This is a genomic window from Paenibacillus sp. MAHUQ-45 (assembly GCF_058133325.1).
Map to the genome: position 1 here is coordinate 115344 of NZ_JBYUPV010000004.1, position 57671 is coordinate 173014.

Annotated in this window: 52 protein-coding genes and 1 pseudogene (2 of these 53 cut by a window edge); 33 read left to right on the forward strand and 20 right to left on the reverse strand. The window is 48.8% G+C overall.

Translation table 11 applies throughout. The features are described 5' to 3' along the window. The 3 genes from AC3Y23_RS11340 to AC3Y23_RS11350 all read right to left on the reverse strand — a co-directional run. Positions 1–621 carry the 5' portion of a DUF5643 domain-containing protein gene (locus AC3Y23_RS11340; RefSeq protein ID WP_379198795.1) on the reverse strand. It extends 570 nt beyond the left edge of the window, so 621 of the gene's 1191 nt are visible here — the first part of the coding sequence; the start codon lies at positions 619–621; the stop codon falls past the left edge of the window. Beyond that, positions 614–1156 (reverse strand): sigma-70 family RNA polymerase sigma factor, encoded by a 543-nt coding sequence (locus AC3Y23_RS11345; protein ID WP_379198797.1) that lies wholly within the window; start codon positions 1154–1156, stop codon positions 614–616. The genes AC3Y23_RS11340 and AC3Y23_RS11345 overlap by 8 nt, the downstream gene beginning before the upstream one ends. Positions 1157–1315: 159 nt before the next feature. Next, entirely contained in the window at positions 1316–1744 is a 429-nt protein-coding gene (locus AC3Y23_RS11350) for an NUDIX hydrolase (protein WP_379198799.1), read from the reverse strand. Between the two features lie 109 nt (positions 1745–1853). Here AC3Y23_RS11350 and AC3Y23_RS11355 point away from each other — a divergent pair, with 109 nt between their 5' ends. Together AC3Y23_RS11355 and mqo are read left to right on the forward strand one after the other, a co-directional pair. Then, positions 1854–2501 carry an MBL fold metallo-hydrolase gene (locus tag AC3Y23_RS11355; protein ID WP_379198801.1) on the forward strand — a complete coding sequence of 216 codons (648 nt, stop codon included), beginning with the start codon at positions 1854–1856 and terminating at the stop codon, positions 2499–2501. A gap of 131 nt (positions 2502–2632) precedes the next feature. Then, the gene (gene mqo, locus AC3Y23_RS11360; protein WP_379198803.1) at positions 2633–4129 is read left to right on the forward strand and encodes a malate dehydrogenase (quinone); all 1497 of its coding nucleotides are present in this window, start codon (positions 2633–2635) and stop codon (positions 4127–4129) included. 92 nt (positions 4130–4221) lie between these two features. Here the strand turns inward: mqo and AC3Y23_RS11365 are convergent, their stop codons facing one another. Continuing rightward, a complete protein-coding gene (locus tag AC3Y23_RS11365; protein ID WP_379198805.1) occupies positions 4222–4995 on the reverse strand; it encodes a hypothetical protein in 774 nt (257 codons plus the stop codon). Further along, positions 4979–5527, reverse strand: coding sequence for an RNA polymerase sigma factor (locus AC3Y23_RS11370; RefSeq protein WP_379198807.1), 549 nt, complete (start codon positions 5525–5527; stop codon positions 4979–4981). The genes AC3Y23_RS11365 and AC3Y23_RS11370 overlap by 17 nt, the downstream gene beginning before the upstream one ends. 274 nt (positions 5528–5801) lie before the next feature. On the opposite strand from AC3Y23_RS11370, the gene AC3Y23_RS11375 reads away from it, so the two are divergent. From AC3Y23_RS11375 to AC3Y23_RS11400, 6 genes are read left to right on the forward strand one after another with little or no spacing between them, the layout of a single operon-like run. Further along, positions 5802–6863, forward strand: a complete 1062-nt coding sequence (locus AC3Y23_RS11375; protein ID WP_379198809.1) for an LLM class flavin-dependent oxidoreductase — start codon at positions 5802–5804, stop codon at positions 6861–6863. Between the two features lie 49 nt (positions 6864–6912). After that, positions 6913–8565 carry an ABC transporter substrate-binding protein gene (locus AC3Y23_RS11380; protein ID WP_379198811.1) on the forward strand — a complete coding sequence of 551 codons (1653 nt, stop codon included), beginning with the start codon at positions 6913–6915 and terminating at the stop codon, positions 8563–8565. Positions 8566–8585: 20 nt separating this feature from the next. After that, on the forward strand, positions 8586–9512 hold the full coding sequence (locus AC3Y23_RS11385) for an ABC transporter permease (protein WP_379198813.1): 927 nt from the start codon (positions 8586–8588) through the stop codon (positions 9510–9512). A 33-nt stretch (positions 9513–9545) separates the two neighbouring features. Next, positions 9546–10430, forward strand: a complete 885-nt coding sequence (locus tag AC3Y23_RS11390; RefSeq protein ID WP_379198815.1) for an ABC transporter permease — start codon at positions 9546–9548, stop codon at positions 10428–10430. A gap of 20 nt (positions 10431–10450) precedes the next feature. Continuing rightward, entirely contained in the window at positions 10451–12508 is a 2058-nt protein-coding gene (locus AC3Y23_RS11395; RefSeq protein ID WP_379198817.1) for an ABC transporter ATP-binding protein, read from the forward strand. A 37-nt stretch (positions 12509–12545) separates the two neighbouring features. Beyond that, positions 12546–13631: an LLM class flavin-dependent oxidoreductase gene (locus AC3Y23_RS11400; RefSeq protein ID WP_379198819.1), complete on the forward strand. Its 1086-nt coding sequence runs from the start codon at positions 12546–12548 to the stop codon at positions 13629–13631. Between the two features lie 200 nt (positions 13632–13831). Here the strand turns inward: AC3Y23_RS11400 and AC3Y23_RS11405 are convergent, their stop codons facing one another. Next, entirely contained in the window at positions 13832–14773 is a 942-nt protein-coding gene (locus AC3Y23_RS11405) for a phosphotransferase enzyme family protein (RefSeq protein ID WP_379198821.1), read from the reverse strand. A gap of 162 nt (positions 14774–14935) precedes the next feature. Between AC3Y23_RS11405 and AC3Y23_RS11410 the strand changes: the two genes are divergently transcribed. The 4 genes from AC3Y23_RS11410 (at position 14936) to AC3Y23_RS11425 (ending at position 19009) form a co-directional block, all read left to right on the forward strand. Beyond that, positions 14936–15643 (forward strand): DUF421 domain-containing protein, encoded by a 708-nt coding sequence (locus AC3Y23_RS11410; protein WP_379198823.1) that lies wholly within the window; start codon positions 14936–14938, stop codon positions 15641–15643. 181 nt (positions 15644–15824) lie between these two features. Next, positions 15825–16778 carry an aldo/keto reductase gene (locus tag AC3Y23_RS11415; protein WP_379198825.1) on the forward strand — a complete coding sequence of 318 codons (954 nt, stop codon included), beginning with the start codon at positions 15825–15827 and terminating at the stop codon, positions 16776–16778. Positions 16779–17026: 248 nt separating this feature from the next. After that, entirely contained in the window at positions 17027–17893 is an 867-nt protein-coding gene (locus tag AC3Y23_RS11420; protein WP_379198827.1) for a helix-turn-helix transcriptional regulator, read from the forward strand. Positions 17894–18118: 225 nt separating this feature from the next. Beyond that, positions 18119–19009 (forward strand): SMI1/KNR4 family protein, encoded by an 891-nt coding sequence (locus AC3Y23_RS11425; RefSeq protein ID WP_379198829.1) that lies wholly within the window; start codon positions 18119–18121, stop codon positions 19007–19009. Positions 19010–19084: 75 nt separating this feature from the next. Here the strand turns inward: AC3Y23_RS11425 and AC3Y23_RS11430 are convergent, their stop codons facing one another. Further along, positions 19085–19486, reverse strand: a complete 402-nt coding sequence (locus tag AC3Y23_RS11430) for a RidA family protein (RefSeq protein ID WP_379198831.1) — start codon at positions 19484–19486, stop codon at positions 19085–19087. Positions 19487–19872: 386 nt separating this feature from the next. Between AC3Y23_RS11430 and AC3Y23_RS11435 the strand changes: the two genes are divergently transcribed. Then, positions 19873–21855 (forward strand): ABC transporter substrate-binding protein, encoded by a 1983-nt coding sequence (locus AC3Y23_RS11435; RefSeq protein WP_379198833.1) that lies wholly within the window; start codon positions 19873–19875, stop codon positions 21853–21855. Positions 21856–21979: 124 nt separating this feature from the next. On the opposite strand, the gene infC is transcribed toward AC3Y23_RS11435, so the two are convergent. Beyond that, on the reverse strand, positions 21980–22498 hold the full coding sequence (infC, locus tag AC3Y23_RS11440) for a translation initiation factor IF-3 (protein ID WP_379198835.1): 519 nt from the start codon (positions 22496–22498) through the stop codon (positions 21980–21982). An 85-nt stretch (positions 22499–22583) separates the two neighbouring features. After that, on the reverse strand, positions 22584–25700 hold the full coding sequence (locus tag AC3Y23_RS11445) for a hybrid sensor histidine kinase/response regulator (RefSeq protein ID WP_379198837.1): 3117 nt from the start codon (positions 25698–25700) through the stop codon (positions 22584–22586). A gap of 164 nt (positions 25701–25864) precedes the next feature. Between AC3Y23_RS11445 and AC3Y23_RS11450 the strand changes: the two genes are divergently transcribed. Continuing rightward, positions 25865–27529 (forward strand): Imm51 family immunity protein, encoded by a 1665-nt coding sequence (locus AC3Y23_RS11450; RefSeq protein WP_379198839.1) that lies wholly within the window; start codon positions 25865–25867, stop codon positions 27527–27529. On the opposite strand, the gene AC3Y23_RS11455 is transcribed toward AC3Y23_RS11450, so the two are convergent. Then, on the reverse strand, positions 27495–27962 hold the full coding sequence (locus AC3Y23_RS11455; RefSeq protein WP_379198841.1) for a VOC family protein: 468 nt from the start codon (positions 27960–27962) through the stop codon (positions 27495–27497). The genes AC3Y23_RS11450 and AC3Y23_RS11455 overlap by 35 nt on opposite strands. A 160-nt stretch (positions 27963–28122) precedes the next feature. Between AC3Y23_RS11455 and AC3Y23_RS11460 the strand changes: the two genes are divergently transcribed. The 4 genes from AC3Y23_RS11460 to AC3Y23_RS11475 all read left to right on the forward strand — a co-directional run bounded on the left by AC3Y23_RS11460 (position 28123) and on the right by AC3Y23_RS11475 (position 32597). Beyond that, on the forward strand, positions 28123–28557 hold the full coding sequence (locus AC3Y23_RS11460; protein ID WP_379198843.1) for an Lrp/AsnC family transcriptional regulator: 435 nt from the start codon (positions 28123–28125) through the stop codon (positions 28555–28557). A gap of 61 nt (positions 28558–28618) precedes the next feature. Then, the gene (locus AC3Y23_RS11465) at positions 28619–30439 is read left to right on the forward strand and encodes a sensor histidine kinase (protein ID WP_379198845.1); all 1821 of its coding nucleotides are present in this window, start codon (positions 28619–28621) and stop codon (positions 30437–30439) included. After that, complete coding sequence (locus AC3Y23_RS11470; RefSeq protein WP_379198847.1) at positions 30436–31596, forward strand: response regulator; 1161 nt, start codon at positions 30436–30438, stop codon at positions 31594–31596. Before AC3Y23_RS11465 ends, AC3Y23_RS11470 begins: the two co-directional genes overlap by 4 nt. Positions 31597–31628: 32 nt before the next feature. Then, a complete protein-coding gene (locus AC3Y23_RS11475) occupies positions 31629–32597 on the forward strand; it encodes a quinone oxidoreductase family protein (RefSeq protein WP_379198849.1) in 969 nt (322 codons plus the stop codon). A gap of 207 nt (positions 32598–32804) precedes the next feature. On the opposite strand, the pseudogene AC3Y23_RS11480 reads toward AC3Y23_RS11475, so the two are convergent. Then, positions 32805–33718 (reverse strand): annotated as a pseudogene (locus AC3Y23_RS11480) (phosphatidate cytidylyltransferase). A gap of 96 nt (positions 33719–33814) precedes the next feature. Between AC3Y23_RS11480 and AC3Y23_RS11485 the strand changes: the two are divergent. After that, positions 33815–34351: a hypothetical protein gene (locus AC3Y23_RS11485; RefSeq protein WP_379198852.1), complete on the forward strand. Its 537-nt coding sequence runs from the start codon at positions 33815–33817 to the stop codon at positions 34349–34351. A 24-nt stretch (positions 34352–34375) separates the two neighbouring features. Here the strand turns inward: AC3Y23_RS11485 and AC3Y23_RS11490 are convergent, their stop codons facing one another. From AC3Y23_RS11490 to AC3Y23_RS11505, 4 genes are all read right to left on the reverse strand, one after another. Continuing rightward, entirely contained in the window at positions 34376–35149 is a 774-nt protein-coding gene (locus tag AC3Y23_RS11490; protein ID WP_379198854.1) for an isocitrate lyase/PEP mutase family protein, read from the reverse strand. Positions 35150–35153: 4 nt separating this feature from the next. After that, positions 35154–36200, reverse strand: coding sequence for a bifunctional transcriptional activator/DNA repair enzyme AdaA (locus AC3Y23_RS11495; protein ID WP_379199349.1), 1047 nt, complete (start codon positions 36198–36200; stop codon positions 35154–35156). A gap of 348 nt (positions 36201–36548) precedes the next feature. Continuing rightward, entirely contained in the window at positions 36549–36773 is a 225-nt protein-coding gene (tlp, locus tag AC3Y23_RS11500) for a small acid-soluble spore protein Tlp (RefSeq protein WP_379198856.1), read from the reverse strand. 147 nt (positions 36774–36920) lie between these two features. Next, on the reverse strand, positions 36921–37784 hold the full coding sequence (locus AC3Y23_RS11505) for an aldo/keto reductase (protein ID WP_379198858.1): 864 nt from the start codon (positions 37782–37784) through the stop codon (positions 36921–36923). 184 nt (positions 37785–37968) lie between these two features. Between AC3Y23_RS11505 and AC3Y23_RS11510 the strand changes: the two genes are divergently transcribed. The 4 genes from AC3Y23_RS11510 (at position 37969) to AC3Y23_RS11525 (ending at position 42043) form a co-directional block, all read left to right on the forward strand. Continuing rightward, complete coding sequence (locus AC3Y23_RS11510; RefSeq protein WP_379198860.1) at positions 37969–39894, forward strand: winged helix-turn-helix domain-containing protein; 1926 nt, start codon at positions 37969–37971, stop codon at positions 39892–39894. Between the two features lie 328 nt (positions 39895–40222). Continuing rightward, positions 40223–40459, forward strand: a complete 237-nt coding sequence (locus AC3Y23_RS11515; protein ID WP_379198862.1) for a ribbon-helix-helix domain-containing protein — start codon at positions 40223–40225, stop codon at positions 40457–40459. 22 nt (positions 40460–40481) lie between these two features. Beyond that, the gene (dnaN, locus tag AC3Y23_RS11520; RefSeq protein WP_379198864.1) at positions 40482–41609 is read left to right on the forward strand and encodes a DNA polymerase III subunit beta; all 1128 of its coding nucleotides are present in this window, start codon (positions 40482–40484) and stop codon (positions 41607–41609) included. A gap of 89 nt (positions 41610–41698) precedes the next feature. Continuing rightward, positions 41699–42043, forward strand: coding sequence for a zinc ribbon domain-containing protein YjdM (locus AC3Y23_RS11525; RefSeq protein WP_379198866.1), 345 nt, complete (start codon positions 41699–41701; stop codon positions 42041–42043). Positions 42044–42220: 177 nt separating this feature from the next. On the opposite strand, the gene AC3Y23_RS11530 is transcribed toward AC3Y23_RS11525, so the two are convergent. Next, entirely contained in the window at positions 42221–43324 is a 1104-nt protein-coding gene (locus tag AC3Y23_RS11530; RefSeq protein WP_379198868.1) for a GIY-YIG nuclease family protein, read from the reverse strand. A 179-nt stretch (positions 43325–43503) separates the two neighbouring features. Between AC3Y23_RS11530 and AC3Y23_RS11535 the strand changes: the two genes are divergently transcribed. The 5 genes from AC3Y23_RS11535 to AC3Y23_RS11555 all read left to right on the forward strand — a co-directional run bounded on the left by AC3Y23_RS11535 (position 43504) and on the right by AC3Y23_RS11555 (position 47796). Continuing rightward, complete coding sequence (locus AC3Y23_RS11535) at positions 43504–43773, forward strand: hypothetical protein (RefSeq protein ID WP_379198870.1); 270 nt, start codon at positions 43504–43506, stop codon at positions 43771–43773. A gap of 230 nt (positions 43774–44003) precedes the next feature. Beyond that, positions 44004–44573: an ECF-type riboflavin transporter substrate-binding protein gene (locus AC3Y23_RS11540; protein ID WP_379198872.1), complete on the forward strand. Its 570-nt coding sequence runs from the start codon at positions 44004–44006 to the stop codon at positions 44571–44573. Between the two features lie 112 nt (positions 44574–44685). Beyond that, complete coding sequence (locus AC3Y23_RS11545; protein WP_379198874.1) at positions 44686–46392, forward strand: ABC transporter ATP-binding protein; 1707 nt, start codon at positions 44686–44688, stop codon at positions 46390–46392. Then, positions 46392–47222, forward strand: coding sequence for an energy-coupling factor transporter transmembrane component T family protein (locus tag AC3Y23_RS11550; RefSeq protein ID WP_379198876.1), 831 nt, complete (start codon positions 46392–46394; stop codon positions 47220–47222). Before AC3Y23_RS11545 ends, AC3Y23_RS11550 begins: the two co-directional genes overlap by 1 nt. Positions 47223–47313: 91 nt before the next feature. Then, the gene (locus AC3Y23_RS11555; protein WP_379198878.1) at positions 47314–47796 is read left to right on the forward strand and encodes a GyrI-like domain-containing protein; all 483 of its coding nucleotides are present in this window, start codon (positions 47314–47316) and stop codon (positions 47794–47796) included. A gap of 108 nt (positions 47797–47904) precedes the next feature. Here AC3Y23_RS11555 and udk read toward each other — a convergent pair whose 3' ends face one another. Continuing rightward, positions 47905–48540, reverse strand: coding sequence for a uridine kinase (gene udk / locus AC3Y23_RS11560; RefSeq protein ID WP_379198880.1), 636 nt, complete (start codon positions 48538–48540; stop codon positions 47905–47907). A 370-nt stretch (positions 48541–48910) separates the two neighbouring features. Here udk and AC3Y23_RS11565 point away from each other — a divergent pair, with 370 nt between their 5' ends. Both AC3Y23_RS11565 and AC3Y23_RS11570 read left to right on the forward strand, forming a co-directional pair. Next, positions 48911–50119, forward strand: coding sequence for a nitric oxide synthase oxygenase (locus AC3Y23_RS11565; protein WP_379199351.1), 1209 nt, complete (start codon positions 48911–48913; stop codon positions 50117–50119). A 173-nt stretch (positions 50120–50292) separates the two neighbouring features. Beyond that, on the forward strand, positions 50293–50649 hold the full coding sequence (locus tag AC3Y23_RS11570; protein ID WP_379198882.1) for a nucleotide excision repair endonuclease: 357 nt from the start codon (positions 50293–50295) through the stop codon (positions 50647–50649). A 493-nt stretch (positions 50650–51142) separates the two neighbouring features. Here the strand turns inward: AC3Y23_RS11570 and AC3Y23_RS11575 are convergent, their stop codons facing one another. Together AC3Y23_RS11575 and AC3Y23_RS11580 are read right to left on the reverse strand one after the other, a co-directional pair. Beyond that, complete coding sequence (locus tag AC3Y23_RS11575; RefSeq protein WP_379198884.1) at positions 51143–51319, reverse strand: hypothetical protein; 177 nt, start codon at positions 51317–51319, stop codon at positions 51143–51145. 16 nt (positions 51320–51335) lie between these two features. Further along, a complete protein-coding gene (locus tag AC3Y23_RS11580; RefSeq protein WP_379198886.1) occupies positions 51336–52328 on the reverse strand; it encodes a BadF/BadG/BcrA/BcrD ATPase family protein in 993 nt (330 codons plus the stop codon). A 148-nt stretch (positions 52329–52476) separates the two neighbouring features. Here AC3Y23_RS11580 and AC3Y23_RS11585 point away from each other — a divergent pair, with 148 nt between their 5' ends. From AC3Y23_RS11585 to AC3Y23_RS11595, 3 genes are all read left to right on the forward strand, one after another. Further along, positions 52477–53130: a glycosyltransferase gene (locus AC3Y23_RS11585; RefSeq protein ID WP_379198888.1), complete on the forward strand. Its 654-nt coding sequence runs from the start codon at positions 52477–52479 to the stop codon at positions 53128–53130. Positions 53131–53402: 272 nt separating this feature from the next. Beyond that, positions 53403–54062, forward strand: coding sequence for a hypothetical protein (locus AC3Y23_RS11590; protein ID WP_379198890.1), 660 nt, complete (start codon positions 53403–53405; stop codon positions 54060–54062). A gap of 5 nt (positions 54063–54067) precedes the next feature. Next, positions 54068–55366 (forward strand): polysaccharide deacetylase family protein, encoded by a 1299-nt coding sequence (locus AC3Y23_RS11595; protein WP_379198892.1) that lies wholly within the window; start codon positions 54068–54070, stop codon positions 55364–55366. Between the two features lie 83 nt (positions 55367–55449). Here AC3Y23_RS11595 and AC3Y23_RS11600 read toward each other — a convergent pair whose 3' ends face one another. Then, positions 55450–57671, reverse strand: partial view of an O-antigen ligase family protein gene (locus tag AC3Y23_RS11600; RefSeq protein ID WP_379198894.1) — the 3' portion only. It continues 559 nt past the right edge of the window; 2222 of the gene's 2781 nt are visible here — the last part of the coding sequence; the start codon falls outside the window, past its right edge; the stop codon is at positions 55450–55452.

A 57671-nucleotide genomic window follows, 5' to 3' on the forward strand; every position in this document is an offset into this window, starting at 1 on the left:
CTGCCAGGTTAGGACCGGCATAGATTGTAAACGACCATCTGAGTAATCCTCCAAGGGAGCTCCGTTGATCAATACTTCTCCAGAGATTATTGTGCCTTTGTTTAGAACAAGCTTTCCATCAGGCCCAATCTCCATTCTAGTTATCTTTCCATCAGGCCCTACCGCCAAAGGCGTTAGCTTAACGCCCGCTGCTTCTCCCTCACCCTTCACGGCAAATGCTAAACGGTTACCGTCAAATACTGCCTCTTCGGCAGACAAGGTGATTCCATCATGCGTATCACTGCTGTTCGGGCGGGAGATCAGACCCAAACGCTGGGCGGCCTGTAGCCCCAGATCATCTGCCCGTTCAAAAATGCCGCCTACCCATGGAAGCTGCTTCAGCGCATTGGCCAATGCTGGCGGATAGATTGCCGTTAGCATAACACTGAGCAATAATGCCGCAGCCACAGCTGCGATCTTGGGATATATCTTTCTTTTCTTCTTCTTCTCCGGAGGATCTTGGACAATGGTGGCCAGAGATTCATAAATGGAATCCTGCCGTGATCGTAATAAAGGAGGAAGTTCCGGTGTACTAGTTCTCCCTAGCTCCCTAAGCTGCTTTTCCAAATTATTATTATTCATTTGCAAGCCCCTCCTCCCGCACAGGATGTATCTGTTTGGATAACAATCGCCGTGCGCGGTGAAGTCGTGCCTTGACCGCTCCTTCAGAGATATTAAGCACATCCGCAATCTGCTTAATGGATAAATCCTCATAGTAGAAAAGCACGATAGCAAGCCGCAGGGATTCGTCCAGCTCGTTAATGAAGCTTTGCAGGTCCACAGTCCCTGAATTTTCAAAATAAGCGTAAGAAACGTCCGTTTCTTCGGGAACTTCCGCCACAACCACCGTTCGTTCTCGAATGCGGAGCAACTGATTGCATTCATTAATCAGGATGCGTATGACCCAGGTTTTGAAAAACTTGGGCTCTTTAAGGTTGGCCAACCCTTTGTATACCTTGAGTGTCGTTTCCTGAAGAGCATCCGCACAATCTTCATCTTTCATCAAAATGGTCTTAGCTAATCTGTACAACTGTGATTCCAGTTGCCTGAAAAGACGGATAAACGCCTCATGGTCGCCTCTCTGCGCCTTTTTGATATCCATTTCGTTTTCCAGCAATTCATTGTTCCTCCTTGAGGGCCCTCTATATGATTAGATGGAGAAGTCATACAAAAAGTTATTTTCATGGAAAAAAATTTGAAACGCAGACATAACGAAAGGCACCCCATCAGGTGCCTCACCATTTGGCTTAATAGATAATGAGCTTCACAACCACAATTATTCAATCCATTTTCTTGGCCCAATACTATGGAATAGCTGTTGTCGATCATCATTTATTGCGTCTTCTATACGTTTACAGGTGAAGTCACTTATCGGTCTTGGGAGATCATCTCTTGAGCAGAATCTGCATTCTAAAATTTCGGGCGAACTTGGTTGAGGTGCTTGATCACTCTCATTCACTGCAATGAATACAAAATGATGCATGTCATAGTCGGGATCGTAATAAATACCTGTTAATTGACGCACGTCCACTTTTAACCCTACTTCTTCATATATTTCTCTTTTTGCTGTTTCCTCCGCAGACTCGTTATCCTCAGCTTTTCCGCCTGGCAAGTCCCAATTGTTTTTTCCATAACTGTGTTTTACCAATAATACTCTTCCTGCGGAATCCAAGATAACTGCTGCTGCTCCAATTCGCTTAGGCAAGATATTCCCCCCCTTAGGATATTGAACACTATTTATTTGATTTAATGTTATAATTATCAAGTTGTTATGTATATTATTTTCTTTAAAAACATGAGGAGAGAATGTAATTATGCAAATAGAAAAAATTAAGAATAGAAGTGTGTTGTTTACTACCCGAACGGCTTCAGGATGGGATTTAAATGTTCAACTTATTCTGGGGGATAAATACAATTATCTTATTGATACAGGGCTTGGCTCTCTAACCATTGCAGCGATCAAAGAATACATAGGGCATAACAACAAACCAATCATTGTGATAAATACACATCATCACTGGGATCATATTTGGGGTAATAGCTCAGTTCAAGATTGTATGATCATATCTCATAGGCTATGTGGAGAGATGATAGAGCAGAATTGGGAGAACACGTTCGAGAAGTTTAAAATGTATCTTGAGGGTGAAGCAGAAATGCATCTGCCCAATCTGACGTTTGAACAAGAACTGTATTTTCCTGAAGATAAAATAAGGCTTATCTATACCCCTGGCCATACCGTGGATTCTATAAGTGTACTTGATGAAGTAGATAAAGTGATCAATGTAGGCGATAATATCGGCGACTCCATGGATGAGATTATTCCTAGTCTTTATGGGGAAAAGGAAGATTATATCCGCACACTCTTGAAGTATCGAGAGATGGATTTTGATACTTGTATATCTGGTCATAACATTGTTTTAGACAAGCAGGTTATTGATAAAATACTGAGCATCATTTCTTGAGAAGAAAGCTGTAAAAAACTTAATCTATAAAATTAAAAGTGATATACTAGGTTCAGGTTATAATTGAGAAGATGTAAGCTCAGATCGCACTGCATCTTTTCTTCAAATACTAACGTGTAAGGGCGGTATACATGAGCAGCAGACAAACCGAAACAGACGTTATTTTAATTGGTGCCGGAATCATGAGTGCGACGTTGGGGACATTGTTGAAAGAATTAGTACCCGATTGGAAAATCACAGTGTTTGAGAAGCTAGCTAGCGCAGGAGAGGAAAGCTCCAACGAATGGAATAATGCGGGAACGGGGCATGCTGCACTATGCGAGCTTAACTACACTACCGAAAAACCGGACGGAACCATAGATATCAGCAAAGCTGTCATTGTGAATGAGCATTTTCAAGATTCCATGCAGTTTTGGTCTTATCTTGTGAGCAGTGATCTGATTCGTAATCCGCAAGACTTTATCATGCCATTGCCACATATGAGTATGGTACTCGGGGAAAAGAATGTAGCGTTCTTGAAGGAACGTTTTAAAGCGCTCTCAAATCATCCGTTGTTTCAAGGTATGGAATTCTCCGATGATCCCGAGCAATTGCAGCAATGGATACCGCTGATTATGAAGGACCGGCCATTGGATGAGCCGATCGCAGCAACTAAAATCGAATCTGGCACGGATGTTAACTTTGGCGCTTTAACGCGCATGCTGTTCAACCATTTAAAGACTAAGAATGTCGATATTCATTACAAGCATGGTGTTGAAGATATTAAACGGACCAGCGATGGCTTATGGGAACTGAAGGTACGGAATGATCGTGGTCAAGTTGAACGCCGTACGGCGAAGTTTGTCTTTATCGGCGGTGGGGGAGGAAGCCTTCCTTTGCTGCAAAAGTCTGGTATCCCTGAGAGCAAGCATATTGGTGGATTCCCGATCAGCGGTCTGTTCATGGTGTGTAATAAACCGGAAGTTGTAGCCCAGCATCATGCCAAAGTATACGGCAAAGCTAAGGTCGGCGCCCCGCCAATGTCTGTTCCGCATCTAGACACCAGATTTATCGATAATAAAAAATCGCTACTCTTTGGACCGTTTGCCGGGTTCTCGCCCAAGTTCTTGAAGACCGGTTCGATGTTTGACTTGTTAGGTTCTGTGAAACCTAATAACGTGCTAACAATGCTGGCGGCAGGGGCCAAAAATCTGTCTCTGACCAAATACCTGATCCAGCAAGTGATGCTTTCGAAGGAACAGCGTATGGAAGAGCTGCGGGAGTTCATCCCAAATGCTAAAAGTGAGGACTGGGATCTATTGGTGTCCGGTCAGCGTGTGCAGGTCATCAAGGATACGGCTGCGGGCAAAGGAACGCTGCAATTTGGTACAGAAGTGGTTTGTGCCGCTGATGGATCGATTGCCGCATTGCTCGGCGCTTCTCCAGGTGCTTCTACCGCTGTTTCCGTCATGCTTGAGGTGATCGAGAAATGCTTCCCGCAACATCTACAAGATTGGGAACCGAAAATAAAAGAAATGATTCCTTCCTACGGAGTGTCACTAGTGGAAAACCCAGATCTTATTCAGAAAATTCATACTTCTACAGCGCAGACACTGGGTTTAAGTAGTGAACAGCAGACCGCGAGGTAGGCGATATGAAAAATAATTGAGACAGCCCTCGTTCCTGAATTCCATGGAACGAGGGCTGTTTTGCTTTTCTGAGAACCATCCTTTCCGTTAGGTTATTCAGGTGAATAACTGGACAGCACAGTTCCATGTTCGCTCAAGGCTTCAATTCTGAATTCGTTGACCGGTACGAGCATGTCGACGAACCAATAGCGCGAGCCATTCGGTCCTGGGGAGAGCTGCGCATCCCACGCCTTGCCGGACCCGTCTACGACCCGGATGCCTGCGATGCTGGATTGGAGCAGTTTCCCAGTAAATAGATTAAGGCCATCGTACGTTATTTTTCCGTCCCACGATACGCCAGTCATCACGAGATTATCGATTCCTCCAGCTTGACCCCTGAAGACGTGAGACCAACCATCGAGGCCGGTACCGATGGAACGATCTCCGCCGTAGTCGGTCCATCTCAAAATGTCGATGGATAAGGCGGAACTTAGCGCGGGGTTTGAAGGTACAGAATAGATCAATTCGAGATGGTCGTTGACACGTTTCTCGGATAGAATTTCTTTCTGCTGTGCCTGGCTGCTGCTCGAATTAATCAATCTGTCCCGGATGTGCGGATCGAGCGTACCGATGGTTCCACCTGCTTGGGTGGAGGCAACTGGCGCCACGTTCGATGTAAGCATGTTCGAGTAGAGAAGAATTGTGCAAGCGACGGCGGCAATCATTACCGCTCCAACCCTTTTTCGCTTGAAAAAGGTGCTTCGGGCTGCTGCCGTAACCGCCTTCGTAGAAATATCAGCCACATGTGCTTCAGTGAAATTACGCGTTCGGAACGGCTGATCCTCTTTCAAAGTGTCGTACCAATCCGGATTAGATAAACTGTCCATGGGTTTCATCCTCCTTGAGCAGCTTTGATAATTTTTGGCGTGCAGTGAATAATCTTGATTTCACGGTGCCTTCGGGAACCCCGAGCAGCGAAGCAATCTCGGCGAGCGACAGTTGATGCCTCGCATGAAGCAACAGAACCTCTCTATGCTTGGCAGATAGACAGAACACCTGACGCCAAACTTCGTTGGTCGCCTCTTCATCCAGGAACGCTTGCTCGGCAGAGCGCTGGTTGCCGTTTGGGATAATGACATCGAGCAGCAGTGTTTTTCGGAAGAAGGCTGAATTTCTATAGTTGTAGCTCAGGTTGCGTGTAATGCGGAGCAGCCATGTTTTCACGGATGCCTCCCCGCGAAACGAGGCGAGGTGTCGGTATGCCTTTAGAAAGACGTCCTGCGTAATATCGTCCGCCATACTCCGGCTACGGCAGATCAAATAGGCATAGTTCCATACTTCTTGGCCGTATTCGCGCATGAGTGACTCAAGTGTATTAGCATCCATGGGAGCAGCGTATTTCAAGTAATCGTCGTCCACCGGCGATCACCTCCTAAAGAATAGACAAGATAGAGGGGCTATCGGTTCATTTGGCACATCGCCTATACGCCCTCTCCCAGGAATAATCGTGGCAGATAACTAGACGAAAGTATAGAGAAATACAGGACAAGAGGGACTTGTATCAGATTTTCCGAATGAATACTAGAAAAACTCTATTAGACGTGAAGAGGCAAGGATGCTACAGTCTTTATAATTCATACTAAAACAACCGGATTATAATGTTTTGGTGAAATCATATGAAGGAGGGTATCCGATGAAATTCGCTTTGTTCAGTCTGATGCTTAATCTTCCGAATGCTCTTACGGGGGAGGCCTTGACCACACAACAAAAATTCCAGAACGTGCTGAAGCAGGCAGAGCTGGCCGAGAAGCTGGGCTTCGATGCTTATGGTGTGGGCGAACGACACGGAGCGCCATTCCTGTCCTCGTCTCCACCGGTTGTTCTAACGGCAATTGCGGCCAGAACGAGTCGCATCCGTCTGCTTACGACGGTGACTGTACTAAGCGTACTGGACCCTGTGCGGGTGGCTGAGGATTATGCTACGTTAGATCATCTGTCCGGTGGACGGCTCGAACTGATTATCGGGAAAGGCAACGATCCGCGCCATTATCCGCTTTTCGGGGTTAAGGAAGAGGAGCAGTGGGAGTCTCTTGCCGAGCGCTATGAGCTGCTCAAGCGGCTGTGGAACGAAGAAAATGTCACCTGGCAGGGACGCTACCGGACGCCGCTGGATAAGGTGACCACACAACCCCGGCCTTTCCAGCAATCGATTCCGGTGTGGCATGGCAGTGCCTCTAGCCCGTTGTCGACCGAGCTTGCGGCGAAATACGGGGAGCCGATCTTCTCGTCAAATGGCTTTCACCCGATGGCGAAGTACAAGGCACTGATCGATCATTACCGTGAACGCTGGGAGTACTATGGCCACGATCCGAAGGATGCTGTCGTTGGAGCCGGTGGTGGCAGTCTGTATTTGGCGGATACGAAGGAAGAAGCGATCCGTAGATATAAGCCTTATTACGAGGCATTCAGCTCCACGGATTCGGCGAAGCATAATCAATCGCCATTCAAAAGCCTTGAAGATACAGTAGAGAACGGTCCTACGCTGGTTGGCAGTCCGGAGAGTGTAATCGAGAAGGTGCTGACTTACCACCGTGCATATGGTCATCAGGTGCTTAGCATCGGCGCGGACGGATTGAGCGAATCAGAACAGCTCGAGCAAATAGAGCGGTTCGCTAAGGATGTTATGCCGGTTCTACGGCGCGAAATTCCCAGCACAGTGTGGGACGGTAAGGCGTTGACTTTGCAGCAGGCGTAATTGCAGTGTGTGGTCTACTATAACGTTTAAGAGAAAAGGGGAGCTAAGTATGATAAGACAACGGGTTATCAAATGGGCGACTTACGTATCGTTAACAGCGGCATTAACACTGGTCTTGGCAGGCTGCGCGGCCAAAGGCGGAGAAGCCACTAGCTCTACCAATTCTTCTGCAGCGGCTCCAGCGGTTGCCAAGCCAGTGGAAGGTGGAGAGCTGACCTACGCGCTGGCGACATCTCCAGATACTCTCGATCCGGGAGCAAGCGGATTTGCAGTATCTCACCGGGTATTCCGAAATATCACGGATAGCCTCGTCGTTCAGCTTCAGGATGGAAGCTTCCAGCCTTGGCTAGCAACGGAGTGGACGAAATCGGAAGACGGCAAGACCTATACATTCAAACTGCGCCAAGACGTCAAGTTCCAGGATGGCACACCATTCAACGCCGCGGCTGTTAAAGCGAATTTCGACCATATTACGACAGGGGCTAGAGGTCAGGCCAAGTCTCTTATCGGTCCTTTTGAATCGGCGGAGGTGGTTGACGACTATACAATCAAGCTAATCCTGTCACAACCGTTCGAGCCGTTTCTTAGCGGGCTGAGCTCGGCATTCCTCGGTATCTCTTCACCACAGGCAATACAGCAGTATGGTGATCAATATGGCAAGCATCCCGTAGGCACGGGGCCGTTCAAATTTGTCAGTTGGACGGAGAATGACGAAATCGCCCTGGAGAAGAACCCGGACTACAACTGGGGTCCACCAACTGCGGATAACAGAGGACCATCGCATCTGGATAAACTGACGTTCAAGATAGTGCCGGAAGAGGCGACACGCATCGGTAGTGTACAAAGCGGACAATTGCTGGCTGCAGAAGCAGTTCCACCGCAGAACATTGCCGCTCTTAAAAATGATCCCGAGTTCCAGGTGGATCAGGCGATCACGAACGGAACGGCCTTCTCCCTCTATTTCAATTTGAAGAGTGACATTTGGAGTGATATCAAGGCACGCCAAGCTGTGCAGCTTGCGGTCGACGTCGATACGATCGTCAAAACCCTGTACCTCGGTACATATGACCGGGCCTGGTCGTCTATCACACCAGAGCTGCTCGGATATGATGCATCGCTAGAGAACAAGATCAAACCCGATCTTGACAAGGCAAACCAACTGCTGGATGAAGCAGGCTGGAAGAAAGGTGCGGACGGCATACGTGAGAAGGATGGCAAGAAGCTGATTCTCCGTTATCTTGATGGTTCGCCGAATCGTGAGAAGCGTAACGACATTGCAGCAATCGTTCAGCAGCAATTGAAAGCAATTGGCGTCAATGTGACACTCAACATTACGAAGGATACGAGTACACCACTTAAGGAAGGCAACTTCGATCTTTTTGGCAACTCTCAGGTGAAGGCTGATCCTGATGTCATGCGGAGCATTTTCCAGTCCGGCAAGGAATACGCCAACGGAGGTACGAACTGGTCGAATCTGTCTGATCCTGAAATCGACAAGCTGCTTGATCTTGGCTCGGAGGAAACCGATCTGGAGAAGCGAAAAGAAGCCTATACCAAAATCCAGCAATATCTGATTGATCATGCCGTAATTCTCCCGATCTATGTGTTCCCGTATACGGTAGCCCATCCGAAAACGGTCGAAGGTCTGAAATTCGATCTGCTCGGGTACCCGCAATTTTATGATGTAAGTATCCACAAATAACCGGAGAGGAGGCCAAGGAAATGGCCGGAACCATTGTAACGCGATTGCTCACTTCCCTGCTCGTCGTGGTCGGTTCGTCGATGCTGGTCTTCCTCATCATGTATGTACTGCCCGGCGATCCGGTATTGCAAATGCTGGATGGTAATGCGACATCGCCTGAGGCGATTGCGGATTTGCGCCATCAACTCGGATTGGATCAGCCGTTCTATGAACAATTTTCCCGCTATTTCATCCATTTGTTACAAGGAGATTTCGGTCAGTCGCGGATTACACAAGATCCGGTTCTGCCCAAAATCCTCGAACAGGTTCCGGCTACCCTTGCGCTCACTTTCGTCAGCGCTGCGGTCTCCATTGTGGTTGGCATCCTGCTTGGCGTCTTGTCTGCGATCCACCGGAACGGCATTATCGATGTGCTGGCGCGGTTTGTCGGCCTGTTCGGCATTTCGATGCCGTCGTTCTGGACGGGTATTTTGCTGCTGCTGTTGTTCTCCATTAAGCTGGGCTGGTTCCCGGCGATGGGTTCTGGAAGCTGGAAAACGCTCGTACTGCCCGGCATTGCGCTGGGGCTGGTAGGTGCAGGTTTTATTGTCCGGATGGTTCGTAATACGATGCTTGAAATCTTGAGCGAGCCGTTTATTCTGACTCTGCGCGCCAAAGGTCTTGCGGAACGAGCGGTCATGTATCGTCATGCGCTGCGAAATTCCCTAATTCCCGCGTTGACAATGATAGGGGTTATGATCGGCGAGCTGCTGAGCGGGACGGTCGTGATCGAGACGGTGTTCGCGCGCCAAGGGATTGGCCGCATCCTCGCTGACGCAATCATGGCAAAGGATATACCGGTGGTGCAGGGCGTTGTTTTTTTCACCGCGATCATCTATGTGTCCGTGAACATGCTGGTAGACATTTCGTATTCGTTAGTTGATCCGCGCATCCGGCGGTCGACCTAATAAGAACGCGTATAGAAGGGAGGAGGAACCGGAATGAAAGAAGCAACGGCGCTTAAGCCCATATGGAAAAGCGAAAGCAAACGCCCTGAAAGGTCCTGGCATCTCGGCGTATCCGATTTGTTCCTGTACGCGGCGGAATTAGTGGTGCTCTTTCTGGTCGTTTGTGCGATTGTGCCGGGGTGGGTCGCGCCCTATTCGCCCACGATGATGGATGCGGCTCAGTTGCTGCAGCCGCCCGGCGCTAAGCATTTCCTTGGCACCGATTATTTCGGAAGAGATGTGTTCAGCCTGATCGTCTATGGAAGCCGGGATTCGCTGCTCATCGGTCTATCTTCCGTCATCGTGGGTGGACTGACCGGTGGTGTGCTCGGAGCCTTCTCTGGCTATGTCGGAGGATGGATTGATCAGGTCATTATGCGGATCATTGAGGTACTGATGACGATACCGGGCATTCTGCTGGCGCTGGCGATCGCTGCGGCCATCGGGCCCAGCTTGATCAACGTCGTACTGGCGATTGCGGCCGGGACGATTCCGCGTTATGCAAGGGTGATGCGGAGCCAGGTGCTTAGCGTCAAGAATCGGGCGTTCGTCACAGCCTCTCGTTCTATCGGTAGTTCGGGATTTCGCATCTTCTACAAGCATGTGCTGCCCAACTCTCTGGCACCATTCCTGGTGATGGCCACGATAGGTATTGGAACGTCTATTCTGACCGGATCGGGACTTAGCTTCCTGGGTCTTGGGGTCATTAAGGAAATTCCGGATTGGGGCACTGTGCTCGCACAAGGACGGGGTTATTTGACGGTAGCCTGGTGGATTTGCACATTCCCGGGGCTTGCTATCGCGCTATTCGTACTGGCTATCAACATCATCGGAGACCGGCTGCGGGATAAGCTGGATCCAAGAAAAAGCGGCGCCTGACTGGCGGAAGGAGGCAGTATATGACCCGGCCCTTGCTGGAAATCGAAAGCTTGAAGGTTGAATTCCAGGCATCCGGCGGCACACTTGTGCCGATCGCGGATGTCTCCTTTGATATCGGCCGAGGTGAGACGGTATGCCTGGTCGGTGAATCCGGTAGCGGCAAGACGATTACGTCCAAAGCCATCATGCGCCTGACCGATTTCGACCGGGGGCGTATCGCGGCGGGCAGTGTCAAGCTGGACGGACAAGAGTTAACGACACTTCCCCAGAACTTGCTGCGGGCCATTCGTGGCAAAAAAATCGCGATGATCTTTCAGGAGCCGATGGCGGCGTTCGATCCTGTCTTTACGATTGGTGCCCAGCTTGTGGAGACGATTCGTCGCCACGACAAGCGCAGCGAGAAGGAAGCCAGGGCACATGCCGAGGAGTTGCTGCGCCGCGTCGGATTCCCGGAGCCGAAGCTGCGCCTTGGTCAATACCCGAATGAGCTGTCCGGGGGGATGCTCCAGCGGGCAATGATTGCTATGGCGCTTGCCTGCGGGCCGGAGCTGTTAATCGCGGATGAACCGACAACAGCGCTCGATGTCACGATCCAGGCGCAGATTCTCAAGCTGCTGAACGAACTGAAGGCGGAATATGGCATGTCCATTCTGCTGATCACCCATGATCTCGGGATCGCGGCCGAAATGGCTGATCGGATGATCGTCATGTATGCGGGCCGGATCGTAGAGCAGGCACCGGCAGTTCGCCTGTTTCAGCAGCCGCGCCATCCTTACACCGCCGGGCTGCTGCGTTCCATTACGACGATGGACAGTGACCGCAGCGCCGCGCTGTATACCATTGAAGGAACGCCGCCCAATGTGGCGGAATTCCCTTCCGGCTGCCGGTTTCATCCCCGCTGCCCGCTGGCTACCGATCAATGCCGTACCGAGGTGCCGTTACTGGCTGGAGAGGATGGTCATGAAGCAGCTTGCTGGCATACGGATAAGCTTCTGAACGGTGAGGACATCGATCCCTTCGCGGACCGCCGGACAGTACCACTAAATGTGTCGAAAAAGATAGAAGTCTCCCATAAAACGTCGTTCCCAAGCATCGCAGCTGAAGCGCTGACGAAGGCGCCACCGCTATTTGAGGTTGCCGGATTAACGAAGCATTATCCGGTCAAAGGGCCCTTCGGCCTGACCAAGGCCGTCGTCCATGCTGTAGATGACGTTTCCTTCACGATTCGTAAAGGTGAGACCTTCGGGCTTGTCGGCGAATCCGGCAGCGGCAAATCTACGCTCGGGCGCGTCCTGATTCAGCTGGAGCAAGCAAGCGCTGGTCGTGTCTTATTCAGCGGGGAAGACTTGACGGTCATGAACGCTGCAAGACGGCGGGATGTCCGCCGTGATATGCAGATGATTTTCCAGGATCCCTACGGCTCGGTCAATCCGCGCTGGACGATTGGCGAGACCATTGCTGAGCCGTTAGTTGTGCATGAATCGCTGCCTGCCGCGCAGCGGAAGGCACGTGTGGAGGAGCTGCTGCAACTGGTGGGCCTGAACCCGGCTTGGGCTGACCGATACCCGCATGAATTTTCAGGTGGGCAACGCCAGCGGATCGGGATTGCCCGCGCAATTGCCTTGCAGCCAAAGTTCGTGTTGGCAGATGAGGCTGTATCCGCACTTGACGTGTCAGTACAGGCTCAGATCGTCAACTTAATGCAGCACCTCCAGAACACGCTGGGCTTAACCTATGTATTTATTGCGCACGGTCTTAACATCGTCCGGCATGTGTCGTCACGGATCGGGGTTATGTATCTTGGCAAGCTGGTCGAGGTCGCTCCGGCAGATGAATTGTTTCAGCATCCGGCCCATCCCTACACCGCCGCGTTGATTGCGTCGATTCCTTGGCCTGATCCCAGTCGCAAACGGGAATTCGTCTCCATTCAAGGCGAAATTCCTTCGCCGATGTCTCCGCCGTCTGGCTGCAGATTTCATACTCGCTGCCCAGCAGCTACGGCAAGGTGCCGGGAAGAGGAGCCGAAGCTTGCGGACATCAGCAGCGGCCATGCCGCAGCTTGTCATTATCCACTTTGATCCATTACCATTTTCACCATAAGGAGGCCATCTGACCATGAAATTCGCATTGATGAGCTTGCTGCTCAACACGCCTAACGCCCTGACAGGGGAATCGTTCACGACACAGCAGAAATTCCAGAACGTGCTGAAGCAAGCTGTGCTTGCCGAGGAGCTAGGCTTCGACGCCTACGGTGTAGGTGAACGACATACCGCGCCATTCATCGCTTCATCGCCACCGGTTGTGCTTACTGCTATCGCTGCGAGAACCTCTCACATCCGGCTTTTAACGACCGTGACGGTGCTTAGCGTGCTTGACCCAGTCCGGGTGGCGGAGGATTATGCGACGCTCGATCATCTTTCAGGCGGACGGATTGAGCTGATTATCGGTAAAGGTAACGACGCGAGCCATTATCCACTCTTCGGTATTTCCGAGGAGGAACAGTGGGAGTCGCTTGCCGAGCGGTACGCATTGCTGAAAAGGCTATGGAGCGAAGAGAATGTCAGCTGGCAGGGGCGCTATCGCACTCCGCTAGAGAATGTGACGACCCAGCCACGGCCGTTCCAGCAGCCGATTCCGATCTGGCACGGAAGCGCCTCAAGTACGCATTCAACCGAGCTGGCAGCCAAATACGGCGAGCCGTTGTTCTCCTCCAATACAATTCACCGCCAGTCCAAGTACACAGCGTTGATCGAGCATTACCGCGAACGGCTGGCTTTTTACGGCCATGATCCCGCCAAGGCAGTCATTGGATCAGGCGCCGGCGGCGCTATTTTTATAGCCAATACGACCGAAGAAGCGATCAAGAAGTTCCGGCCTTATTATGATGCGTTCCATGGCAGGCTGAAAGCTCCGCATGATCTGTCACCTTTCCGGGATCTCGAGGACAATATCGAGAATGGTCCCATTCTGGTCGGCAGTGCAGAGCATGTGATTGAGAAAATACTGCGCTATAACAAGGCGTTCGGCAATCAGGTGCTCAGCATCAGCGTGGATGGCTTGACGGAGTCCGAACAGCGCGAGCAAGCGGCACGCTTCGCCGAGGAGGTCGCTCCTACCCTGCGGCGCGAGATCAAGAGTTCGGTATGGAACGATGTGAACCCATCAGCGGAGAAAGAAGCCGTTCAAGAGCCTGTCGTATAGGCGGGTGATTGACGGAAATCTTTTAGCAGAACGAGATGAATAATGAACACGGAAGGTTTTCTGCACATTTTTATGAGAAGAAACTCTAAGAAAAATGAATAGCCCCATTGAGCTGCCGGATCTTAAATGTCTGGGCAAAGCCAATGGGGTTATTTTTATACAGGCATTCAATAGGCTTCAGACGCCATATCTTCTCAGCATCATGTAAAGGATGTATTTAAGAAAGGGCTGTCCTTCAAAAGCGACTCTTCCATCTCATGAAGGTAGCGTAGTTGCTCCTCTGTTAATGCGCTCTTGTCTAGATGTAATGAATGATACGTAAAGGAATAGAGATGTCTGAAATCAATGAAGTAGGCAATGTCTTTAATGAATGATGTGTTGGGGTTCGAACGGGTATAACCACTCATAAATGAGCTAAAGAAGTTTTGAGCGAATTCATCCCTTTCAGATTTTTGTACAGTGAGAGAGGCATGATAAATAACAATGGCAATGTCGTAAGCAAACCAATGGTACTCACTATCTCCGAAATCAATAAGGGTGAGCTCAGTTCCTGTCGTTAATAAATTTCCATAATGAAGATCTCCGTGAATCAGTCCGAAAGTATCACTTGAAATAGGTAGTGCATGTAACTCTTTTATGTACTGTTTCCATTTTTGAATGAGTTGCGGCTTGAGAGGGAGAGTCTCTACATTTAAAAGTAGACTGTTGTGGTCCCAATGAGGACGGTCATGAACGGCCGAATACCTTTTGGTAGTCGAGTGTACCTTGCCCAGTACTTCGCCCCACTTTTCAAATAAAGTATCTCCCCAAGCTTCATGTTGGTCTGGTGAAATATGCACACCGTTTATCTTTTTAAAAGCTACATAATAATACTCATCATCCAGAGGTTGAATATATCCATTCCCATTAGTACACAGTGGCTGAACGACATTAACCCCTTGCGAATGCAGGTATCCTAGCCACTCCAACTCCGATAAAGTGTCCCTTTCGGAATGATGTGACCTCTCCATTATTTTTACAATAAAGGGTTCCTTTAAACCGACCTCGAAGACATTGCTGTTATACCCTCCAAGGAGCTTAACTTCTGCGGGGTCCATGCCCAGTTGTGAGATCATTTCACTTACAATCATTTGGTTGATCATGCACTCACTCCTCTTAAATTCTTCACTTCAAATATAATCCATAAATGAGATGTAATAAAAGCGCGTCCGATAGGATATGCGCCCCGTTCAATAATCTCGCCATCTGACAGGGATTGTTTCCATTACTGGTTGGCAACAATGATTGGGAGGAGGGTGGATGACATGCATGCTTATCTGGACATATTATTCAGGGCTATGATTTCGATCTTAGCGCTTTTACTGGTAGCTAAGCTGCTGGGGAAGCAGACAATCTCCAATATGACATTTCATGATTTTGTGACCAGTATTACGCTTGGCTCGATTGCGGGCAATCTGGCGTTTAATGAATCGCTTAAAACATCCTATTTCCTGTTGGCGCTTATTGTTGTCACCATCGTGTCCTTTTTGCTATCTTACATCGCCTTGAAGAATCCCAAATTAAGAAACTGGATCTCGGGTTCGCCTACGGTACTGATCGAAAATGGGAAGATTCTTGAGAACAACATGAAGAAGCTAAGATATACGCTCGATACCTTGGCCCAGGTATTGCGGGGCATGGGGATTTTCAATATGGAAGAGGTGGCTTATGCGGTGCTGGAAGATAACGGGACGGTATCCGTATTAAAAAAAGAGGAGTACCAATTTGTCACCAAGAAGGATCTGAAGCTTCCTGCGAAGACAGAACATTTTCCAGTGGAATTCGTGATGGATGGTGTCATCCTGGAGGGGAACCTGGAGAATCAAGGGCTAACCAGGGAATGGTTAGAAAAACAAGTGAAGCGCAAGGGAAAGCAACTGTCGGATGTGTTCTACGCCGTAAGAGGCACGCAGCAGCAGTTGTTCTTTGATTTCTATGAGGATGGTATTCAGAAGCCGGTAGATATGGAATAGGGCAAAATGGGCGACCAGAGGAGAGGGGCCTCCACTGTATCATGGTAGTATTAATACCTGTATAAACAGGCATCTGTCAGCGGCGGGCCAAGCCCTGTATGATGTCACTAGCGTCACTTTTAACAAAAATCACAGGAGTCTTATCTAGAATACTCCTTAATTTAGAAAGGTGGAGAAAGCTTTGAAAAAAAGAACGCTTGGAAACAGCAAACTGGAGGTATCCGCGCTAGGTCTTGGTTGTATGGGCATGTCCGACTTCTATGCCGGGCGGGATGAAGCGGAATCCATCCGTACCATCCACCGGGCATTGGAGCTTGGTGTTACGCTGCTCGACACCGCAGATGTTTATGGTTTAGGCGAAAATGAAGAACTGCTCGGACGGGCGCTAAAAGGTCGCAGAGATGGGGTTATCTTAGCGACTAAGTTCGCCGCAGTAGTTGGGGAGAATGGTGCCGTTAGCGTCAACGGCCGCCCTGAATATGTAAAGGCTGCATGTGATGCCAGTCTGAAACGTCTCGGTGTCGATCATATAGATCTCTACTATCAACATCGAGTTGATCCGGATACACCAATTGAAGAAACTGTAGGCGCGATGGCCGACCTTGTCAAGGCAGGTAAGGTTCGTTATCTTGGTCTATCGGAAGCATCACCCGATCTTATTCGACGTGGACACGCTGTTCATCCGATCACAGCGCTGCAGACTGAATACTCGCTGTGGGATCGTGATGTCGAAGAGTCCATTCTGCCGACATGCCGCGAGTTAGGCATTGGCTTCGTACCGTACAGCCCACTCGGCCGCGGTTTCCTGACTGGACAGATTCAGCGTTATGAGGACCTCGAACCGGACGATTACCGCCGCACTTCTCCAAGATTCCAAGGCGAGAACTTCCAGAAGAATCTTGATCTTGTGGCCAAGATCAAGGAACTTGCGAATGAGAAAGACTGCAAGCCATCTCAACTAGCCTTGGCTTGGCTACTTGCTCAGGGAGAGAATATTGTGCCGATTCCGGGTACAAAACGCACACTTTATCTTGAAGAGAACCTTGGTGCACTGGACATTGAACTGACACAAGACGACCTTGCTCAGATCGAAGCGATCGCTCCACAAGGCATTGTCTTCGGTTCCCGCTACTAAGGTTAGGTATTAATAACAGGAGCTGTCTCATCGCATCTTTGTCTGCGGTGAGACAGCTCTTTTTGGTTTTCGCACAGAGCGCCGGCTTTATGGCTGGCGTTCTTTAGTTTGCTCTGGTCTGTTTATCATCCACGTTTTTGCTTTTGAAAAATCATTCGTATATACTACTACCATCCTTAGCTTAGATAGCTACAGGGGTGCATTTTGGCCCCAAAGATATTACGTATTGAAAGGCAGGTGGGCTTTGAATGAATCATACAAAGCAGCGTCATCAAGAGCTTGGGGACTTTCTCAAAACCCGCCGGGCAAAAATTTCCCCCGAACAAGTAGGGTTGCCTGCAGGAATACGCCGCCGTACACCGGGACTGCGCCGGGAAGAGGTTGCTTCTCTGGCAGGAATCGGCGTAACCTGGTACACCTGGCTTGAACAAGGACGTCCGATTCAGGTGTCTATACAAATATTGGAGAGCTTGTCCAGAGTGCTGATGCTGAACCGTCAGGAGATTGTGCACCTGTATGCTCTTGCTCAACACGTTCCTCCTTCCTATTACCCCAGTTATGAAGAGGTCAAGCCGATGCATCAACATGTGTTGGATAATCTAATGGAATCGCCAGCCATGATCGTGGACAACCGCTGGAATGTTATGGCCTGGAATCGAGCGGCGGCGCTTGTATTTTACGATTTCAGCCGATTAGAGTGCAGCAAGCGCAACCTGATGCGAGTCATGTTCACAGAAAAAGATTTTGCCGACCTGTTCCCGGACTGGGAGATCAGTGCCCAGACGATGCTGGGCAAGTTCCGGGCCGATTGCAGCCAATTTATTGACGATCCATGGATTACGCAATTTATTGATGAGCTTAGATCGTTAAGCAAGGAATTTGATCAGTGGTGGCCGATGCACCGGATCGACAAAGACCGGGATATGTACAAATTGCTGAATCATTCCCAGGCTGGACAGCTAAATTTTGAGATTACGTGCTTTCTTATATCGGAAAATACAAACCTGAAGATGTATGTCAATACGCCGAAGAATGGTACGGATACAAGGCAAAAGCTGAAGCAGCTACTGGAAGCAGACGGCGCAGCTAGTAAGCAAGTTCTAGTGCATCCATGATAATCTTAGGTATGTTTGGGGTCGCTGAATGAATATGTATATGGCTGGGGTATTCTTAGGGGTGCCCTGGCTATTTGCGCGTAGCGGGACAAACGTATATTGCATTGGATTCAAGCCATATAATGATAGGGCAGACTACGTAAGCCTGTCCGCGCTGGAGAGTGCTGTGCTGGAAATGGTATACTTCTAATAGATATTGTAGTTTCTTACGGGAGGGCATGGAAGATGAGCGATGAGTTGTTGGAACAACTGGAAACATGGCATGAGGAAGATGAATTTCAAGAAATCGTCGATGCGATTACGGAGATTCCTGAAGAAGAGCGAGATTATGAATTAACTAGCCATTTGGGCAGAGCGCTGAATAATTTGGGTGAATACGAAGAGGCGCTTCAGCAGTTTGAGAAGATCAGGGAGGAAGGCCTGGAGGATGCGCTCTGGCATTACCGGGTTGGAGTGTCTCATTATTATCTCAAGCAATATGACGAAGCGCGGCAAGCCTTTGAAGCAGCAGATAAGCTAGACCCCGAAGATGAGGATACCTTGGAGTTCCTGGAATGGATTCGGGAAAAAACCGCAAAGAAACCGGCCAAAACGCCTGCCAAGAGTTCGTATAAGCCAGTTGATGCCTCAAACTTTTGGGATGACAGCGAGGCTGCTTTGCAAGAGTATGTATCGGAGCCGCCGACAGACGAACTGATCGATTCAGTGGAGGAACAATTGGTCTTCAAGCTGCCTCCATCCTATGTTGCTTTGATGAAATTACATAACGGCGGTATTCCTAAAAATACGAGTTACCCCATAACAGAAGAAAAATTCATTACGATTGCCGGTATTCGTGGAATTGGCCGGGACAAGCCTAATTCACTGTGTGGAGCAGCCGGTAGCCGGTTTGTGATTGAAAATGAGGGTTATCCGGAGATTGGCGTCGTCATTGGCGACAGTCTTGCTCCAACACAAGGTGTGATTATGCTCGACTATCGTTCATCCGGCAATGTCGGCGAACCGGAAGTTGTCCATGTCAGCCAAGAGAAGGGCCATAAGATTACAGAATTGGCCCCTAACTTCGAGACCTTTATCCGCGGGCTGGGAAGTGTTGAGGCTGGCGCGACTGAGTAAGAAGTCGATCTAAGAAAACGAGCCACTAGAATCATTCTAGGGCTCGTTTTGTATATTATAGGGGCTTTGCAGACATTAACCGGCTGCCCAGACATCCAATTCAATTTTTAATTCAGGCAATCCTAAGCCTTGAATATATGCAACCGTCATGGAAGGCGATGTCGGTCCGAATACAGCGTTCCATTGGTCATAGAAATGATCCCAATCGATCTCTTCTGTCGCCCAAATGTTTATTTTAATGACATGGTCGGGCGTTAGTTGTTGAGAAGACAAGATGGCGACGATATTGTTCATGGTATTTGTGACTTGCTCATTAAAATCGTCAGGAATATGATTGTCCTGATCGATGCCGATTTGGCCGGAGAAGACGTAGAGCTCTGCATTTCTGTCTATTTTGGTGACATGACTGTAGTTTCCAACAGGCTTCGCGATCATTTCGGGGTTATATCGTTTAACTGGAATTTGTTTAAGATTCATTTGTAGGTCTCCTTATAAATGGAAAATACATAATACTTCGATTATATATTTTCACCGTTTTTTTAGAATGCCAGCGATTTAGACAGACTTATCCCGTCGATTTGGATTCTAGAAAAAAACAGCCGTAGAATACCCGATACCAGAGGATAAATCTTTAAGTGATCTTTTCTTCATCAGGTACTCCTCCTTCAATGATAAGTAAACGAACGAGTACAATGATAACATAAATGAGATCAGCGTACAAAAACTACCAATCAGATTAGTAAGCTTCACGCCGGCATCATCTGATGCGAGCGTCTTCATTCCTTTACTGTGAGAATGGTTATCAATATAATAAGGGAAGATGAAGACCGCAGTTGTGCGGCTGGAGGGAATGAGACGCTGCGATGAATTTGAACGAGCATATTACGCTGTGGAACCATACTTCCATAAAATTAATGGATGTACGTTATGTGCTGCTGGAGCAAGGAGAAGCCTTGTTGGAATACTGCCTTCCGGCCAGTACTTTTCTGTGTGTGGTTCGCGGCCGTGCAAGGATCTGGATGGATGATTCCATGTATAGTGTGAGCCCGTTCCATGTCCTGCATGGAGGGAAGGGTGCACGCCTGGATATTGCAGTCGAAGAGCAGCTGGAATATTATTTGATTTTATACAAAGCCGTGCTGACATTGCCTGCCTCTCAGGAAAGGGGGCGGCTATTGGCCATGAACAAGCCCTATCAGCTTCAATACGCGCTCACACCGTCTCACCCGCTCTCGCTGCTGGATAAGGCAGGGAGTATTTTCGAGGCGTGGATGAAATCCGAACCCTTGGATAAATTCCATGCACGATCGTTATTCTACCAATTTGTGCACGAACTGTTATGGCAGATGCAGCGTCAGGGAATCGAGTCTTCCCGGCCTGATCTGGTGGCCCAGGTCCTTCGTTACATGAATGATCGTTACATGGAGCCTATTACACTGGATGTATTGGCAGACCAGTTTGGTTGTAGCACCAGGTATTTGACGAAGCTGTTCAGAAGCAGAATGAATGACAGCCCGATTCGCCTGCTTACACAAATCAGGATGAACAAGGCTGCGCAGTTATTAATAGATACTGAAGGTACCTTGCAGGAGATTGCCCAACGAGTAGGCTTTCCCGATGCGCATACGCTCAATCGTAGTTTCAAGAAGTACTATGGCCAGACCCCTACGTCGTTCAGAACAATGCAACGCAGTGGGAATTTAGTTCTGAAATTGCCCCGCATCCATTCCCGAACTGCCATTGTGCAGGAATCCCCGCTTCGTTATATTGATAATGGATATGAGAACCGTTATCAACTGAGTGAAAAGGGGAGTTTGCGCATGTATAAAGAAAATAAACCAGCCTCCATGGCGGCGGTAACAATACTAATGTGTATTATGTTATTGCTCAGCGCTTGTTCAAGCGGGACAAGCACAGGGAACGCTGGTACTGGCAACGTTGGTGCAGGATCGACTGGCCAGAATTTAACGGAGAAAGCCTCTATACAACCCTCTACGGATGCGACGACAAGAAATTATACGGACAGCCAAGGAACTGTGGTCATTCCAGCGAATCCACAGCGGATCGTAGATCTGACCGGTAGTTTTACTGGTAATTTACTAGCACTAGGCGTTAAACCGGTGGGTATGCAAAGTGAAACCATGAAGAATCCGTTCTTGAAGGGGATGCTAGATGGAGTCGAAGCTGTAGGTGATTCACTCTCACCCGAGAAAGTCTTGAGTCTGCAGCCTGATCTTATTATTGTCGTCGCTGCCGATGTGATGGAGCCGACCTTTAAAGAGTTGGACAAAATCGCCCCGGTCGTTCGTTTAGAATATGGAAAGTATTCTTACAAAGATCTGATGCTCGAATACGGGAAGATTGCAGGCAAAGAGCAGGCCGCAGAGGACTGGGTTAAAGAGTGGGATCGGAAAATCAATGAATACAAGCCGCAAATAAAGGAGGTCGTAGGCGACCGAACAGTTTCCATCCTGCAGCCGTATGCCAAGGGGCTTTATGCATTTGGTGATTTCTATGCCAGGGGCGGTGAAATTCTGTACGGAGAGTTTGGCTTGAAGGCTCCTAAGATTATTCAAGAGGAAGCCCTGGACAAACATGAAGGAGTTGTTGACCTGTCTCTGGAGCAGCTGCCGGAATATGCTGGTGATTATATCTTTACGAGCAACTGGGGCTGGGACGACGGTGACCCGGATGTGGTATATGGCAGCTCCTTATGGAAGGGCCTTCCCGCTGTAAAAGAGAACCGTGTGTTTTTTATGAATGCCCAGGGTTCTTATTATAATGATGCTGTATCTATGGAAGCTCATCTGGACTTTATTATCAAGAGCTTCCTTGGAAAAGAGTAGTTGGCATTAATGATTTACAAAAAAACGGGGTGCCCACTGGGCGCCCCGTTTTATCGAATAAGTTGCAGGCAGCTATTGCTGCTTATTGGCCGACTGCTCCATTCCCGCGTATGATCATTCAGCTTCAGCGCGGATTTAGCTTCACTTGCGAGCCTTTGCCGCCAGTCTGGATACCGGTGTCCTTCACGCCAGCCTCTTTCAGATCGGCCACCAGCCGCTCGATCACGGTCTTCGCAGCCGCAGCTTCCTTCGCACCAGTCGCTTTGACGACGAGCTGCACTGGCTTGCCGGAGCGAAGATGTTTCTCCGCTTGGCGAAGCTTGGTGTCGTAGTCATGTTCTTCGATATGAGCAGTGAAGCGCAGCTCCTTGACCTTCTCCTTACTACCCTTTCCCGAAGCTCGTCCAGCATCTGCCTTGCGTGCTGCCGAATTCTCCTTCTGCGCAGCCGCTTTCCCTTTGCCCTTTGGCATCAGGCTGCAGGGCGGGGGACTGCTCATTAGTGAGGTGCAGACCAGGTCTGCTCCTGCTGCACGAGCCATAGCCAGCGCCTCCTTCGTGGAGATCACGCCAAGCTTTTCGCCGCGGAGCCCTGTCAGATCGACCTCGGACGCCCGTATTTGTTCATTGATGAATACTGCCATATAAATTGAAGCCTCCCTGGTAACGATGATTAAGCTATCATATACGCAACCCAAATAGGGTGCAAATATCGCCTTTTTGAAATTATCAATCCCTGATTTCCAGAACTACAAAGGACACTGTTGTACCTTCTTCTTGCTGACTGGAAATGGATAATCCCTGCCCGTACAGTTGATTGAGCCTTCGATTGGTATTGGCTAAACCAATACCGGATTTGCCCCTCATGGTGGGGATTAACAGTCCTGTGAGCGTTTCTTGATCCATGCCTTTGCCATTATCGCTAACTTCGATTCGCGTGGAGTGATCCAACTGGCTAATCTGAATACGAACGGTCCCGCCTTTATGCCTGCTCAGCAGCCCGTGCTTCACCGCGTTCTCTACCAGTGGCTGTATGGACAACGGAGGTACACGCAAGCCACCGATGTCTGGTGGAACTTCCCATTCTACCTGTAATCGATCACCAAAACGTTCCTGTTCAATATGCAAATAAGCTTTAACCAGCTCTAGCTCATGAGAGAGCTCAACTAACTCTCCTGTGTTTAGAAAATCAAAGCTGATACGTAAGAAGGATGTGAACGCCCCCACCAGCTGTTGCATCTTTTGCGTATCGAGATCGCTCAGCGCCATAATCGAATTCAGGGTATTGAATAGAAAATGCGGATGAATCTGCGCTTGCAGGTAAGCAGCTTCTATACGCACACGTTCATTGATGGATTGCTTCAGCTCGGTGAGCGCTCTAATTCGGTACCTCAGCTCAACCGCATCTACTGGCTTGGTGACATAATCGTTAGCACCGGATAAGAATCCGGTGTAGATATCGGCTGGCTGACTGCGAGCGGTCAGCAGTAGCACCGGAAGCTCCGATAAGGAGTAATGCTCCCGTACCTTCTGTGTCAACTCGTAGCCGGACATGTGCGGCATCATCACATCGGCAATCAGCAGATCCCACTGCTCCTTGTGCAGCAGTTCCAGTACCTCACGCGCTGAATTTGCCGTGGTGATGGTATAGGGCTCAGTCGAAAGAATCCCCATGAGTACATTCAGATTCACGGGATCATCATCCACCGCCAGAATGTTAATTTTCTTCTTTGTCAGCAGAGGCGGAATCTGCATAGGGCTCTCCAGCCCGTTCCATTCATTTTCCGGAAAAATCCACCCTGCTAATTGCTCCTGAGCCGCATCCGTAATCGGGTAAAGAGCAGCGGCAGGTGTTATCACCTGCTGATTGAGCGAATCCGCAAGAGGCAGATCAAAGCTGAATACGGAGCCTTTGCCAATCTTGGAGCGAACACTTAATGTGCCTCCGTGCAATTCTACCAGCTGCTTGCATATGCTCAGACCAAGCCCGATCCCTCTCCCATCGCTAATCCCATGAGCGCCTTGCTCATACGGGAGGAATATCCGTGCCTGGGTCTCCTTGTCCATGCCTACTCCCGTATCCGTGACATGGATTAACGCCCGCCCATGCTGGACCTCTGTTGAGATGGAAATCATACCTTCCTCAGTGTATTTGAGGGCATTGTGAACCAGGTTATATAGCACCTGCACCAATCTTTTCTCATCGGCGAGAACGGGAGGTGTAGTGTCTGGAAGATTCATAATCAACTGCACCGGTTTGCCTTCAATCATAAATTTAAGCATACCGATTACGCCAGGAACGACGGATTGAATTTGTAATGGTTCCTGGTGCAGAGTAATACGATGCTCCTTGAGACGAGCAACATCCAGCAGATCTCCGAGCATATGAGACATGCGACGACTAATAGTAATCAGCAGTTCCATATCTTTGCGGCTGCTTTCGTACAGTTTCTCATTTTCTTTGGTGACCACGTTTTGCGCGATATTGATAATACCGTGCAGCGGTGTTCGCAGCTCATGTGACGTATTGGCCAGGAATTCATCTTTCCGTTTGTCCGCTTTCTTCAATTGTTCATTGAGCTGAGCATTTTCTTTGGCATTCTGAAAGTATTTCTTAAACCAGTAGGCAGAGAAACCCACAATCGCCGCAATAATATCCAGCGGATAGTAGATGAAGAAGGAGCCCCATACGTTCCAGAGCAGATTAGAGATAATACCGGCTGCCGATAGCAGCATGAAGACAACATCTTTGTCCTTCTGCTTCCTGAAGAGCATAATCCCCATGATATAGATGAGCCAGATAAATGGTGAAAAAAGAAAGAAGTTATGCACGCCTAAGTGGGTGGACTCACTCACCCATTGAGCTGGTGACACCAGCAGGAATGCTGTGTACAACGAAATTGCAGTGGTGAACAGGTATACCCCTTTGTTGCTTGTAGGTGCAGCAATAAACTTCCTGAACACAAGCATGATAAAAAAGAGCTGCCACATGGAAGAGATCAGTCGGATCTTTAATGTCCATGTGTAATTGAACGGCGTTAATAGGAAAAGCACGCTGTCATTACGGAACAGAATGACCACCGCTACGGATAGCGTCATTAGCCCAACAAGAAGTAAAACCCGCTCTTCAGGACTAAACAAGAAGAGAATAAAGGTGTACAAGACATGCAGCAGTAAAATGATCACTGTAAGAACTTGAAACCCCATCGAAAGAAAGCGCATGCTGTCCACTTTGTCCTGACTGCCAAAGAAAACCGAGCCTGCTATGCCGCCCTTGTAAGGCTGATCAAAGTTTGCTGCACGAATAAGCACTTCAATTTCTGTCGTGCCTTCTGCAAAGTAGTGGGCAGTGTAAGAGCTCGTTTTGGGCTTGTACGCCTTATCCGATATAGAAAGGTTACCGGCATGGGCCGAATCGACTCCGTTGATTTCCACAGCGGATGAGGATTGAATTTGTTTAAGCCATAAAGAAACGGGCTGACGCAGCGGATCAACCAGAATACGTAATTGATAGGTTCCGTAACCATAAGAAGACCCCTGGCTATTCGCCAGCGCTTCGCTCCAGTTTCCCGGCACCTTAAGCGTATGTGATTGATCTTGTAGTGCTGCAATATCCTTGTGGTAGACGAATTTGGAAGGGTAGAACTTCCATTCACCGTTCAGCTTAAAAAGATCCGCCTTCTCGAGGTCCTGGCCGCGCAGATCAAGCACACCATTGACTACAGGAGGAGATCCGGACGTCGTGAAGATACTCAACCAGACCAATCGAAGACCAAAGAGAACAGTGATAAATAGTAGAATAGTGGCTATATTTTTCAAAACGTTATTGTTTCTCATGTAGATCATTATACCAAGAATTCGCTATAGCGGACTCCTTTCCCCACACGATTATGCGAACTGCTGGTGAAAAAAGGCTGGGAGTAACGCTCGCGTCATTCTGGTAGAATAATGTAATACCGATATTTAAAATTTGCTGCAATATTACAATCTATAGTCTGGAGGCGAAGACCATGCAGAATAATCTTTTGGCGCAACTAGCCCTTTGGCATGAAGAGAATGAGCATCAGCGAATTGTGGACACGATTATGGAGATTCCTGCGGGGGAGCGAGATCATCAGCTGATCGGTCAGCTGGCTAGAGCCTTGAATAACCTTAAACGTTACGCGGAGGCGCTTGAACAGCTTCAGAGTATTGCTGAGCAGGAGAAGAACGATCATCTTTGGCATTTTCGCGTGGGGTATTCACACTATTATCTGGAGCAATACGAGGATGCTGTAAGTGCGTTTGAGGCTGCGAATTCTCTGAATCCAGAAGACAGCAGTACACTTATGTTCTTGGAGTGGAGCCGGAGCGCACTACTCTCGGAATCATCGGATCTCTCAAACTTTTGGGATGATAGCGACTATGCTCTGAAGGAATATGTGTCCGAGCCGCCGACCGATGAGTTGATTGCGTCTGTGGAAGAAGAGTTGGGCTACAAGCTGCCTGCTGCTTATATTGAGATGATGAAGCAACATAATGGGGGTATTCCACGCAACGCATGTTTTCCGACAGAGGTGACGGAATCTTGGGGAGCGGAATACATCTCAATCGCGGGAATTCTAGGCATAGGGCGGGAGAAAAGCTACTCGCTGGGCGGTGAATTTGGCAGCCGATTCATGATCGAGGACTGGGGCTACCCTGATATTGGTGTGGTTTTTTGTGACTGCCCTTCGGCAGGCCATGATGTTGTCATGCTGGATTACCGCAAATGCGGCAGAGATGGTGAACCGGAAGTGATCCATGTGGATCAGGAAGGCGATTATGCCATTACCTATCTGGCGCCGAGCTTCGAGGCTTTCATCCGTGGCCTGGTGAACTATGATGTTTACGATACTTCTGAAGCGGATAAAGAAGAGGCGCTGCGGAGAGTATCGAGTGGCCAATTTTCGGCACTTCTGACAGAACTATGCGGCAACGTGGTGGAGACAGCGGATATTGAGGGCCAAATCCGTGCGGTCTGTACCAAGATTGTCGAGGAAAAAGGCCACTTTTCATTCCATAACGATGAATTGTCTACATTGATGTACGATGTGCAGTTCTGGCTGTACACCAAGACTTATCCAAATACGAGTCGAGAGGAGTATCTGCTAGCTTATGATAAAATGATCGCCTTTGGCGGTGAGTTTGGCCAGAACGGCTATGCTCCTGGATGGATTACAGAATGGTTGGATCAGAGAATGCAGCAAGGCATGATCACCGAGCGCAGCGGAGCACTATCCTTCACAGAGCAAGCTGTTAAGGACGTGTTGAGCAGGCTCAAGTCAGCAGCAGTTCAGTCGGAAGCGGTAGTCCTTCCAGCAGAAGCTGTAGCTCCTTTTATTCTGGTAGAGCAGGGTAATGGCGGGATGTCGGTTATTCTGAGTGTCGGCAGGTATAAAGCTGAGCTTTTTGAGACACGACGGGACGAAGGCTTTGAAGGCAATGGTTATGATTGGACCTCCTTGGCGGCTGTGTTCTTGGAGGAGAAAATGCCTGAGTTAGCGGACACGATACGCTTTGACCCGGAGGCGGATATGTTCTGCGCGTACTCTAGCAATAGAGCTGCTGTGCAAAGCTTCGCAACCGGGTTCAAGGCAGCCTGTGAGGACGACGAACGGATCAGAGATTTATTTTCCCGTGCCGAGTTAGACTGAAGTCAACGTCCTCCAAAAATTCGATGATTTCCCCGTTGGGGCTGTGAATGACCGCGTTTTTTACGATGAGGGGCGGTTCACCAAGCGAGAGCACCCCTGGTTCTACATAAGCCTTTGCGCCGTGAGCAAGCGCCTTTTTATAGATGGCCTTCACATCCTCCACATAGAATGCAAAATGCAGCAATGCACCATGAGCGACCTCCTCCTCGGAGGTTGCTTTTGTGCCTTGGGCGGGAATGACAGCTTCGTTGTCAAAAACCTCGATGCATGTTCGTTGATCCGGAGAGATCAGCATAGTAGCTTTTTTGAGCTGAAACGCTGGCAGACTCCAATGATGTCCCACTTTGAACCCCAGCACCTCCGTATAAAAAGCAATAGTGGCTGTATAATCCTTGGCTTGAATAGCTACATGGGCAAGTCCTTTGATGCTCATTCTTCATCACTCCAATTCATAAGATGAGTTAGATTATAGTGAATTCAGGATGTAGAATACATATGGAAAATAAGCATTTTATCGTATAAAGATTACTGAATATAAGGTATTGTTGCTAAAAAGGTTTATTTTTAAAAACTGCGAGCTGGAGGTCTTCATCTTGGAACAAATCATTGACGAGGTTGATAAAAAAATCATGCAGCTGCTGCAGCACAATGCGAGAATGCCTATTTCTCAAATCAGCAAAGAGGTATCCATGTCTCAACCGTCTGTGAAGGAAAGAATTGTGAAGCTGGAAGAGAGAAACATTATCTCCGGGTATACGGCTTCCTTTGAGCTGCGGGAACTTAACCGGGGCACTACTACATTTATTCTATTGAAGACAGAGCATTGTCAGGAACTTGTGGATTTTTGCACGGGCTCCAGGGAAGTGACCGATCTGTTCCGCATCAGCGGCGAATATAACTATTTATTGAAGGTTCAGACCGCATCGGTGGAAGAACTGGCTGAGTTTCAAGATTCATTGATCAAGCTTGGACCCTCGAAGTCGCATATCAGTCTGAAAAATATTTTGGAGAATCGGATATTGCTATAAGTCAGCATCTGATATTATGAAGCTAAGGCACTAGGACATTTCGTACAGGAGTTACACAACGATGAAATTCAATCTCTATCTATCTGAAATCTTAATGGTTGCAACCATAAGTTCATTGATTCTGGTTTATCTTTCCTGGAGAAGAAGACAGCTTCCGATAGCAAAAAGTTATGGACTTGGTGTGTTAGCGGGTGCCTTTTATACCCTTGGGTATGCTTTCGAACTTATCAGTGACGACCTGAAGGATATTCTGTTCTGGCTCAAATTCGAGTATATCGGGATTCCCTTTGCTCCGACATTGTGGATGATTATGGTGCTGCAGTATACGGGGCGGCAAGCGTACATACGTAAATGGACAATTGCTATACTTATGATTGTTCCTGTCAGCACTCTCGCAGCTGTCCACACGAACGATTGGCACCATTTATTTTATAGGAGTGTGTCGATAGGTTCTTCTGAAGGAGTACCCCTAGTCGTTCTAAATCACGGACCCCTGTTCTATCTCCATGTTGTGTATTCCTTCTTTTTTTTCTTCCTAGGTATGGGTTTACTAATTCATATGTACTTCACAGCTCCGTCCCGAATGAAGAAACAAATTATTTTCATGATGATTGGATCCTGCGGGCCCTTTGGGTCCTCACTGATGTATGTTACCGGGGTTCTAAAAACCCCCATAGATGTATCCCCATTCGGCTTCGTGATCTCTGGAGTATTCTATTTACTCGGTATTTATCAATTCGATATGCTCAAACTCTCGCCCCTTGCACAGCAGAAGGTATTTGACTCTATACAGGATGCGGTTATCGTCTTTGATCTGGATGATAACATCTCTGAATACAACCGTTCAGCGAGTCGAATGATCAAGGGCCTTTACAACAGAAATGGTATTGGCCAGCCTGCAGCGATGCTATTCTCTTCCTATCCGACGCTTCTTCACACGATCTTGCAAGAGCCTCTCTCGGAGAACAGGATATTGTTCGGTGATGAAGACAATGATCGGATCTATCAGGCGCAAATGCTATATATCTACGACAATCGCTCGAGGCCATCGGGTAAGATGCTTCTTCTGCGCGATACGACTGATGCGGTACGTTCCGAGGAGAGACTGATCAACAACGCCACGCAATTGCAGGAGCTCAACACGTTCAAGGACGAACTCTTCAGTGTGGTGGCCCATGATATTCGTGATCCGCTGGCGATCCTTCTGAATTTAATGGAGATCTTGGAAGAGGAACTGCCTGCCGGTGATGCGGACCACGAGGAGATTGTTCATGAAATGGGTCAGCAATTACGTAAAACACTCACCTTGGCAGAGAATCTGTTGGGCTGGTTCCGGAAACATCAAGGTGGCATGATCCTCAGCCCTGACACCTATGATTTATTCGATGCCGTACAGATGAGTCTGCATCTTCTACGAATTCGAAGTGAAGGCAAAGGGATTGTTATGGTGTCTGAGGTTCCCCCCAATACGTGGGTCTACGCGGATAAGGAAATGTTGAATTTAATCGTTCGCAATTTGCTCTCGAACGCTGTGAAATTCACGGATACCGGAGGTAGCATTACGGTACGAGCTGAGCGATCGGACGGGAAGATGATTGTTGCAATAAGCGATACGGGTGTTGGAGTACGGGAGGATTTGGCCCAAACCTTGCTACAGTCAGAACATTCAGCCTCTACGGCAGGTACAGCTGGAGAGCAAGGTATCGGGTTAGGACTTGCGATTTGCAGAGAATTTGTTCGATTAAACGGAGGGGAGATCTGGTTCGACAGTAATCCTGCTCAAGGAAGCACATTCTATTTCACTGTTCCGCTTCCTTCAGAAGTCCCTAATATCAATTCAAATATAGCTGTTGCCTCGTATGGAAGGAGGGCTGCTGAATGAAGATCGTGCTTATTGATGATGAAAAAGCGATGCACTTGATTATGAAGCGGATGTTGAAAAAAATCGGTGATGTGGAAGTCGTAGGAACTTTCCTGAATACAGCTGCAGCCGAAGATTATTTGAACGATCATGACGCAGACATCGTCTTTATGGATATCCATATGCCACAAGAGAGTGGTCTTATGTTCGCTCAGCGGTTAAGGGACAAGGGTAGCAAAGTCAAACTGGTGTTTGTGACTTCGCATACTGAATATGCCTTGTCCGCTTTTGATGTCTATGCCTATGATTATATCGTGAAGCCTGTTGTGCTGGAGCGGCTACAGCGAACGGTTCAAAGAGCCATGGCGGAGGCTGAACGGGAGCGTGATTTCTCAGAATCCCCGGCAGATTCTCCGGTTCATGTGCAGATCAATTTCCTGGGCAGAATGGAGATGAAGAGTGCGCAGAACCAAATGCTTAAGTGGAAAACCAGTAAAAGCGCAGAATTGTGCGGATACTTATTATTGCATCATGGCAAATTGGTATCTCGCTCCAAACTGATCGAGGATATATTCAGGGATATGCCGCTCAAGAACGCAGAGACTTATTTGAATACCACCGCTTATCAACTACGCAAGCTGCTTGGAGAGAATGGTCTAAGAGACAGTCTATATTCAGATGGCAATCATTATGCTTTGAATCTCCCCTCGGCTGACGTCGATCTGTTTCGTTTTGAAGAAGGGTGTAAGGGTATGACGGTTATAGACGAGTCGAACCTCGAGCAAGCGATTGAATTGGAACGGCTCTATCTTGGTGATTTGTTCGGAAGTAATGACTACCCTTGGGCCATAAGTGAGATCGAGCACTTGTCGCTGCTGTATGTTCAGTTTACGCAACGCTTATGCAGAGCATTGTTGTCTCAGGGAGATTTCCTGACGGCTATTCCTATTCTCAATAGGCTAGCTACCTATAATGAATTGGATGAAGAGACGGTTAAACTTCAAATGCGGGCTTTGGCTTTGCAAAAAAATAAAGAGGCTTTGACTCGCCGTTTCACTCATTTCACGAGTCTGCTGAGACAGGAAGTAGGGGGAGGCCCTTCGCCAGACATGGTGCTGCTGTATGAACAGTTGCTGTCGGAATTGGAATCATTATATTCGTTCTATAGTGAAATATAGGCTTAAGCGATTATAGAACTGGAGGGTTATCTATGAAAGCATTGATTTTTGAACGTTTTGGCGGACCGGAGGTCCTGCGTTATGCAGATCTTCCAGATCCGGAGCTGGAGCCAGGGACGGTATGGGTTAGAACGCAGGCGATTGGATTAAACTTCGCCGACATTTATCGTAGACGAGGTGATTATCATTTAGCAGGGCAGGCACCTTACATTTTAGGGTACGAGGGTGCAGGAGTTGTGGAACGGGTTGCGGAGGATGTGAAGACGGTGAACGTGGGAGACCGGGTCGCATTTGCTGATGTTCCGCATGCGAATGCCGAATTGGTAAAGGCGGGAATCGATCATATCATTCCACTACCGGACGACATCACCTTCGAACAATCAGCCGCATTGCTGCTTCAAGGTCTGACGGCGCATTATTTGGTGAACGATAGCTATTCAGTTCAGCCAGGCGATGAGATTGTGGTTCATGCAGCAGCAGGCGGAGTAGGGCAGCTTCTGACGCAACTGGCTAAGGCCAAGGGGGCTAGAGTTCTCGGTTTGACTTCTTCTTCAGCGAAGCGTGAAGTTGCGCTCTCTGCAGGAGCGGACGAAGTGCTGCTCTACGATAGTGATTGGGTGGAAGGCGCGATTCGTTGGTCCAATAACGGCCAAGGAGTGAACGCAGTCTATGATTCAGTGGGTTCCACCCTCATGGACAGCTTCAAGGCGACGAAGATCAAAGGTTCAGTCGTATTCTATGGGATGGCCGGCGGCAATCCGCCTCACATTGATCCTCGCATGCTTATGGACACCTCGAAAACTTTGACCGGAGGCGACCTGTGGAACCATATCGTTACACGCAGTGACCGGATCGAGCGTTCAGAGGTGCTTTTTGAAGCGATAAGACAAGGGCAATTAAAGATGGAGGAACCGAAGTCGTTCCCGCTCCGCGATGGCGCCGAGGCACATCGGCTGTTAGAGAGCAGAAGCAGTACGGGTAAGATTCTATTGATTCCTTAAAAAATATTACTGCGAGCCTGAACAATACAACAATCGGACTAGCCGCAGGCGGCTTTTATCCGATTGTTTTTTTTATATTTATTAAATTCATTCTTCTACTGGGCGTTTGCTCTCGCACCCGAGTCTAGAATTGGGTCTTATTAGATTATCAATAGTTTCTACTCGTAGCGGCTGTTTTTCGCAGGACAATTCTGGGGCAGTGCTCTCCTACATAAAGTCAAAAAAGTAACGAATCACATGAAACAGCACCGGCGAGGTGTAGGTCAAGCTGTCGACCCGGCTTAGATAGCTTTTTTTCAGAGCCTCGAATTTGTCATCATCGCCGATCAGCAGATCGCGCTTCAGCACAGATACGGTCAAGCTGCCGAAGAAACCGCTGAGGCTAATCAGCATCCCGGAGAAAATCCCGAAAATCGGGGTGAGCGGTGTCAGATAAGGATAGATCAGATACGATACTGTCGTGGTAACCACGAACGCACAGGCGAAGCCTTCCCAGGTCAGATAGGGATTCGCTGTAGGAACCACTTTTCTTTTGCCAAAATAGATCGATGCCAGGTGATGCACCACATCATTAAGCTGTGTCAGCACAACCAGGAACAATACGAGCCCCGCCCCATACTCGGGGGTAGCGAACTGAAAATACGCCAGATGGCTAAGCCCGAACACCATCAGCATCAGACCCCACTGGGTCGAGCTGACACTGCGCAGAAATCCGACCGTCCCTTTGTTAATGATCCGGGGCAGCGGCAGCAGCAAGAACACATAAACAGGGATAAAGACAATGAACATCCCGTACCATTCGATATAGATCCAGTAGAATTGCAGTGGAATCGACAAGTATGCCCATAGAAACAGCCTGCGGTCCGCTTTTCTCGACTTGATCATGGAGAAGTATTCCTTCAGCGCGAAGAAAGTCAGCACCATCAGGGAGATCAGGGAGACCACAGAATTGAACAAGGTAGCGAGGCAGAAGATGAATACCATGCCCCACCAGCTTTTGATGCGTTTCCGATGGGGGCGTAATCCTTGTTCGGCTGTACTTTGCTTATCACATAATAGATGAGTTGAATGGCGCATAGGGCTGCCAAAATAAGGACCAACGTTAACATGTTTCTATCCAGAGCAATCACCAACTTGTCGAGAGGTAGGATTTCATGAGAGGGATCCTATGTTATTATGAAGGAATAGTCCAATCTTGATAAGGGGAAATTTCGTAAATGGTTGCAGATCAGTCGGTTTTTATCTTGCTTACGAATACCGGAACGCTTTTTACGAAAATGATTCAGACCTACACAAAAGCGCCGTATAACCACGCTTCGATTTCATTTGACCGCGAGCTTTCGGAGATGTACAGCTTCGGGCGAAAGAATCCGAACAATCCGCTAAATGGGGGATTCGTGAGGGAGGATATCCAGACAGGCACGTACAGCAAATATCCTAATACGACGTGTGTAATCTATGAATTGCAGGTAACCGAGCGGGAAGTGGAGAAAATGAAGCGGGTTCTGCATATCTTTATCCGCAGCCGCCAAAAGTACCTTTATAATATTTTGGGCGTCATCGGCATCGCCCTTAAAGAGCCTGTTGAGTTCAGTAACTCCTATTTCTGCTCACAATTTGTTGCGGAAATTCTGGAGCGTTCCGGCATCAAGCTGTGGAACAAGCTGCCTGCACTCGTGACACCGGATGATTTCCGGCAGAGTGACAGGCTGCAGTTGATTTATGAGGGAAGGTTAAGCGAGTATGTGGAGTAATTCGTATTCTATTCGGGATGCAGCTTAATTCTTCAGAGATAATGCAGCACGACCTATTTCTTTTAAAGCGTTCATCGCTTCCAGATAAGGTAAGGAACCGTAGCTGATACGCGCTACGCCCAGTTCGGCAAGCAGACCGAGGGACGGGGTGTGTGCGGTCACCATAACGTTCACCGGAAGCGGCGATTGTCTACATAGGGCTTCGATCAGACTGGCGTCGCTTAACCCCGGCACAAAAATACCGCCCGCCCCGGCTTCTGCATAAGCGTGCGCACGGCTGAGGGTCTGCTCAATACAGGCTGCGTGCTGCTCGGCTGGCGTTTGAAAGAAGATATCCGTTCTGGCGTTAATAAAAAGTGGTAGGCCGGTCTGTTCGCCTGCTGCTTGGGCAGCGGCAATACGCAGACATTGATCTGAGGTCGTGTAGAGACCTTCACCGCCAATCCGCTGATCCTCCAGGTTAATCCCCACAGCTCCATTTTCAATAACCAGCCCTACATTTCCCCTAACTTCGTCCGGATTTAGTCCATACCCACCTTCAATATCAATGGTGACAGGCACATCCACCTTGTCCTTGATTCGTTTCAAGTTCTCCAGGACCAGTGGAAAAGGAAGACTCTCGCCGTCTTCATATCCATGCGCCGCAGCTACAGACCAGCTGCCGGTCGCAATAGCCTTGGCTCCGATGGCTTGAACTGCCTGCGCGCTCCCCGCGTCCCAGATATTGATCAGCACCAGCGGGTCCCCTTTAGTATGCAATTGATGAAACTGAAGCGCTTGTTCATGTTGGGTATTCATATCATTATTCTCCTCCCTGCTCATGATGGAGCAGCCAATTTTTACGTGTCAGACCACCGCCATATCCACCCAGCTCGCCGTTTGCATTAATGACACGATGACAGGGAATCACAATGGCTAGCTGATTGGCCCCGTTGGCTTGGGCCACTGCACGGAAGGCCGTCGGTTTGCCGAGGGCTACGGATATGTCCAGATAGGAACGCGTTTCCCCTGGCGGGATCTTCATTAATTCTCCCCATACGCTTTGTTGAAAAGGGGAGCCAAGCAGAGCAAGCGGCGTGTCGAAGGTCGTCCGTTCTCCGTCAAAATATTCCCCCAGCTCCCGCTCAATCCAGAGAATAGGCGCGGTAACGCCCGGAATAATCGCCGATTTCGTTCGTTTCCGGAGTCGTTCCACCTCGCGTTCCAGGCCTCGTCTATCGATGAATTCCAACAGATACAAGGCCTCATCATCCCCAATGGCCATCATGGGTCCAAGCCGGGTGTCAATCCAGGCGGCTTTCAGAACCTTACCGTCCTCTAGCAAAGTGGGCGCTGCCCCCATGATCCGGGAAAAGGCGTCCCTGAAGCCGCTGCTAGATTCGTAGCCGGTGGACAGCTGGCTATCGATGACAGTCTTGCCCGACCTGATATTCTTCAGGGCAAGTCCCATACGGCGGGCGCGGGCATATTCCACAAAGGTCATGCCAAACCGTTTTTTGAATTGACGCCGCGCCGTGGACTCATCGACCGAGAGGTTCTTGAAATCCTGTGTTGTCCAGCGTTTCTCTGGATTGCTCTCCACGGCTTCAACGAGTACACGGACAATCTCCGGGACATGATTGGGATGGGAGAGCGGACGACAGCGCTGGCAGGGGCGATAAGAGGCCAGAAGTGCCTGTTGGGGATTTGCAAAGAACTCACAATTCTCCAACTTGGGCTTTCGGGCAGGGCATGTCGGACGGCAAAATACACCTGTGGTTTTGACGCCAACGTAGAACAATCCCTCGTATTCCGTATTTTTCTCCAGCAGCGCCTTGTAATACTCTTCATTTCGCTCAGCAGGTAACAATAGCAGCACGTCCTAACCTTTCAATGTTGTTCTCATTATAATCTCTTCCCGTGGAGGGCATCGCCGAAATTCAGGCATCGATTTTGGGATGTTAGTTAGAATTAGTGGTTGACGCTGCATTTGGCCGCTAGGGGTTCGGAGGGTTCTTACGATCGCTGTTAAAGCCCGATTCCTGGATTGTAAAGGGAGCTAAAGGTTGTAATCGGTCTTTAAAGGCGAACACTATCGTTTCTTCAGAATCCCTCCGACCCTCCGCTTTTTTGCTGCGTTTATATCAACCTCTAATTTTAAAATAAATCCCTATATTTTATTTTTATAAAAAAAGACGCCCTCAGGGGGCGTCCTTCACTATTTCTCGGAATGAGCGGCTTCGTCTTTGATTTCTTCTTTGAAGCCACGAATACTCTGCTTGCGGCGTGCATTTTTTTCCTCAATTTGATTACGTTCCTTGCTGTCCAGCTCTGAAGAGAATTCGTTCAGGTAGCCTTCGGCTTCCTTCAGGTTCTCCTGCGTATTCTGGATACTTTTCTGCAAATGATCTACATTATCTGCCCGATTATCTGGCTTTGCCATTGCTTAGATCGCCTCCTCATCATTAAAAGCGCCCAACTTGGGAGCTAACAGGTAGGTTGATCGTTGCTGGCTCATTTTATGCACTGAATCTACACAGACGCTGGTTGAGATAAAAAACCTCCCGCCTTAAGGGCGGAAGTAGAGTTTTTACACAGCATGAGTTAGCGTGTCAAAGTCCTCATCGCTTAGTTTAATGCCCGCTGCTGCAATATTTTGCTCCAGATGCTCTACGGATGAAGTTCCAGGAATCGGGAGAATGTTGGCGGCACGCTTCAGCAGCCAAGACAGGGCCAACTGGGCAGGCTGTGCGCCAAGGCGCTGTGCCAAGTCATCGAGCGGCCCACCAGCTTTAGCCAATTCACCTGTCGCAAGCGGGAACCAAGGAATGAAGGCGATCTGATTCGTGGTCGTATAATCAAGCACGGCTTCTGCATCGCGGTTCGCCAGGTTATAGAGGTTCTGGACGGATACGATGCTCGCGGTTTTACGGGCTTCCTCTAGTTGGGCTACGCTCACTTCGCTTAGTCCGATGTGCCGGATTTTACCCTCTTCTTGAAGACGGACCAGTTCTCCCAGTTGCTCGGACAGCGGAACTTGGGGATCAATCCGGTGGAGCTGCAAGAGATCAATCCGCTCCAGGCCCAGATGGCGCAGATTCAGTTCAACCTGCTGACGAAGATACTCCGGCCGGCCTACTGGCACCCAGTCTTGGGGAGTTGGCCGGGCAACCCCTACTTTGGCAGCGATGATAAGGTCATCCGCATAAGGGTGCAAGGCTTCCTTGATTAGTACATCCGTAACCAGGGGGCCGTAAGCGTCCGCAGTATCAATAAAGTTCACGCCAAGCTCCACGGCGCGCCGAAGGACGCGTACAGCTTCTTGAGGGTCAGCCGGATGACCCCAGGCGCCTGGACCACTTAGTTGCAAGGTACCGAATCCCAGACGGTTAATCTGTAAATCTCCAAGGGTATAGGTGCCGGATGCCTCTGCGGTAACTTGATTTGTGCTCATATTGTTCCTCCCTGTTTAATGTGAATTTGGCGATTGCTTATCCATGCTCTAACATGATTAAATTGTATCAGCAGTTATTATATTGCAGAATGCACATGCGTTCGTCCGGCCTGTTCATGTTGGTTCGTGTCCGGTACGGATGTTATTCTTGTTCGTTGAATCCACTTAGGGAGGTGCATTGCCTATGTCGCACGATACCCACGATCTGATGCAGCCGGAAGAGCTTATGAAGATGCTCAGAAACAGACCTTCTACGTCCCGGAAGAAGAGACTACGCCAGAGTGATCTGGCTTCGCGGGTTGGCGTGGATACAAGGGCCATTCAACAGTGGGAAGGCGGAGATAGACTGCCCAGCGCATATAACTTGCAAAGACTGGTGCAGGTATATGTGGAGGAAGCGGTATTTCTGCCCGGGACTGAACGGCAGGAAGCGTGGATGCTATGGCAATCCGTTAAGCTGGTATATGATAGCAGACCCGGTACGTATCGTTATTACCCTGAATTCGATGAGAACTGGTTTGTACAGGTTCTGGCTGACAGAGAGGCTGGATCTAACCATTCTATTATTCTGCAAAAGGGAGTAAGCACACAGCGCCCTGATAAACAGGTGGAACCGGCAGTGGGGGCTAATGAACGCTCTGATCTCAAAAAGCGCCCCGCAGGAAATCTGCCGATCCAGCTATCCAGCTTTGTTGGACGCGGAGCGCAGCTTGCTGAGATCCATGATCTGCTGCGCCAATCCTCTTTGGTCACCTTAACGGGTCCGGGTGGCAGCGGGAAGACTTCGCTTGCCCTTCAGCTTGCCTCGTCCTTGGCGGATAGCTATCCGGATGGCATTTGGCTGTTCGAATTTGCAGCGGTGTCTGATCCGCAACTGGTCGTCGCGTACATGATGTCTACCCTTGGGCTGGAGGATCGGCAGGGTCGTACTCCAATGGAGTCTGTTCTCGATGTTATACAAGATAGAAGCATGCTTTTCATCTTCGATAATTGTGAGCACCTGATTGATGCCTGCGCGGTGGTTACAGAGTCCTTGCTAGCACGTTCGCCTGCGCTTGTTGTTCTGGCGACAAGTCAGGAACCGCTGAACTTGCCGGGGGAGAACCGTTACCTTGTCCAAGCATTAAATACACCGCCCGAAAAGGACTTGTCCTACAGTCAATTGATGGAGTATGAATCGGTCCAGCTATTCGTTGAGCGGGCGACCCTGCTTCTACCCCATTTCAAGGTCCAAGAGCCACAGGCAGTGCATATTGCAGACATCTGCCGAAAGTTAGAGGGCAATCCACTGGCTTTGGAACTGGCCGCCGCCCGAATGAACGTGCTTTCCCCAGAGCAGATCAATGAACGGCTCACGGATTTACTGGGTTTTCTCACCGCAGGCAAAAGAACAGCCACCCCGCGCCAACAGACCCTTAAAGCGGCCATGGACTGGAGTTATTCCTTGTTGTCCGAGAAGGAACAGCTGCTATTCCGGCTATTAAGTGTTTTCATGGGTGAATTCACACTAGAGACCGTGGAAGAGGTCTGTGTGTATCGTCCAAAACATCAGGAGCCTTGCTCGCTGACGAAGGAAGAAATTCTGAATCTTTTCGCCAATCTGGTCAATAAATCTTTAGTTTCCATGCATAGTTCCACGTCCGCGGATCGGGTAACTTATGCCCTGTTGGCCCCGGTGAAGCAATATGCCCAGGAACAACTGGAATCCTGCCAACTGGAATGCCACAGAGTGCACGGTGCGGACAAAGAACATATTTACCGGCTTCATGCGCAGTATTTTGCCCGATACATGGAAGAGATGGAACAGGAAGTCCAAAGTGGCAATACCACGATTGCTCTAGGAAAGATCAGGACGGAGTACGATAATCTACGGGCCGCTCTACAATGGGCGTATTCGCAAAATGATCCGGAAGGAACGGGACTGCGGATTGCAGGCTCACTATGCGAGTTCTGGTCTCTGGAAGGCAACTGGAGCGAGGGACTGCTGTGGCTGTCCAGGCTTCTGCCGGCTGCTAATAATTATGAGGACCTGAAGGCGCTGAACAAAGCTTTTAAAGGTAGAGAATTGCTGTTGTCGGCCCAAGGCAGTGGGGATGTTTATACGGCTTAGCCTCTTCTTATAGGATTTCATTTATTAGATAGCATTGTGCAAGCAAGTTCAGTAGGTAATTTTTTTGCAGCCAAAATGATAATATAACTGACCGGGTGCGAGTTTTGGCTTGCCTGGTCAGTTTTTTTGTTTCTTTTGTTAAGGGGTAACAGTGACCGGGAGTCCGAACCTTCCACCGCAATGACAACCGGGTCTTTTGTTTGGATCCTTAGCTTGCCTTATATAGTTCAGTTCAAAATGTTGTAAGAAGGCATCTCCACATGGTAGAATTAGTTAACGGATTATTGATACAGGTAACCTAATTCAAAAAAAGTGAAATGGTGATCATATGGACAACAAGAAGATTAAGGTGGATGTCGCCAATAAGGAGGGGCAGCTTGGTTTTGTATTCACCCGAGGGGGACTTCGTGAAGGAGCGGGTAGAAAGGGAATCGGGGTGACCAAGAAGGTCTCCCTAACCTTAACGGAGGAACTGTGGGGCAAGCTTGAGCAGCAATGTGCTGATGATGAAGTGTCCCGATCGGAGCTCATCCGCAAGATGATTGAAGCATATTATTCCAATTAGCGTATCGGGAGGAAGGTCATCTATGCGGGTCAGTGTAACCAAAGAGTCTCTTCTGCATGCACTCCAGCATGTGTTAAAGGCCGTTTCGGCGAATCATCTCATCCCTATCCTGTCAGGGGTCAGCATTCGGAAGGATCAGGATGTCCTGATCTTTACCACAAGTAATACGAACATGACCATAGAATACAGAATTTATCTGACCAATAGCTCCACGTTGGAACAAGAGGACGGTGCTATTGTGGTGCCAGCGCGTTATTTATATGAGATCGTTCGTAAGCTCGAACCAGGATCTATCAGGCTGGAGACTACAGAGCAGATGCTCTTGCTCCTCTCTTCCGGGGAGACACAAATCCGGCTGTGTGGAATGGACCCTGTAGCATTCCCTATGATTCAACAGACAGAGCGCCACACGATATCCAGATTTAGCATCAATAACGCCATGCTGAAATCTGCTGTTAGACAGGCTGCTTCTGCGGTCTCTACTTCAGAGACTAGGCCGATCCTGACGGGAGTGTTTTTCGAGTGTAAGAATGAAGATCTGGTGCTATCGGCCACCGATGGTGTGCGTCTCGCTTCCCGTACCCTAACGGTAGAACAATCTGAGGCCGTTCATGTCCAAGGTGTTATCCCGGGAGTTAATCTCTACGAAGTATCCAAGATGCTGAAGGACGAGCAGGGGACGACCGTTATTGAAGTGGGGCCTAGCCAGATCCAATTTACGTCAAAAGAACTGCAGGTTCAGTCCGCTCTCCTTGAGGGAGTCTATCCTTCTGTAGAGAAGCTGATTCCACAGTCTTTTTTATCCGAATTGACGGTAAAGACGGTACCTCTATTGCAGGCAGTGGAGCGTGTGTCTGTCCTAGCTTCGGGGAGTATTATCAGATTGATTGTTTCTGCGAATAGTCTGGAGCTATTGTCGCAAACTGCGGAGATAGGGGATGTTCTGGATCATGTTGCTTTAGCGGAAAAGAACGGCGAGGATTTCAAGATCTCCTTGAATGCCACATACCTCCTCGATATTCTGCGTTGTATAGATTGCGAGTATGTCAGATTCAGGTTTACGGGAATTATGAGGCCGCTTGTTATTTTGCCAAAAGACCCTTCTGAATTTACGCTGTTTCTGATTACGCCAGTAAGGACTGCCAACTGATATAGACAGTATGTGCTGGAACCCTCCCATAACTTCCCCTATACTTGAAGAGAACAACTATTAATTTATCGAATGGAGTCTATGAATTCATGTCTACTTTACCAAACTGCCCGGAATGTAACTCGGAATACGCTTATGAGGATCGCGGAATGCTGGTCTGTCCAGAATGCGGCCATGAGTGGTCTCCGGGAGCAGAAGCCGAGCATGACAGCGAAGAAGTGAAGGTCATCAAGGATGCCAATGGAAATGTGCTCAGCGATGGCGATACCGTAACCGTAATTAAGGACCTTAAGGTGAAAGGAAGCTCCCTCGTTGTCAAAATAGGCACAAGAGTCAAGAACATTCGCCTGGTTGAAGGCGATCATGATATTGATTGCAAAATCGACGGCTTTGGTGCGATGAAGCTGAAATCGGAATTTGTGAAAAAAGTATAGCTTACGCTTGGCGGCAAGCATTCTGTTCATCGAGAACAGGGTGCTTTTTTCGAATAATCATCATAAAACCAGCAACCTTTCCAGGCAGTCCAGCCTGTCTCACAGACATGGGGTGCCCCTACGCGGAAGGGAATGCTGGTTTTTGTTGTGGATCTGGGGGGATACCTCAGCGGCTACTCAAACGGCATAACAGTTTAGCAGCATCTCACGAACAGCATCGTCTATCACGGTGTCGTTCTCAGGAGCAAGCCACTCTTCGCTGACAATGATATGGTTACACGAGCTACCCTTAAGATAACTATATATAATTTGGGCCTCATCAATCTCATACCTACTGACGGCTGCCGATCCTGTAAAGTTATGACCTCTGAAGACGTCCTTGATGATTGTTGTAATCTCTGCCTGCAGGCTGGCGTTCCTGAAATACTCTAATTCAAGCTTGGTTTGAAAAAGAATACGGTTGCCCTGCAGCAACAGCAGCTTGAGTATCTGGTCGTTAATGGGTTCAACCATGGCGATCCGCTGATTCGCTCCGGCAAATTCAATGACCTTCTCTTTCTGGAGGAGGGAGCGCACCGCCCCAATGTAATCACGGTATTTAGCCGCGACTTCGAAATTATAATTCTCTGCAGCTGCCGCCATCCGTTGTTCCATCCCTTCCAGAATCCGCAGATCTGTTCCGTCTAAGAGGGCCACGAAGTCGTCCATAATGCGGTTGTATATCGTCAGAGCTTCCCCGCCAGCGCACATTCCGATGCAGAGGCCCAGTGAGTGGTTGAGGCAGAGCGAAGCTTTTTTGGAGTGGGGATTGCTGCAGAGTATGCTGTAGCTTTCCAGGACTCCCTGTATCGCCCGTTCTACAGTGCTTCGGCTTGTGTAAGGGCCAAAAAACAATCGCCCATCGCTTCGTTCTGCACCGTCGCCGAGGTCAGGGGTGACTTCAATCCTCCGTCGTTGACCGTCGGTTCGAATCACAATGTAGGTGTAGGCGAGGGGATTTTTCATTTTTTTATTATAAGGCGGCTTAAGCTCCTTGATTAATGTGCATTCCAGCATAAAAGCTTCGAATTCGGTGTCCGTCAGTGTATAGTCCAGATCTCTAATGTTTTTGACGAGACGTTTGACCTTAGGCGAATGGGAGTTGGAGTCTTGAAAATAGGACTGCACCCGCCTCTTCAAAGCCTTGGCTTTGCCGACATAAATGATATTTCCCAGACTGTCTTTCATCAGATATACGCCGGGAGTCATAGGGAGGTTTTTTACCTTTTCAGTTAGATTCATATGTACCCCTCCGTGGCTTCAGATTCATCTGTAGCTCAATTATAGACTAGACAATGGGCCCAGGCATATAAAGAATGGGGACGAGAGCGAGATCTGTTGATCCTCATGTATAAGATGTTGCTCCCTTATCCATCCTAATCAGGAATAGCAGGAATGCCAGAAGGGAGACAATCTCATCCATGAATAATAGCAATGATACCAGTTGGAAAGAAGACAATGTGGTGACCCAGGCCCAGCGGTCGGTAAAGAAGCTGCATGATGCCGTATCCCAGGCCTTAAGTCATCCGAACGAACAGACGGTCGAACAGGCCGAGAATCGCCTGGAGCATACGGAACAAGCGGTCCACGAGGCACAGCGAGTATTTAATGGTCAAGGAGCAGAGTTAGCCGAGGAGTTACTTGCCGATGAGAAGGATCGCCTGTCTTCGCTGGATAATAAGAACCGCTGATAGCGGTTGTGCATCAAACTGAGCAGCCCTTTAATGCTGATTGCAGCAATGAGGGCTGTTTTTGCGAAAATAACTTCTATTTCAATTAATTTTTATTTAAAATAGTACAGAATGCGCTATAGAAATACCCACTAATCCGATGTATAATTAATGAAATACATACATAAGATGCTTACTTCATGGCTTTATAGTGTGGTTGCAGGCGTAAGATTATTATGAACACAGGGGAGATGAAGAAGATGGCAAAGGGGAAGACATTATCAATCAAGACGATTGTAGCGATCGGCATCGGTTCGGCGCTGTTCGTTATTCTGGGAAGGTTCGGTTCCATCCCAACGGGTATCCCGAATACCAGCATTGAGACCACTTATGCAATACTGGCGCTATTCGCGCTGCTATACGGGCCTACAGCAGGACTGCTGATCGGCTTGATCGGGCACACACTGAAGGATGCAATTTCTTACGGGTCGCCATGGTTCAGTTGGGTTATTGCTTCCGGTGTGGTCGGTCTTATTATTGGACTGATCGTACGCAATATTTCCATTCATGACGGGGAGTTCGGCAGAAAAGAAATCATTCGTTTCAATATTGCTCAGATTATTGCCAACGTTGTCGCCTGGTTACTTGTGGCTCCAGTCCTCGATATCCTTATTTACGCGGAACCAGCCAACAAGGTATTTACACAAGGGATAACAGCCGCTTTGTTTAACATTTTATCTGTAGCCGTAATCGGCACACTGCTTGCCATTGCTTACAGCAAGACAAGAACTAAAAAGGGAAGCTTGACCAAGCAGGCATAATCCCCTACAATCCAAACCAAAGGCCGGTGAGCATCACCGGCTTTTCCATTGCCATTTTAACTAATAATCCCCGTCTGCTACTTATATCAACACTGAGGAAGGTCATGTATGAATGTCGAATAAAGCGGTCATCGAATTTACGAATTTTAGCTTTCAATACAGGGCTCAGACCGAGCCCACATTGCAAGGGATCAACTTAACGATCTATGAAGGAGAGAAGGTATTGATTGTCGGTCCTTCCGGGTCTGGCAAAAGTACGCTAGCCCATGCGATCAACGGGCTGATTCCGTCCTCTTATCCAGGAGAGATCACTGGGTCATTGCGCATTCTGGGCTTGGACCATCAGGATTCAGGCATTGCTGGACTGTCAGAACGGGTTGGAACGGTGCTTCAGGACCCGGACGGCCAATTCGTTGGGCTTACAGTGGGTGAGGACATTGCCTTCAAGCTGGAGAATGAGGCCATTCCCCAGAGCGAGATGAAAGACAGCGTCGCCGCAGCCGCCAGAGCCGTGGATATCTACGACTATCTTGGAGCTTCACCCCAGGAATTATCGGGAGGGCAAAAGCAAAAGACGACGCTCGCCGGGGTACTGGTGGGCAATGTCGATATCCTGTTGTTCGATGAGCCGCTGGCCAGTCTCGATCCCTATACAGGGACCAAAACGATCGAATTAATAGACCGGGTACAGCAGGAGACCGGCAAAACGGTCATTATTATCGAGCACCGGCTGGAGGATGTTCTGCATCGGGCCGTTGACCGCATCATCGTCATTAATGATGGCCAAATTGCCGCAGACCTGCCCGCAGCCGAGCTGCTGAGTTCAGGTATGTTGCCGGAGGCGGGCATCCGCGAGCCGCTGTATTTGACGGCGCTGAAATACGCTGGATGCAGCATTACGCCGGATATTAAGCCCGAGCATATGGATACTCTAAAGCTTGAGGACTGTTCCGAAAAGCTGAGTGGCTGGTACCAGGCCAACGATGCGCAGCCGGAATACCCGGACTGCCCACCTGTATTGGAGCTGCGGGATCTTTCGTTCGGCTATGAGAAGCGCAAGCCGGTACTGCATGGACTATCCCTAACCATCGGCAAGGGCGAAATGGTCGCTATAGCCGGGAAGAATGGGGCAGGCAAGTCGACAGTATCGAAGCTGATCTGTGGCTTTTACCGTCCATCTTCGGGCATGATTCTGATGAACGGACGTGATATTGCTCCCGATACGATCAAAGAACGGGCTGGGCACATTGGCTTCGTGATGCAGAATCCCAATCATATGATCTCGAAGACGCTGCTCTTTGATGAGGTAGCCCTAGGGCTCAAGGTTCGTGGCATGGAGGAGGCGTTCATTCAGGAGCGTGTTCATGAGGTACTGCAGATCTGCGGTCTCTACCCGTTCCGCGCCTGGCCGATTTCGGCACTCAGCTATGGCCAGAAGAAGCGGGTTACTATCGCTTCTATTCTCGTTCTGCAACCGGAGGTCATTATTCTGGATGAACCTACCGCTGGGCAAGATTACCGGCATTATAATGAAATGATGGAATTTCTACTACAGCTGAGCCAGCAAGGCATGACAGTCATTATGATTACACATGACATGCACCTCATGCTGGAATATGCACAGCGGACGATTGTGCTTGCAGACGGAAGAAAGATCGCTGACGACCGCCCGGAATCTGTATTGTCCGATATGGAAGCTGTACGTAACGCCAATCTTAAGGAAACCTCGCTGTACACTTTGGGAGCGAAGGCCGGAATAGAGCAGCCTTCCGAGTTCGTCAGACGGTTCATTGCCTATGATCGGAGGGCGAGACACTGATGAAGGTCAAGATGCTGTCCTACACTGACTTGAACACACCGATTCACCGTTTGACCGGTGCGACCAAGCTGCTGTTCTTTGTGCTGTGGTCCGTCTCTGCGATGATAACTTATGATACGAGAGTTCTGGCTGTCATGCTGCTGTTCAGCTTGATTGCTTTCAAAATGTCACGGGTGCCGTTTCAGGAGTATGCATTTGTTCTATATTTTATCCTGATTTTTTTCGTGCTGAATCATCTGGCGATCTTTCTCTTCTCACCTCTGGAAGGTGTCTCGATCTATGGCACGCGGCATGATATTTTCCATATTGCCGGACGGTATACCGTCACTTGGGAGCAGTTGTTCTATCAATTGAATATTGCTTTGAAATACGCTGTGGTTATTCCGATGGCGCTGCTGTTCTTGCTGACGACAGATCCTAGTGAGTTTGCCGCATCATTGAACCGGATTGGCGTGAATTACCGGATTGCTTATTCCGTCTCGCTGGCGCTGCGTTATATTCCCGACATCCAGCGTGATTATGAGAATATCTCCTTCTCTGCCCAAGCCAGGGGAATTGATACTTCACGCAAGGAAAAGCTGCCTACTCGGCTGAAAAATATCGTATCCATCCTGTTCCCGCTGATTCTAACCAGTGTGGAGCGGATAGACAAGATAAGCACAGCTATGGAGCTGCGCGGTTTTGGTCGAGGCAGCAAACGCACCTGGTATAGCTTGCGTCCGTTCACTAAGAGCGACTACATCGCTTTGGCGCTGATTATCCTCATTGCGGCAGCGTCGGCTGTGATTACGTTCTCTGACGGCTCACGGTTTTATAATATTTTTGTGTAATAATTACCTGATTTTATGAAACTGGACAGAGGGCTGTCTACTTTGACTCTGTATAATTAGCTACAAATACAGAGAAAAGAGGACACAGCCTATGCATACCGAGATTGTTCATAGACCAGAGATGATCCTGACAGGAATAAGCGCACGGACGACCAATGCCGAGGAAGCCGGGCCAAACGGCGTGATTCCGGGACTGTGGGAACAATTCTCCCAAGCTAATCTTGCGGAGGCCACAGGTGCAGCTAACCCTCATCTGACCTATGGGCTGTATACGGATTATGAAAGTGACTTCACAGGTGCTTACACGATTCTTATTGGTCATGAGCACGGAAGCGCCGAGATCCATAAGGAGAGCGGAATTGCCCATGCTATCGTTCCGGGGAGCAGCTATATGGTGTTCACGACTGCAAAAGGGCCGATGGAAGAAGTGGTCCCGCAGGCTTGGGCGGAGATCTGGCAGTATTTCAAGGATTCACCGGAGAAGCGTACGTATACCGGTGACTTTGAAAAGTATGATGCACGCAAGTTTGACTCGGAGGGTGTAGAAGTACAGATTTATATCGCTATAAAATAGAAAAAAACTGCCGGGATTCCCGGCAGCCTAAGGCAGACCTGCGGGTCTGCCTTTTCTTATATAATTCAGCGGTCATATTCTCTTTCCCGCTGCTGCGTGTCCGGCGTCTTACGCTCCGGACCACTCTTGATCGCCCGACAAATATTTCTCGGTCAGGACGGACAACAGGTGTATGCCGACTTCATTCTCTCCACCTTCAGGGATAATGAGATCTGCGTATTTCTTGGAAGGCTCGATAAAAGCTTCGTGCATCGGCTTCACTGTAGTCAGATATTGTTGGTGAATCGACTGGATGGTCCGGCCGCGCTCTTCGATATCGCGAAGTACGCGGCGCAGAATACGTACATCGGGATCGGTATCGACGAAGACTTTGATATCCAGCATGTCCCGCAAATGCTCGTCCGACAACACGTGCAACCCTTCGATGATAACGATGTTGTTCGGCAACAGTTCTTCCGTCTCCGTTGTGGAACGTGCATGAACCGTAAAATCGTATACTGGAGCCTGGGCCGCGAGCCCTTGCTTCAGCTCTTTAAGATGCGCAATCATCAGCTCATTGTCAAAGGCGAATGGATGATCATAGTTGATCAGCGCCCGCTCTTCCATATTGAGATGCGAATGGTCTTTATAGTAATTATCTTGAGATATGAATGTTACTTTGCCCGTCCCAAGCCGGTCTATGACGGAACGAGCCACCGTGGTTTTACCCGATCCGGTGCCGCCGGCGATACCAATAATAAGCATGGCGATTTAATATCCTCCCTAACCATTGCCGTTGCAATTCCAATATTGTAGCACAGCGACAACATTTTTTCATCACGATACGACAAATGAAAACTGGCATTTTTTAAAATACGGCAATATTGAGAAATCGGCCATGCGGAAGGCTGTCACGCAAGTGATTTTTGCATGAAATATAGGGCATTTATTGAAAATAGGTATAAGGGTGATTCCAGCTTGGGTCACAGAAACAGGGTTGCCGGGCGACTGCGCATGGCTGCAATGAGGATAAGCAGGCTAGGGTACTGTGCAAAAGATGTGGACGGCAGGGGATAGATGTTATACTTTGATCAAAGAAATGAGGCGGATAGCCGTAGATCGGGGAGTGGGCAGCATGGAGAACAGTAGTGTGGAAGAACTGAAGACGCAAGCAGAGCTTTTCCTCAGGGTGTGTCATCAAGAATTGGGATCATCTGAAGCGGAGCTGGAGAAGCGTATCCTGGAGGTGCAGGAAGAGATTCGGGCCACTGGCACCTACCGGCATACCGGAGAAGAACTGGCGCATGGAGCGCGTATGGCTTGGCGGAATAACAGCCGCTGTATCGGCCGTCTGTTCTGGCATACGATGGAGGTCATTGACGCCCGTCTGGCAGAGACGGAGGACCAGATTGCAGAAGCGCTGCTTCGGCACATCGAAAGAGCTGGCAACGGAGGCCGCATCCGCTCTGTGATCACTATATTCCGCAGCGGAGAGGAACCGGACAGTCGAATTCGCGTCTGGAATCATCAACTGATCCGTTATGCCGGTTATCCGGCGGAGACACCGGGTGGTGAGCGTTTCGGTGATCCCGCTTCCGATGCTTTTACCGCGGTATGTCGCTCTCTGGGCTGGCAGGGGACAGGCGGTGACTTTGATATTCTGCCGCTGGTGGTCTCGATTGGAGAAGGCAAGCCCCGCTGGTATCCTATTCCAAAGTCTCTCATTAAGGAAGTGCCGCTTACTCATCCCGAGATTGAACGCTTCCCGGAGCTTGGGCTGCGCTGGTATTCGGTACCTATTATCTCGGACATGCAGCTTGAGATCGGCGGTATCCGGTACACGGCGGCTCCTTTTAACGGATGGTATATGGAGACCGAGATCGGCTCCCGTAATCTTGGGGATACTGGAAGGTACAATCGCCTGCCGGCAGTCGCCGATCTGATGGGGCTGGACCGCTCTACGAACACCTCGCTCTGGAAAGACCGGGCCATGCTGGAATTGAACCGTGCGGTGTTACATTCGTTCAAGCAAGCGGGTGTCAGCATCGTGGACCATCATACGGCGGCTGACCAGTTCGTCAGGTTCCAGCAGCAGGAACAGGAAGTGGGCCGTGAGGTCTCCGGCCGCTGGAACTGGCTGATTCCGCCGATGTCGCCTTCGACTACCCCGATCTGGCATGACAGTACCTTGAAGGAGCTGGACCTACGTCCGCGCTTCCGGTATCAAAAGGCCGCTTATGCTGGTTGGTTGGATGGGACTGGACAGGACCAAGATAAGTCTGATAAGACAGAGGCCGAAGACAATGGGGCGGAGCTGGTGTGTCCTTTTCATCATAAGCTTTGAGCTTTCTTACGAGAAAGGCATTACAGAGACGATTCAAGCCATCAAGCGCCGCCAGGCTAAGACAAAGCCCAAGTCCTGAATCCGCTGCTGATCTGCTGAAGTTAGAAATGGTGTTGCGTGATGAACTGTGATAAGATTTAGGTCTATATAGACAGAGGAAGTGAATCTTACCCATGATCAAAATCACCATTCCGACACCGGAAGTTACCATTACCAAACAGGACAACCCTGTACTTAGCAACATCTACGGATTTACTGATTTCCACTTGATCACTCGTGAGCACGGCGGAATTTTTATGTTCTACAATGACAGGGATGAGCTGTTGTTTGTAGGCAAAGCCAGAAAGCTTAGACCGAGAATCAAGAAGCATTTTGAAGACACTGTATCGCCAATCAAGCAGCATCGTGATGAAGTTACCAAGATTGAAGTATGCCTCGTGGAAGATGCGGTGGACAGAGAGATCTATGAGACGTACATCATCAATACCGGAAAAGCCAAATACAATGTAGATAAAGTGTTCTACAAATAATAGGATTTAAACAAAGTAAACGTCAGTCCTTGGGCAGGCGTTTATTTTTTGCGGACCCACGCACTGAAATTGCGGCATCTACGGATTTGCATCAAGCCAGCTTCTGTTATCCTGTCGTTAGCCGATGGATTCACTACGACTGACCTAACACCTGCCGGCAATGAGCCAGCGCACCGTTGAATAAATGAAAAAGAGCTCAGCCACCCCAACTAACGGCATTTTTGTACCTTATATTTGTTAAATATAGAAAAATAACTGGTATAAGGGCATTATTGTATCTTATTTTTGGGAAAAGAACGCTAAAAGGGCCATTTTGGAAGATTTAAGGTACAATATTGCCTTTAATTCAAATAAACCCTTAGCTGCAGATGATTTAGGGTACAAAAATGCTGTTAATTACACTTCAGAGCATCATTATTATGATCTCTCTTTTTTCCAGGCTTTGTTTGTTACTTTAATGAGTTCTAGATAAAAGGAATAGCGGAGCGGGAGATTATGCAGACAGTGGCTCGCCCAGGAAACGTAGCCGCTGCTCTGAAAAACGCACGAATGGGGCTTCACCCAGACAACCGCGACCCGCTCTCCGTAAAGCGCCCTGCCCCCGCGGCGCTAACCGCCCCCCGCATAGCGACCCGCCTTCCGCGCCGCGAATTGCCCCCCTCGCCGCCAACCTCTTGCCCCTATCTCTATACCCGGGAGCGGGTATGGACGCTTTTGTCCAGATTGTTAATAAGCTCTTCTTGTATACCGTGTCCGGTTACTCGGCTGATGGCATAGAGCACAGATCCGGTGACGGGCGTGAAGCGGGGCTCCACGATCGTGTACATTTGGTTGCTGGCTTGCATCAAGAGAGCCGAGAGCTTTTCTGTGAAATAGCTGCTGTTAATGACGCTTCCAATGAATGAGACGAGTACGGTCTCTCCCGCTACAAAAGGTGCAACCAGTTCGATCCCCATTTTAAGCTGATAGATAGCCCGGTCTGAGACCCGTCTTGCCAGGGAACTTCCCTTGAAGGCCGCTTCGGTGATAAAGGGGGCGAACTGTTCGAACTTGCGGTCCCGGTTCCGGCGGTCCTGAGTGAATCCGCTTTGACCAAGCTGCCACAGGTCCTGAACCGTGCCTGCGTCCCAGTGACGGAGCATGTCCCGGGTCAGCTGCTGATCTGTTCCGTCCGCATGCCCTGCCAGCACTTCATATACAGCATCATAAGCCAGGAAGCGGGCTCCGCTGCGCGTATAATGGTGAAAATCATAATTCCGAAGATATTCACCGTCTTCCTTCAAGGCCATAATGATGGAGCCTGTGCCGGAAAGGGCAACGATGCCGGGCTTCGTTAGAAGAGCGCCGTAATGTGCAGCGACCGCATCATTGTAATGCCATTTAGGGCAGTCCAGTCCCTCCACTGCAGTTAGCGCTTTAACCCATTCCAGATCCTCTTCCGAATCGTATCCAGCAATGCCGGCCGCAAGTCCTCTCACATCGCCCAGTGTCCTGCCTGCTACTTGCAAAGCCTCTTGTATCCCTTGTTTTACGTTGTGTGTGGCCTGCAAATCTTTATGTACCCAAGCTGCCCCGCTCTCGACATAAGAGAGAATACGTCCATCCAGGCTACTAACCATTACACGAGTATGGGTGCCTCCACCATCTACTCCGATAACTACTTCCTGATTCTCAAGCATAGGAGCCCTCCTTGGCTATATTCACAACCATTATAGGGGGAAGCGACAGACGATGAAAGGGCCTGAATCTGAAACGATGAATGAAATAGACGGGTTAGTTCACACTAGACACGATGTTGAATTCCCAGTTTAAAGGAGAAGGTATTTCATGAGTAGATGGTTAAAGCTAATATTGCTGTGCGCATTCGTTACAATCAGCGTGAACCCGCCATCGGCTCAAGCGGCAGAGAGTGCGTCTGCTCGTGCGGGGAAGCAATGTGTGAGCCCAGCGAAGGTCAAGCTCAAAGAGGATCTCAGAAAGCTGTGGACCGATCACGTCCTCTGGACAAGAAGCTATATTGTCAGCGCTTTGGCAGGCCTTGAAGACAAGGACGAGACACTGAAGAGATTGCTGAAGAACCAGCAGGATCTCGGAGATGCCTTCAAGCCGTTTTATGGAGAGGCTGCAGGCAATAAGCTGGCTGAGCTGCTGAAGGATCATATCCTGCTAGCCGGCAAGGTTCTTGATGCTGCGAAAGCTGGAAATAAGACCGATCTGGACAAATACAATAAAGAGTGGCACCAAAATGCCGACGAGATCGCCAAATTCCTCAGCAGCCTTAATCCCAATTGGTCAGAAAAGGAGCTGAAGGAGATATTGTACACCCATCTACAATATGTTACGGAAGAGGTGGTCACAAGGCTCGGCAAGAAATGGGGCGCCGATATTGCTGTTTTCGACAAAAATTTAAACCATATGCTCATGCTGTCAGATATCCTCAGCGAGGGTATCGTCAAGCAATTTTCGAAGCAGTTTGAATGAATAAGATCCACATCTAGGCACCCGTAAGGGTGCTTTTTTATAGGGAACATGGCCTAGAAAAAGGCGTTTAGATCCTTCGCTTTGCAAAATAGGTCTTTAGTAACAAATAACAAAGTTAGATATAAAGGCTCACTAATCACCTGATCAATTAAACTATAATAGACTCGTAAAGGGTCGACATATTTTGACATTTATAATTGAGGTGATTGGAATAGATGATTTCTCCCTTTTTTAAAAAGAAAGAATCAGCCGATAAGCAGCAGAGGCCAGATATGGTTCAAAAGATGCAAATTGCCGAAGAATCTGAAATCGAAACAGAGATCGTGGATGTCGTAGAGCAGCCAGTGGGTATGATTTCGACAGGTAAAGCGCAGCTTGATAAAAAATCGCTTGATTTGATCTTTGCCGTAGAGCAGATGATTCAGGCCAGACAGCATGCCGAGACGAACATTCATGAGCTTCAGGATCGCCTTACACATACGAACGGGCATGTAGAGCGACTCAACCGGGACATTAAGAATCTTAGCAAGGTCATCGAAGAAAGAGAAAAGAACGTTATGGAGCTTGAGAAGAAGCTGATCGAAAAGAATCTGAAGGTTGATCAGGTGCTGGAAGATTACCGGGAGCTTCAGGCGTCCCTGTCTACCGAAATCGACGAGCTCAAGAATAACATTGACCTGGAGCAACAGAAATATGTGAATCTAGTGCAGAAGCACAATGAAGCACATGCGGAAAAACTCAAGAAAATGAATGAGCTGGAAGAGAAGATGGGACGTCTGGAAACCGAGAATGCTCATCTGAAACAGAAATACGACACCGTGCGGCAAGAAAAAACCTACCTCTCAAATATGATCAGCGACTTTACCAACCGTATGTCGATACCTTTTGGTAACACGAGTAACGAGCGCAAAGAAGGAAACGGGGACGCATAGACGCTATGTCTGTAAGTGAAACCAGTAGCACGGTAATGATAGAGCTATTGTCGCTTGGTCAGGGACCAAACGGTTATGAGATTGAGGTAGGCTTAACGGACGGTAACGGGTATCATACACGTATTCTTGAACTGGATGAATATACATATAGCCAATTGAATGCACTGGGGCCCTTTGACTCGGACAGAGTGAGATTATCACTGTACCCCAAATGGGACCCATTTCGGAATATATATTTCAGTACGCTCATCAGAATGAAGTCTACCTTCAATGAGACGCTTTATTTTGCTTGTTCCCAGTATTATGTGTCACAGCTGAATCAATTGAGAGCAATAGAACGTATTGACCAAGCGGAGGAGACGGTGCCTGAGCTTCTGCAGATGCCATTCCAAAGAGAACGGATAAGCAGTGTTGCTGATTATGTAAAATCGCGAGCTAAATCGCTCGTGAAGCGGCGTATAGGCCCTGTTGTACTACTCGCCTTAGTGTGTATTCTATTGCTGTTGTCCCCCTTACGCGAAGACCGAGCGCTATCGGTCAAGAATGAAGAGGCACTCGAGCACTCTGAAATTACAGAGCAGCCGAAGGCCAGCTTTCCTGTGCCTGCTCTTCCTGATCCAAACAATGCCTCCAACAATGCTCCACTCCCTCCCTCTACAGAACCTGAAGTTCCTCCGCAAGCGTCCCAGAAACCCCAGAAACAGGCTCTGCCAATTGAAGAGGTTGTCATAGACAAGGGCAAGTATACCTCTAAACTGCCCAAGGGATACGTTGCGTTGTCCTTTGACGACGGGCCATCCAAGTATACCCAGGAGATCGTGGATATTCTGGTGGAGCATGGTGTGGCAGCGACCTTTCTGTTTATAGGGAAAAATGTGGTGCATCATCCCGATGAGGCTAGATATGCCTTGGCCAAGGGGATGACAATTGGCAATCATTCCTGGGACCATAGCAAGCTGACGGCGAACAGCGAAGCCGTGAATAAGGCGAACCTGATGAAGGCTAATCAAGCGCTGCAAAAGATTACAGGTGCGCCGATTTCCCTCTTCCGTCCGCCTTATGGAGCCATAGATGCCAAGGTATCCCGTAAGGTGACGGAGCAGCAGATGAAGGTTCTCATGTGGAATCGAGACACGGAGGATTGGCGGAAGAAGGCACCGGAAGACCTGATTCAGTATTTCCATAACGTTGATCCCTCTGGGGCGATCTTCCTCCTGCATGAGAAGAAAATAACGGTGGAAGCTTTGCCTGAAATTATCGAGTACCTGATAGCGAAGGATCTGAAATTTGTTATATTCAAGTAGCAAAAGTTAAGAAGCGTATCCGTGAATTTTCCGGATACGCTTCTTAGCATTAAAACAATGGATTCTTCAGGAACACGATAGGGCTAAAATTGTAAGGCAGCAGCGGTATCCACCTGCTCTATTGCCGCAGGATCGGCTGCCAGCAGCTGGTCATAAACGGTTTGGTCGAGATCTGCGTTCGACCTTTTCAGGGCGGCGAGATACCAGCGAGCCATTTCACGATTTGTAGCGTCACTGTAATCTTCGGTCAGACCTGATTTGAAAGTAGCGGCTGCGTCTTGCAGCTTCCCGGTAATCATTTTCATTTTGCCGACATTCAGCGTAATAGCAGGAGGAATAGCTAGCTGTTTCCCCTGAAGCTCTTCAGGCGAAAGTGTCTTCTGGTATTCCAGATCGGCAACAATTTGGCTGTATGCTTGAAGTCCGACGCTTAAATTGGCCTCCATATTGTCTTCATCTTCCCTCTTGAATGCAGCTAGTTCCAACTCATAGGCACGGCTGATTAGTGTGTCGTACCAATCCATTTCCCAGAGATTGCTGCTGGATAAGAGATCGGCGTAAGCCTCATTGAATCCAAGCTCTAGTGTGGCTTCTGCTTTTTCCGGTTCACCGGTCAACAACTGCATTTTACCTACATTCAATGCAATGGTCGGTGTGACAGAGTATGGACGTCCTTGCAATTGCTCCGGAGGTAATGTCTTCAAATACTCTACGCCAGCGAGCACCTTAGCATAGGCTTCAAGGCCGGTGTTGAAGTATGCTTGTTTTCTAGCGTCGTCCTTCAGGGTATTGGCCTCAGCCCCCATGGCGAAAGAGCGACTGATTAATGTATCAATCCATTTAATATCCCAGACGAAATCTTTAGCATGATCACGATACACGCCTAGGGCTAGATCACCTTGACCTTTGAGGTCATAGTAAGCGGCCAATTGGGTCAGTAGCTGCTTGTTGTAAGGCTCGTTCTTGAGCGCTCTCATAACTAATTGATAGGACTCGTCAAGGAACTGCTCGTTCAAAGTCTGATTAAATACCTGCTGATCGAGAGAAGAGAGATATAATGTCGCTTCAGGGTGACCCGGGCGCTGATTCAGTACCTTAATGAACGGTTCCTTGATTTCTTCGTACATCTGGCTGACACGAAGCAGCTGTTTACCTTTGGCAAGCGCATTGGTTGAACTGATATAACCGACCAGGATGAACAGCAGAATTAATGAGCCTGCTCCGAGCACGGAGAAATACCCCCAGCGCAGCCATTGCTTATTCCAGTTTCGCTTTAGCGGCTTGCTGTCCATCGCTACGGCCATTCCAGCCAAGCCGATGAAGACCAATATGCCCATAAAGGCATAGCTTAAATTGAAGTCGAGCAGACTGTGAAGCAGGATAGACAGTGCAATAATGAGATAGAAGAAGCCATTGGTGAATTCGTCTTTTTCTCTTTTTACATAGCCCAGAATGTATTTATAGAAAATATAAAGAATAAAGCCCATGAAAATGATAAATCCCAGAATGCCAACCTCTATCAGATACTGCAGGAAAAAGTTATGTACCTGGAAGCTGATATAGGGGTTGTTCTGGTAATGTTCATATAGAGCGGCCCAGCCTCCCCCTCCGGCACCGAGCACCGGATAATCCTTCATAACCTTTACTGCATCCTTATAAAAGGTAATCCGTTCAAGCACACTATGCTGATTAAAATTAATATTCTCAAGCCGCGTCTCCATATTGGCCGGCAGAATATGCTTCATGCTGGTGCTGATAAACAGGAAGGCGATGACTCCGACTAACAGTACGGATCCCAGTGGAATCCACAGTCCAGACCATCTGCGTGAATCCAGTCTGCGTAGCTTATCTCCTAACCGGGGTGCGACATGACGCTGAATTAGCCAGCTTAACGCGGTAGAGACCAGGGAGCCTCCCAGGAGATATCCCCATCCCTTTAGAGCGGCGGAAGAGGTGTATACCTCATTTAGTGCAATACCTGCGCTTGTGACAGGTGCAGCAATAATTAGTGAGATGATACCGGCGATGCCAAGATGTACGATCCATAGGATCTGCTGCAAAGGCTTCAGGAACAGGAGCAGCAGGATGAAAACAACCGGCAGCATGACCAGTCCACCGCGTGATAGCGTTAGCAGGATGGACACGATGATGGGGACCAGCATAAATCCGTGAGCCAGCCTAGCATATCTCTTTCGGGTACGAATCAGGGCGAATAAGGCCACGAAGAGGAAGGCCATCAGGAAGGCTGCATATGTATTGGCGTATTGAAAAATGGAAGTCAGTCGCAAGCCGTTGGAGTCGATCA

Excerpts from the sequence above, each read along its gene's own strand:
- udk (WP_379198880.1), bottom strand. The coding sequence starts at position 48,540 with ATGCTTATTATTGGTATCGCCGGCGGCACCGGATCGGGTAAAACCACG.
- AC3Y23_RS11540 (WP_379198872.1), top strand. The coding sequence starts at position 44,004 with ATGAAGAAGATGGCAAAGGGGAAGACATTATCAATCAAGACGATTGTA.
- AC3Y23_RS11375 (WP_379198809.1), top strand. The coding sequence starts at position 5,802 with ATGAAATTCGCTTTGTTCAGTCTGATGCTTAATCTTCCGAATGCTCTT.
- AC3Y23_RS11450 (WP_379198839.1), top strand. The coding sequence starts at position 25,865 with ATGCAGAATAATCTTTTGGCGCAACTAGCCCTTTGGCATGAAGAGAAT.
- AC3Y23_RS11355 (WP_379198801.1), top strand. The coding sequence starts at position 1,854 with ATGCAAATAGAAAAAATTAAGAATAGAAGTGTGTTGTTTACTACCCGA.
- AC3Y23_RS11465 (WP_379198845.1), top strand. The coding sequence starts at position 28,619 with ATGAAATTCAATCTCTATCTATCTGAAATCTTAATGGTTGCAACCATA.
- AC3Y23_RS11510 (WP_379198860.1), top strand. The coding sequence starts at position 37,969 with ATGTCGCACGATACCCACGATCTGATGCAGCCGGAAGAGCTTATGAAG.
- AC3Y23_RS11425 (WP_379198829.1), top strand. The coding sequence starts at position 18,119 with ATGAGCGATGAGTTGTTGGAACAACTGGAAACATGGCATGAGGAAGAT.
- AC3Y23_RS11485 (WP_379198852.1), top strand. The coding sequence starts at position 33,815 with ATGGTTGCAGATCAGTCGGTTTTTATCTTGCTTACGAATACCGGAACG.
- AC3Y23_RS11390 (WP_379198815.1), top strand. The coding sequence starts at position 9,546 with ATGAAAGAAGCAACGGCGCTTAAGCCCATATGGAAAAGCGAAAGCAAA.
- AC3Y23_RS11400 (WP_379198819.1), top strand. The coding sequence starts at position 12,546 with ATGAAATTCGCATTGATGAGCTTGCTGCTCAACACGCCTAACGCCCTG.
- AC3Y23_RS11455 (WP_379198841.1), bottom strand. The coding sequence starts at position 27,962 with ATGAGCATCAAAGGACTTGCCCATGTAGCTATTCAAGCCAAGGATTAT.
- AC3Y23_RS11395 (WP_379198817.1), top strand. The coding sequence starts at position 10,451 with ATGACCCGGCCCTTGCTGGAAATCGAAAGCTTGAAGGTTGAATTCCAG.
- AC3Y23_RS11385 (WP_379198813.1), top strand. The coding sequence starts at position 8,586 with ATGGCCGGAACCATTGTAACGCGATTGCTCACTTCCCTGCTCGTCGTG.
- AC3Y23_RS11470 (WP_379198847.1), top strand. The coding sequence starts at position 30,436 with ATGAAGATCGTGCTTATTGATGATGAAAAAGCGATGCACTTGATTATG.
- AC3Y23_RS11435 (WP_379198833.1), top strand. The coding sequence starts at position 19,873 with ATGAATTTGAACGAGCATATTACGCTGTGGAACCATACTTCCATAAAA.
- AC3Y23_RS11530 (WP_379198868.1), bottom strand. The coding sequence starts at position 43,324 with ATGAATCTAACTGAAAAGGTAAAAAACCTCCCTATGACTCCCGGCGTA.
- AC3Y23_RS11410 (WP_379198823.1), top strand. The coding sequence starts at position 14,936 with ATGCATGCTTATCTGGACATATTATTCAGGGCTATGATTTCGATCTTA.
- mqo (WP_379198803.1), top strand. The coding sequence starts at position 2,633 with ATGAGCAGCAGACAAACCGAAACAGACGTTATTTTAATTGGTGCCGGA.
- AC3Y23_RS11365 (WP_379198805.1), bottom strand. The coding sequence starts at position 4,995 with ATGGACAGTTTATCTAATCCGGATTGGTACGACACTTTGAAAGAGGAT.
- AC3Y23_RS11420 (WP_379198827.1), top strand. The coding sequence starts at position 17,027 with ATGAATCATACAAAGCAGCGTCATCAAGAGCTTGGGGACTTTCTCAAA.
- AC3Y23_RS11515 (WP_379198862.1), top strand. The coding sequence starts at position 40,223 with ATGGACAACAAGAAGATTAAGGTGGATGTCGCCAATAAGGAGGGGCAG.
- AC3Y23_RS11550 (WP_379198876.1), top strand. The coding sequence starts at position 46,392 with ATGAAGGTCAAGATGCTGTCCTACACTGACTTGAACACACCGATTCAC.
- AC3Y23_RS11570 (WP_379198882.1), top strand. The coding sequence starts at position 50,293 with ATGATCAAAATCACCATTCCGACACCGGAAGTTACCATTACCAAACAG.
- AC3Y23_RS11380 (WP_379198811.1), top strand. The coding sequence starts at position 6,913 with ATGATAAGACAACGGGTTATCAAATGGGCGACTTACGTATCGTTAACA.
- AC3Y23_RS11475 (WP_379198849.1), top strand. The coding sequence starts at position 31,629 with ATGAAAGCATTGATTTTTGAACGTTTTGGCGGACCGGAGGTCCTGCGT.
- AC3Y23_RS11535 (WP_379198870.1), top strand. The coding sequence starts at position 43,504 with ATGAATAATAGCAATGATACCAGTTGGAAAGAAGACAATGTGGTGACC.
- AC3Y23_RS11555 (WP_379198878.1), top strand. The coding sequence starts at position 47,314 with ATGCATACCGAGATTGTTCATAGACCAGAGATGATCCTGACAGGAATA.
- AC3Y23_RS11490 (WP_379198854.1), bottom strand. The coding sequence starts at position 35,149 with ATGAATACCCAACATGAACAAGCGCTTCAGTTTCATCAATTGCATACT.
- tlp (WP_379198856.1), bottom strand. The coding sequence starts at position 36,773 with ATGGCAAAGCCAGATAATCGGGCAGATAATGTAGATCATTTGCAGAAA.
- AC3Y23_RS11405 (WP_379198821.1), bottom strand. The coding sequence starts at position 14,773 with ATGATCAACCAAATGATTGTAAGTGAAATGATCTCACAACTGGGCATG.
- AC3Y23_RS11430 (WP_379198831.1), bottom strand. The coding sequence starts at position 19,486 with ATGAATCTTAAACAAATTCCAGTTAAACGATATAACCCCGAAATGATC.
- AC3Y23_RS11595 (WP_379198892.1), top strand. The coding sequence starts at position 54,068 with ATGTCTGTAAGTGAAACCAGTAGCACGGTAATGATAGAGCTATTGTCG.
- dnaN (WP_379198864.1), top strand. The coding sequence starts at position 40,482 with ATGCGGGTCAGTGTAACCAAAGAGTCTCTTCTGCATGCACTCCAGCAT.
- AC3Y23_RS11545 (WP_379198874.1), top strand. The coding sequence starts at position 44,686 with ATGTCGAATAAAGCGGTCATCGAATTTACGAATTTTAGCTTTCAATAC.
- AC3Y23_RS11525 (WP_379198866.1), top strand. The coding sequence starts at position 41,699 with ATGTCTACTTTACCAAACTGCCCGGAATGTAACTCGGAATACGCTTAT.
- infC (WP_379198835.1), bottom strand. The coding sequence starts at position 22,498 with ATGGCAGTATTCATCAATGAACAAATACGGGCGTCCGAGGTCGATCTG.
- AC3Y23_RS11565 (WP_379199351.1), top strand. The coding sequence starts at position 48,911 with ATGGAGAACAGTAGTGTGGAAGAACTGAAGACGCAAGCAGAGCTTTTC.
- AC3Y23_RS11590 (WP_379198890.1), top strand. The coding sequence starts at position 53,403 with ATGGTTCAAAAGATGCAAATTGCCGAAGAATCTGAAATCGAAACAGAG.
- AC3Y23_RS11505 (WP_379198858.1), bottom strand. The coding sequence starts at position 37,784 with ATGAGCACAAATCAAGTTACCGCAGAGGCATCCGGCACCTATACCCTT.
- AC3Y23_RS11580 (WP_379198886.1), bottom strand. The coding sequence starts at position 52,328 with ATGCTTGAGAATCAGGAAGTAGTTATCGGAGTAGATGGTGGAGGCACC.
- AC3Y23_RS11585 (WP_379198888.1), top strand. The coding sequence starts at position 52,477 with ATGAGTAGATGGTTAAAGCTAATATTGCTGTGCGCATTCGTTACAATC.
- AC3Y23_RS11445 (WP_379198837.1), bottom strand. The coding sequence starts at position 25,700 with ATGATCTACATGAGAAACAATAACGTTTTGAAAAATATAGCCACTATT.